Source organism: Scytonema sp. PCC 10023, assembly GCF_963920835.1.
Lineage (GTDB): Bacteria > Cyanobacteriota > Cyanobacteriia > Cyanobacteriales > Nostocaceae > Kalymmatonema.
This window is the reverse complement of the sequence record NZ_CAWUDP010000019.1, coordinates 57,672-115,342: the sequence shown is the minus strand read 5'-3', so window position 1 is coordinate 115,342 and position 57,671 is coordinate 57,672. Positions and strand designations below refer to the sequence as shown.

The window sequence follows — 57,671 nt, the reverse complement described above, 5'->3', positions numbered from 1 at the left end:
GTTTTAGCGATTCCTGAAACAATAAGCGTATTAACTTCATTAGCATCTAATTGGACTTCACCTTTAGCATTTGAGTCTTTAAGATGCTCGAAAATTTTACTCAAAACTTGCTGTTGTGATTGTTGAATCTGGGTTTGGGTTTGCTCAGTGTTCGCAGGTGAGCTTACTATTGACGATGGATTTGTCTGTTCAGCAGGTAGCTGAATTGCTTGTTGCAAAAAGAAAAATAAAACAGCACCAGTACCGCCGATCGCACAACATAACAGTAACAAAAGTCGCTTGAACATAACCAAATTCCTATTTGGGGTTTTAGGATTCATAGTTTTTTATGTACATTTCCCACGACTTTGCGTCCGGGTTCAAAAAATCTGTCTCTGTAAGCGTAACAAGTACCTAATGGAAGATTTGCTTAGCCGTTATTTCATTCATGTAGCATCAGTTTTTTGTTTAGCGATTAGTTCAGAATAAAGAGCAGAACATTGCTTTGAGCTTTTTACTCATGCTGCATCGTTTAACAAAACAGGGACTTATTTGCATCACTCAACCAAATCACGCTTGGCTTTCAGGTCAATTAGCACAAGCTTGGGGAAATGAACATTTTGGTCAGTTTGCTCCAAAAAAAGAAGTTTGTTTCGGTGCGGAACAACATGACATTGGTTGGCTTTATTGGGAACAAGCCCCCACGCTGAACCCACAAACTGGCTACCCCCATAAATTCACGGAACTTTCAACACAAGAGCATATAAACATTTGGTGTGGCGCTAAACATCTTGCACTTCCTTTAGGTAGGTACGTAGCACTACTGGTCTCACTTCATGGAACAGGATTATATGAAAGATTTACAACCTGGCAGAACTCACAAACTTCTTCTCAAATCGTGCAGGACTTCCTCAAGCGCGAGTATGCTTTCCAAGAACAGCTTATTGCTTTTCTCAAAAATGACCCATACTATACAGCTTACACAACATCAGAAGTCATCGAGCATAATAAAAAGCTAGTGGCTACATGGGACGCACTATCAATAATTTTATGTCAAGGATTTACTTCTGAAGCACAGGTTTCTGAGGTACCGACGATGAACGGTGAAATTACACTCAAGCTCACATTGAAAGAAGTTAAAGATAACTATCATCAAGTAGCAGTATCTCCGTGGTCTTTTCAAGAAACTGAAGTAGATTTGGTTTATGAGGGACGGCTTTTACACCAGACTTTTAGCGATGAAAAAGCGATGCGAGAGGCTTTGATGAGCGATCGCGCCGTAACTCTGAGGACTACCTTGAGACCAGAATAGGAAGTTTTTTATACAGGATGTGCTTCCTTGCCCATATTCTCACGATTATGTGGTTCTTTGAGGAACGTCGGATCAGGACCGGATGGAATAATACCGCCAGGATTAAGCGGGAACAAATTTCCGTAGTAGTCCTGTTTTACACTCTCCAAGTCGCACGTGTCAGCAACGCCTTTAAGTTGATACAAATCACGCAGGTAAGGTCCCAAGTTCTGATAGTCCTGAATTCTTCTGCGGTTGCACTTAAAAAGCCCATAGTACACAGCATCAAACCGGAATAACGTTGTGAACAAACGGACATCCGCCAGTGTCACACTGTTTCCACATAAGAATCGACTGGCATTCAGAACTGTGTCAATTTCATCTAACGTGGTGAACAGTTCATGACAAACTTTGTCATATGCTTCCTGTGTCTGAGCAAAGCCGCAACGATACACGCCGTTGTTTACGTTTGTGTAAATCCTCTCATTCCATGAATCAATCTTTTCTTTAAGTTCTTGTGGGTACAGGTCTAGCGTAGGATTCTTAGCAAACTCGTTGAACTCGGAGTTTAGCATCACTATAATCTCCGCGCTCTCGTTGTTGACAATACTCTTTGTCTGGTTGTCCCACAACACGGGAACTGTAAAGCGTCCACCGTAGCCAGGTTCTGCTTGCTCATACAATTCAGCAAGCGTAGTGCAACCCTCATATTCCTGGTTAAACACCCAACCTCCTTCAATTGGAGAAGGTGACACAATTGTTACTGATATTGTTTCTTCAAGCCCTTTGAGCGCCCGAACAACAAGAGTACGATGTGCCCAAGGACAACCCAGCCCAACCATGAGATTGTAGCGCCCCATTGCTGGTTGATATAGATTGCCTTCCTGCGTGCCAATAAAGTTTCGGAATTGGCTATTTGGTCGAATGTACTCTCCCGACTTATTGCTAGGAGCTAGTTTCGACATCATTATCTGCCACATCGTCGTCCAGACAAACTTTCCCAACCTAATTATGAGCTTTGGAGGAAGTGACTTGCCCTTCTTGTTTCTGGATTTTTTGTCTGCTGGTGGTGGTGAAAAGGTATGTTGTGACATATTTTATTTCATTTCAATCCCTGATAGGGATTCATACAGTTTACTTTCCACCACTTTTATATAAAATACCACATACAGCGCCCCGATGTGTATTCGAGAGCCAGCCGCGTAAGCGATCGCAGCATATATGATACAAGGATGTACTACATATATATTTCATATTTCCTGTCAACAGTACGCATCTACTCCACCACATTCTGATTGATACTTTTTAGGAAATCAGTGCTATTTAACTTTAGGGTTTGAACCGATCAACCTAATAATAAGCTATTCTTGTTTACTCCTCCACCAGTAGTGTAGGTAGAGAGTCTTCTTGATGTTCTGAGGTCAGGAAAGCATCCTCAGTTACCTTTAAATGCTTTGCAGGAAGCAACTTACCTCGAACCACGTCTCCCACTGTTATAAGCTGATTTGCATGGCACCAGTAAACTTCAGGTTCGCTTCTTTGTGTCGCGTTGTACTCCAAAATCAGGTAGCTTTGGTCTTTATCATCGCTTCCTAAAACGATAAAGTGTGATATCTGCTGTATATTATGCTGTTTCACTGATTTTTATCGGTAAATCTCGAATTTATAAGTTAATACTTGCGCTCATGTGCATATCCGGTAACTATTTACAAACTTCATTTAGTAACCATAGTGCCAGAACTTGACCTCTCCCCTGGAAGACAGCCGAGGGGATTCTAAACTGTTGCTACGAGAGAGGCTAAAGCCATCCCTCTCCGCTTTTTAGTCTTGGTTTCCCAGATGCGAAATCTGGTAGGCACGGTCAAAAATGCCCTACAGACCTTGATTAGGCACAAGCCTAATTGTGTCTCTACTTTTCTTAAAATATTAGCTGCACCATTTAAATCAGCGTTGATGAGTTTTCCCGTCCTGGTTCGATATATTCCACGCTTAACTCGTTTTCCACTTGGCTTCCACCCTTCAGGTTTTGCGCCGAAAGTAGGCAGAAAATCGCCATCCAAAAAACTAGCTTTGCTGGTGTAGGACTCTTCGGTTTCAACAAACTTGATACCGTAGTACTCGCATAGTTGCTTAACTCGTTCTTTCAGCTTTGCTGTTGGTATTTGAACAAAAGTTTGTGTTGTTTTACCGAGTGTTGCCTCTTGCCGCTGTCCTTGGTTCCACCCAAAAACAACTGTACCAATTTGACGTTTAATGCAATAGTCTACAACTAACTTAGCCGCCTTGTTCACAGCGTCCCGCATTTGTCGATTACGCTTCTCTGTTATATGGGCTAGTTGTTCATCCCAATAGCCTTGTGGCTTACCTTCCTTTAAGGTGCTAACGCGTTTGTTGTACCATTGGTTAAGGCTTTTCACCTTTCGTCCATCAACAATGAAACTGGTTCCAACATTGGAAACACAACTTAACCAATTGTTGATACCTGGATCAATTGCTAAAGCATATTGAGGATTCAGTGCAAGTTCTGGTGCTGACTTTTGCTCATAGACAAATTCAGCATAAAAACACTGGTTTCTTGGAAGTATCCGCAATTCCTTAATTTCTGCGAATTGTAAATTAGAAGCCATTGGCAGCAAGAAGCTATCAAGCTTAAACCACCGCTTTACGGTATTACCCAGAGGAACCTTGATGCGATCGCCGACAAGTTTTAATGCTTGCTTGGGATAAGTTACCAGTGCATACCCAGCACCTTTTCGATAATTGGGCAATCTTGGCTTAAAATGCAATTCGCCTTTAGTATACTTTTTGTCTAGTTCCTTAAAAGATTTGAATGATTCAGAGACAGACCTTAGAATCTGTTGTGCTGCCTGAGAATGCAGAACTTGATAGTGCTTGTTGTTTTTGTATTCCTTCTCTAAGTCGTACTTGCCAATCAGCTTGCCAGTCTTGAAATATAGTTGACGGGCGTAGTATATACCGCAATTTGTGAGTTTATGAGACTCGGAACAGATAAACTCAAGCACTGCTTTTAATTGATCCTTTGGATGGATTAGATTTTGTTGACAACCATACATTTGTTTTACCTCCTCTCGTTTATATTAATATAAACGCAATTACAATGTCTCTGCATTATGAAAAGCAATTCATTACAAATCCGGTTGTCTGATAGAAGAAAACATAAGTTGATGCTATATGCGGCTCAAAAAGATAGGACTATCACTGCTTTAATTGAAGAATGGATTGATAGCTTGGTGCTTGAAAAAGAAACAGAGACAGCAGGTTAAAACCTGCTGTGTCGCGTTTCATCCCTGGTCTAAAGCACGGAGTACGCAACTACGTTGCTGCTCCTCCAGGGCTTTCACGCTCCCGCTAAGTCTTGGTAATTTTTATTATCTGTTTGCTGCACTTGCCACGACTGAGTATATGCAGCGCAAGAACATGAAATCACCCTAACGACAACTCAATTAAGAAAAAAAAGAGTGGGAGCAAGCATACCAAACGCTATCACGCTCCCACTTGCATTTACCGCTGAAGAGACAGGAATATGTACAGACGCTGCCATGATTTAGGGGGCTAATGTGCAGGTCAAGGACAACGCCCGTACGGGCTGAACATTCCTGGTGCGGCAAATGTAAACCTAATTATTGATATTTCTTTGTTATTACAACTAGTGAGTACACCATTGAAAGATATACTTTCTATTTGTATCCTTGGTTTTTTGGTAAAAAGTGTATCACATTTAATTTGGTATGTGATACACCCCGATAACAACACCCTTGAAGTCGTTTACCTTCTTTAATTTAACCAGATTACTCATAGCTTAGTTGCCATTTTGGCAAGTTTTTTATTTATCTTTTAAACTGCATACAACAGCACAATACAGTGATTTCTAAAAATAGTTTCTCTTTTATTTACCTCCCATGATCTTCTATCTGGATTACCTGAAATTATAGTGTAAATTGCCTTGAAAGTAGCCTAATGCTTGCTTTTGTTACTCTTTTTATCACAGATTAAGCTTCGAGAGATTTCATTTGTATACTGTCAGCAGAGAAAATGCTTTCCTACTGTCAATTGTTTCGTTTTCAATAGCTGAATGTGGGGTGATACCCCTCTATAAGTTATTTTTGTAAGATTAAAAAAATTGATGAAATATATAAAAAAAAGAGTGGGAGCAAGCATACCAAACGCTATCACGCTCCCACTTGCATTTACCGCTGAAGAGACAGGAATATGTACAGACGCTGCCATGATTTAGGGGGCTAATGTGCAGGTCAAGGACAACGCCCGTACGGGCTGAACATTCCTGGTGCGGCAAATGTAAACCTAATTATTGATATTTCTTTGTTATTACAACTAGTGAGTACATCATTGAAAGATATACTTTCTATTTGTATCCTTGGTTTTTTGGTAGAAAGTGTATCACATTTAATTTGGTATGTGATACACCCCGATAACAACACCCTTGAAGTCGTTTACCTTCTTTAATTTAACCACATTCCTCATATGTCAGTTGCCATTTTGGCAAGTTTTTTATTTGTTTAAAAAAATGTCAAGAACATCACAAATTGCTAATTTATCAAACGTTGTTTTCTTTTGTTTAGCCAAATGGTCTTCTGTATTGGCTAGCTTTCATTATAGCTGAAATTGCCTGAAAAGCTTTTCCTAGCTAGCTTTTTTGTTATTTTTATTGTAAATAATGTGGGGTTATACCCCTTAATTGAAGTCAATAAATGATGGGTCACACCCCCTTAATCTTATTTGAATTGATGATGGGTCACACCCCCCTTAATTGAAGTCAATAAATGATGGGTCGCACCCCTTAATCCGTAGCAATTTACAATTCAATGTCTTCTGACTTCTGCCTGCTCTTCTAATGAAAGACGAGCTTTTCTTACGTTTACCTTAAAACTTTATTCCAATTCTTTTGCGTACTTCCTTCATTTCCAACGCCCTTCAAAGGTATTGGAGTTTGGACAAAAAGAAAATATTAGCTTGCGTGTGATGTGATAGGGTTGACTTTCTTCGAGAACGTGCTACAACAATGTTATGGAAAATAACAGTGTTATCAATAATAGCGGCGTTACAAACTACCGTGTAGCTCAAGAGCAGCATCAACAAACCTTACGGAGGAAAGTTCTGGACGATGCTAGCAATCTTCTCGTGCGCGAGGGACCGACTGCTTTAACCATGCGACGAATCGCGCAGCTGGTAGGCTGCTCAACGACTGTGCTTTACACGATGTTTGGCAGCAAGCAGGGGTTAGTTGATGAACTGTATCTGAGAGGCTTTGATATATTGCGACAAGCGTTAGAAGCAGTTCCTTATCCAGGTAACCCACGAGACTACATCTACGCTCTTTGTCATGCTTACCGAGGGTTTGCCTTAAGTAACTCGACTTACTACTCGATCATGTTTCTCAAAGTGATTCCCACATACACTCCTTCGGATACAAATCGTCTGTTGGGTCTAGAAAATTTTCAACTTTTAGTTCAAGCTGTTCAGGATTCTATTGCACCAGGCAATGTCCCTGGAGATGATGCGTGGGAGATTGCTCGTATAATTTGGGCAACGCTTCATGGGCACGTGGGACTAGAGTTAGTGGGGTATTTTGACTACCCTGGATTATCGCCACAACAGAGGTTGGAGCGAGCTTTGCAAGCAGTGGTGGATAAACTTTTACCAACAACAGATAGCTGTCAATGAGTTAAGCACAGGTTCTTTGCTTTATTCGAGCGATCGCCTCTCCCTAATTGATCCCTGGTGTTATTGCTTACAGCACAGGGTTGCTTCTGTTTGCCAAAGCACTTGATCGCCTCCCTATCTGTGCTATCCCGCTTCTGGAGGACTTGGGTTTCTTTCTTGGTGGCTTTTTGATGAACGTTTGACATTCAATCAGATTGCTGTAGGACTTACGCACAAGTAACGGAAGAATCAAACCTTACTAGGCACAGAGGACACGGAGGAATGAGAGTTTGAGAGGTATTTTGCGTAAGTCCTGTGCTGCTTAAAGCTTCATAGGGCTTGTTGTGATGACCCGTTGACGTTCTTGGCAATAGACTATTGAGAGGTTAAAGCAATGACTCATTTTGGCATTCTCTGTCTAGAGGCTACTGGTCACTTGAACACAATCTTTCCGCTTGGACGCGAACTCCAACGACGGGGACATTGTGTCACCGTCTTTAGTAGTGCAGGTGCACAAACTAAAGCACAAGCAGCAGATTTTAACTTGTGCGACATATATTCTGCCACCGACTTTAAGTCAGGTAGGGAAGCCCAAACACTACCTGCAAAAGCAGAAAAACCCAGAGCTTTAGCCAACATACGCGACACTTTACAAAGATTTGCACACATGGCTCAAACCAGACTGCAACAAGCTCCAGCAATCATAAAACAACATGGTGTAGAGGTACTGCTAGTAGACTTGTCTGTCTTTGAGGGAGGGACAATTGCCGACCATCTCAACCTTCCCTATGTCACTGTATGCTGTGTATTACCCTTTTACCAAGACCCAACCATCCCTCCTATCGCTACAACCTGGCAATATAATCCCGCATTGTGGGCACAACTGTGTAACCGCGTCGCCTACAGCCTAGTTGACCGCTTAGCACAACCCGTTTGGCAAGTCATCTGGCAATATCGCCAAAAGTGGAATTTACCTGCATACAAGCACACTAACGATATCTTCTCCAAACTTGCTATCATCACCCGCCACATAAGCGAATTTGAATTTCCTCGTCAATTACCGCCACACTTCCACTTCACAGGACCATTCCATAACTCTATAGAAAGACAACCTGTAGAATTCCCCTTCGAGAAATTAAACGGCAAACCGCTGATATACGCCTCAATGGGAACTATGCAAAATCATCTTGATTATGTTTTTCGCACCATAGCAGAAGCCTGTGCAGACCTAGACGCCCAACTCGTCATTTCCCTTGGTGGTGGACTTGATCCAGAAGCATTCCCAAACCTACCCGGAAGTCCTTTAGTAGTAAAATATGCACCGCAACTAGAACTACTACAAAAAGCTACCCTCAATATAACTCATGGCGGGCTCAATACTACCTTAGAATCACTTAGTTACGGTGTGCCGATGGTTGCTCTACCAGTCACCGACGACCAACCAGGAGTCGCAGCACGTATTGCATGGAGTGGCGCAGGGGAATTTGTGCCACTTTCTCGCTTAAGTGTTCCCTCTTTACGAGAAACTATCAAACGAGTATGTACACAAAAGTCGTACAAAGAAAATGCAACTCGGTTACAAGAAGCTATTGAGCGAACAGGAGGAGTGAGCAGGGCTGCTGATATTATTGAACAGGCTGTTTAATGTTGTCAGTAGAAAGCCTAAGCCTAAGGCTTGTCTCTCAGCAAAACCTTCTCGAAGACAATAGCATCAACCCACATATTATCTGAGTTAAAAATAAGTTCTCCTACCTGCTGATAACCTCGGTTTGCATAGAAGGACAAAAGCTTTTGGTGCGTTTTTACTGCATCCACCCGTACAGCATGAGAACCTCCAGCCGATGCAAGTTCCTCAATCGCTTGCATACACCACGTCCCTAGTCCTTGTCCTTGCCAAATTGGAAGTATCGCTAGTTTATGTACGTACACCGCAGGAACATCCCAAACTTGCCAAATAATATTTCCATACTTGATATAGGTGAATGGAACCTCTGTCGTCATCTCCAATGTGAAAGTACCAATTAAATTCTCACCCACTGTGAGTGCATAAACCTCATGCTCATCTGCATCTTTGAGCATATTCTCAAGTGGATAGATTGGTGCTAACCAGTAATTCAGCCCGAAGCGGTTTTTTAAATCGAGACCGCATGCCAAAAGAATTTCGTGAAGTGCGGGCACCTCAGCTTGAGTCACACGACGAATCGTCGGTTCCATTTTCTACGGTAATTCGTTGTTGACAGACAGTTACGAATTATATATTTTTTAATCTTTGCGTAATATTGAAGACAATGGAGTGTGTTTGCGTATATCTAAAGTATTTGCCAAAGATTCTTTCCCCTGACTGCGCGAGAGGTTTTGCTGTGGTGGTAAAACTGTGACTACAGGTTGCGTTTTAATTGGAATTGGTACAACGCGGGTTTTTGCTTGAGATGGCACAAAAACTGGCAGATTTTTCGGACGTGGTTCTACATTTTGGGGACGTTGTGCTAAGCGTGCCTGATGACGGTTAATGTGATTCTTGACCTTTTGACGCTGCGTTGGACGATTTAGCAGTAGGAATAATATTAAGCTACCACTAGCACAGCTAAGAATAATAGCAAGCACCATCCATAGAGGCATGGGATTGGTATTCTCAGAGGGCGTGTTGATTGGTTGTACAACCTCAGCTTCTGCTATTTCTGGTTCTTGCTGTTCGATACGCCCTACATGGGTCAAGCTGTATAAGGAAAAAGCACTTGCCCCTACAAAAATCCCTGACAGCCCCGTCGGCAATAGCCAGGGGTAATGTACAAGCAGATGTATCAGAGGATTCTTGCTCCCTGTTCGTCCTCGAATTCTCTTCCCCGACTCGGGTACGGATGGTTCTGCTTGAGATGACTGCTGCTGTACACTCTGGCTATTTTCCATGATGGCTTTCAGATTTATACCCTCCAGTTATTGATTGTACTGAAGGGTCAATCATCGTGTATCCGTAGAAAAATTTTGGATTTAAGTATCTTTTTTCAAGAAAGCGACTCAATCCGATATTTTTGTAGCTATATTCGGTATGTTTTAGTACTTTTTGCAGCGCACATACTGGCAATGAATTTTCTATTCCCTTGTTGGAAAAGCAGAATGTCTTTCAAGAGCAAGTTGGATTAATTTATCAACTAATTCGGGGAAAGAGACGCCGCTATGCGCCCAAAGTAGCGGATACATACTTGTTGCTGTAAAACCTGGAAAAGTGTTGATTTCGTTGATGAAAACTTCTCCCGTAGCTTCCACGTAGAAAAAATCTACTCTTGCTAATCCAGCCGCGTCAACTGCTGCAAATGCTTGCAAAGCCATTTGCTGAATTTGACGAGTCACAGCTTCTGGTACAGGTGCTGGAATCAGTAAATCTGCTTTGCCTTCTGTATATTTAGTTTCGTAATCATAAAATTCAGCATTATAAGTAATTTCACCGACAACTGAAGCTTTGGGACTGTCATTTCCTAAAACAGCACACTCTAATTCTCGTGCGACAACTCCAGCTTCTACGATGATCTTTCGGTCATAGCTGGCGGCGTTATCTAATGCTGCTTCTAATTCTTGCCGCGATCGCACTTTGGCAATCCCCACCGATGAACCTAAATTCGCAGGTTTAACAAAGCACGGATAGCCCAAAGTTGCCTCAATTTCATCACACAGTTTCGGAAAAACACAAGGATTCGACCAAATTTGCCCTCGATTTAACGCCTTGTATTTTACCTGTGGCAATCCTGTCTGGGCAAAGATTGTTTTCATAACAATTTTGTCCATTCCCACCGCCGAACCCAACACTCCAGAACCAACAAAGGGAACTTGCATCAAAGTGAGTAACCCTTGAATTGTCCCATCTTCACCATTAGGACCATGGAGAATGGGAAACCAAACATCCACTTCAGCGACTTGGGAAGGAGATTGCCAAGGGCTGAGAGTTTGAGTTTTGGCAACTGATAATTCAGAATGAGTACTTGGCGTAGTAGAATCTGGCAATTGCTGGGGTGTTCCTGATTTTAAGACTTGTTGCGGTGTGTCCCCAGCCAACCAACGTCCATCTTTCTGGATGTAAAAAGGCAGTATTTCGTATTTAGCAGTATTTTGGTCTGCACTGAGGGCGTTGGCGATCGCCCTTGCTGAACTTATAGAAACTTCATGTTCTCCCGAACGACCACCAAACAGCAATCCCACCCGCAGCTTCGTCATCTGAAATACCTCGCTCACGCATTAAATTCAGATAGCCTAGCACAACGAGCGGGAGTTCCTCCAATTTTCATGCCAGTAGCGCCCAATTGTTACAGTTTTAGGAACATAAGAATGAGCGCTACGTTGTAAACAAAAAAACTTGCCTTCCACTAACATCAAGCGCGTGATACTAGTCTACATAATCTGTTGTAATTTCAGACTTTTCAGTGTTATTTGAAGTGATTGGACGGCTACCATCTACCTCAAGAGTACTTTCAACTTGAAAAGAACTCTTAGCAATTGGACGTTGACCGTCTATATCGAGAGTATCCCTAACTTCTAAATCACTCTTGTCAATTGGACGCTTGCCGTCTACAGCGATGATATCATGATCCTGAAAATCGCTCTTGGCAATCGGACGCTGACCATCTATGTCAATTGTGTCCTGAATCTGAATATCACTTGAAACAATTGGACGCTGACCATCTATGTCGAAGGTACCTTTAACCTCAAAAGTACTTGGGTCCACCGGACGCTGACCATCTATGTCAATTGTTTTAGGAATTGGTTTTGATTCGTTAGATGATGGCTGAGAAATAATGTTCGCTTCAGTATCTGTTGTATTCTGACCCGAACTATTTGCAGTGCTATCAACTTCGTTTGTGTTATCCATGCTCTTTGCTTATTATTTTTTTGAACTCGTAATACTTCTTATACTTATCATGACTGGAGACAGTGAATGAGGTTTGCACTCTTTCTACTGTGCATGAATCCGCTTTTGCAGTTCAGCTAGGAATGAGTACAGCTTCCGGCACTTCTACGGGTTCACCCGTCAAGCTAAAAGCACGAACTTCGGTAATTCTTACCTTAACCAGCTTGCCTTTGAGTTCATTAATATCACCTGTGAAGAAGGTGAGACGGTTTCCACGGGTGCGTCCCATCACTTGCGTTTTGTCTTTGGAATTTTGGTCTTCTACCAGCACTTCTTCGATGCGTCCCATGTAACGCTGCGATCGCTCTGCTGCTTTAATAGAAACGAGATGGTTGAGTCGTTGCAGGCGATCGCTCTTCACCTCTTCACTCAATTGTTCATCCCACACTGCTGCTGGTGTTCCTGGACGTGGCGAATATGCAGCGGTATTCAATAGGTCAAAGCCAATATCATCTACCAGCTTCAGCGTATTTTCAAACTGTTCTTCCGTTTCTCCGGGGAAACCCACAATTGCATCTGCACTAATCGACGCATCCGGCATATACCGCCGAATTGTGTCGATTATCCGGCGATATTTCTCGTGAGTATAACCCCGACTCATACGTTTGAGCACTTCATTATCCCCAGATTGAAAGGGGATATGAAAGTGTTCACACACCTTGGGTAATTCTGCACAAGCTTTAATCAGCCGTTCGGTGAAATAACGCGGATGGGAAGTTGCAAACCGAATCCGCTCTATCCCTGGCACATCGTGTACATAATAAAGTAAATCTGTCAAGGTATGCAAATGGCGACCTTCTGGTGTCACTCCCGGCAAATCCCGCCCATAAGCGTCAATATTTTGACCAAGTAAGGTGACTTCTTTGAAACCTTGTCGCCCGAGTTGTGCCATTTCTGCCCAAATTGCTTCTGGTGTACGAGATTGCTCAACACCTCGGACATTAGGAACCACACAGTAAGTGCAGCGTTCGTTACAGCCGTAAATGACATTCACCCAAGCGGTCACACTACTATCACGCCGTGGCTTGGTGATATCTTCCATAATATGAACTGGCTCGGTTGCCACAACTTGGTTGCCGTCCAACACTTGTTGTAGCAAATCTTTCAAGCGATTCGCGTGTTGTGGTCCCATCACCAAATCTAATTCTGGTACGCGCCGCAATAGCGCTTCGCCTTCCTGCTGAGCAACGCAACCTGCAACAATTAAGGTGAGGTCTGGTTGCTCGTGCTTGCGTTTTGCTTGCCTACCTAGATAGGAATATACTTTTTTTTCCGCATTATCCCGGATAGAGCAAGTGTTGTATAGGATTAAATCTGCTTGATTTGGGTCTTCTGACCATTCAAAGCCCATGTCTTCTAAAATGCCAGCCATGCGTTCTGAATCGGCTTTGTTCATCTGGCAACCGAAGGTAGTAATGTGATAGCGACGGGATGAAGTGGTCATTGGTAACTTTGTTGAATCAGTAGTAATGTCTATATGCTTTATTTCAATTCTATTAAACTGTAGGCAAGGCAACCTGATTTACAAGCTGGTAAACTTATGGTTCAAGAGGCTTCACCAATTGATATCTTTCCCTCCCCAGATATCAGCCATTTAGTTATAGAAGATGATGCGCCTTTGGACAATTTTCTTTCTGAAAAGCAACAGCGTCTATTGACGGAAGTTCTTTATAGTTCTTGGCTTCCTCCCACGGGTTATGGGACATTTATTGCAGCTGCAAATGTAGGAGTATTTTACGGTATAGGTTTGCCGCCCTTGGTGCCAGATATCTTCCTGAGTTTGGATGTTACCATACCGGAAGACTGGCGGCAAAAGAAGAACCGTACTTACTTAGTTTGGGAGTTTGGCAAATCTCCCGATGTGGTTATTGAAATTGTCTCGAACCGTGAAGGCAATGAACTAGGTAGTAAATTGCAGGGTTATGCGCGTATGGGAGTGGGTTATTACATTGTATTTGACCCACTGCAAGTTTTGGAAGATAAAACTTTACGTGCTTATCGATTAGAGGGGAGACATTACGTAGAGATGGACAGCTTTTGGTTGGAGGAAATAGGGTTAGGATTGACGTTATGGGAAGGAGCGTTTGAAAGCAAGCAGGATATTTGGTTACGCTGGTGTGACAATGAGGGTAATGTTCTGCCGACAGGGGTGGAACGGGCACAGCGGGCAGAACAAGTAGCACAACAAGCACAACAACGCGCCGAGGAAGCACAACAACGCGCTGAACGACTAGCAGCACAGTTAAGGGAGCTAGGAATTGACCCTGACCAGTAGTCGTTGTATGTTAAGTTTTACTACCGTTCAAGTTAAGAAAAAATGGTTGAATGATTGGGTTTAAATTCCTCAACTCAACCTACTTCACTAAGCTGGTTTCCAAGTACCGTGGAAGCTGTGAGGAATAACGCCTGGTAATCCCAGTTTACAAACAGGTTCCTCGTCTAGCCTATCGGCATCGAATATCCAAACTTCACTACTATCGGAATTACCATCGTACACAACCGTAATTATCCATGCTTGTTGAGGATTTTCGCTATCTGTAACGTAGATTGGTTCTGAAGGATAGCGATTTTCGCCACAGTCAGCTATTGTCAGGGTTTCGGTTTTGTGGTCGAACCGGGCGATCGCCCCAAATATTTCTTTCCTATTATCTACTCCTTGCCGATGCAGCGTCACATAAGTTTCGCTCTTGCTTTGTCCCCGGTCTTGCAGTGGTACAATCGGGAATTCACAATGGCGATCCATGATTTCCCCAATTCCTTGTACCTTACCTGTTTTAGGGTCAAGATGCACTTCCCATAAAGTACTTACAGCAGGCGTATGAGTTTCACCTGTCGCCACTTGTCTTAAATACTCGTTGGTTTGGAAGTCTTGATAGCGGACGATATCAGCAATGATTAATCCAGTATCATCTATGTAACCGTTGCCAAAATGCCACTGGTACCAAGGTTCAGTTTCGCCGCGACTCACCAGAGATAGAGTTTCGCTGTCAAATACGAGAACCTGAGTACCCAATTGCGGTTTCCACTCAAAAGAATCACCGTAGCAGCTAAATCCAGTTAACACTGGTAGGACGTTTAACCGCAGCGGAGGAACGAAAAATACAAGATATTGCCCAGCGAAGACATAATCATGTATTAACGGGAAACCATCGAGTTGAAACGAGGTTTTTTGCAGAATTTTACCTGTGGAATCACTCTTGTAAATATTTAGTACCCCATTCAATCCAGGGGATATGCCAAAGTTAAAAATTTTACCTGTTTTGGGGTCAATTTTGGGATGGGCAGAATAAGGCAATCCATTATTCAACGCTCCTAAATCATCTTTCCCCAAAGTGTGGAGTGTTTGCAAGTCGAGGGCGTGGGGGTTGTCGCCTTCCCACAGTGCTAGTAATTTATCTGGTAATGCCAGCACTGAAGTATTGGCAACGTTCTTAAGTGGTTTCAACCATTGATTCCAAATTGGTCCCGGTGCAGTCATGCCATAATTGCCGTAAAGCAGCTGATCTGCTGCTCCTTCTTCTTGATAACCAGCAGTTTGCACGTAACGGTAGACTGCGGTTGCACCTGCATCCGTAAAATGTACAGCAAGAATCGCGCCATCTCCATCAAACCAGTGTCCCACGCTTATACCGCCGCGTTGTAACCTTCCAGGACCGTTACGGTAGAGTGTGCCGCGTAAGCCTTCAGGTATTTTGCCAGAGAGGATTTGCAGTTGGGTGCGAGGGAATTCTTTAGCGGGTTGGGCAAGGGCTTGTGCCCAGGCTTTTTTTGTTGACTTTTTTTCTATTGTATGCATCAAACGCTTATCACTGTGTCCAAGACCAAAGTAATACTTTGATTGTCGTTACAACTTTGTTACACTTCTTCTTCCAAAAGGCGCAGAGAAAAGTTGTGAGGAAGGTTTCCCCACAGAGCAAACTTTTCAAGACAGACAACACAGCTTGCGTTGAATCACTCTACAGAATATTTAGAAACTCTTCCACTGAAACTCCAGCTTGATTGAGAATACTCTTTAACGTGCCAATAGCCATCGTTTTACGATGGAGAGGCACAACACAACCAACTTCAATCACTTTTTGCTCTTCGCCTTTTGCCATAATTTGTTTCTTCAAAATCACATGACTTCCACGCTGTCGTACTTGAACAAAACCTAAGCGTTCTAGAACATAAAGGACTTCACAAGCTGGTACTCGTGGAAGCTTAGGCACAAATTGCCTCAAACGTCGTTAGCAACAGACGAGGTGCTGTTTCAGGAAGCGGGAACTCTTCTAAATAAAGTTCTGTTGCTTCTTTTAAATGGGCAATGGCTTCTTCTATTGTCTCTCCCTGGCTTGCAGTTCCCACCTCTGGACATTGTGCTACGTAAACATCTTCTTCCCAATACACGATCGCTGTCAAAGTTCGAGTTTTCTTGCCCTTAACTTGTTGTAATGAACTCATAGAGCGTTTATCTTTCCACTTCCTATTTTGACTTTAACTTCACCACAAGATTTCAATTGTCCGGAACTAACAACATCCGTTCTTCAATTGCTTGCCAGATTTTGGCTGATACCCGCACTGGTGCTTGTTTGCACTGAATTATGAACTAATTTGCATAGAGATACTTGTTAAGTACTGCACTTTCTTCCTGAGATAAATTGATCGTTTCTGGAGAAAGATTGAAAGCATTGAGCCAAATTTGTAAAAGGTTGTCAATCAATGTCTAAAATAGATCTCGATTCAAAACGATGGATAGCCCCACCATCCAAAAATTGCACACCAGTATATACAGATTCTCATTCCAGAGGCTGCCGCATTCCTAATACTTTCAGGATGCCATGACGTTCCTTATAGTTTTTTTCATATTTTTAAAATACAAAGAGAATTTGTTTGGTTTGCTTATTTAGATTTTTGTTAAACCGACCGAGAAGCAGACCTCAGCCTCCCCAGATACTCTGGAAAATGGGAACGGCTACACTACTGACTGCTGATGCTATGGCAACTGAGATTAAAGGTTCAGCACCTGTCATGATATTAATGAATTCATAAATCAAACCTTCATTATTATAATTTTAACTCTTAAATGAATACCACTCTTATAGTAGTTTACATTTCGGTGCAATACGGTTTTCACCCGACCCCTAATCCCTAAGCGCAAGGAGGAGGCGAAAATAGCTCCCCCTCTGGTGCTTGTGGAAAGGGGGTTAGGGGAGTGAGGTTCTTATACCACCGCTGTCGCCTTCAATTGCAAAATCTTCTCAATCACATCTTCCACCACCTTATCTGGCGTAGATGCACCAGAGGTAATTCCAACGACAATTTCCCCATCTGGTAACCAGTTTTCTGTAATTTTCAAATTGCCGCTTAATTCCCGATGTTCTATACAATTTCCTGACAGAATGCGCACTTCACTATCGATATGATAAGAAGGGATTTCTCGCTCGACTGCAATCTGTTGCAATTGTGTCGTATTCGATGAATTAAACCCACCAATAACTATCATCAAATCTAGCTTTTGTTCGACTAACCCCAACATTGCATCTTGCCGTTCTTGGGTGGCATCACAAATCGTATTAAAGCTTTGGAAATGCTGATTCAACTCACTAGGATCATACTTTTTCATCATTGTCCGCTCAAACAGTTTACCAATTTGCTCGGTCTCACTTTTAAGCATTGTGGTTTGGTTCGCAATGCCAACCCGTTCTAAATCTTTATCAGGGTCAAATCCAGCGGAACAAGCTTTACTAAATTTTGCTAAGAATTCGTCTCGGTTTCCTCCATTCAAAATGTAGTTAACAACATATTCTGCTTGCTCCATATTGAGCACAATCAGATATTTTCCTGCGAAGGAACTTGTAGCGACAGTTTCTTCGTGCTTATATTTGCCGTGAATAATTGATGTGTAATCGACTTTTTTGTGTTTTTCAACAGTATTCCAAACCTTAGAAACCCAAGGGCAAGTTGTGTCAACAATTTTGCAACCTTTCTCGTTCAGCAACTGCATTTCTTGAACACTTGCCCCAAAAGCTGGTAGAATAACGACATCCCCAGGCTCGACAACAGAAAAGTCTTTTTTACCTGCTTCAACCGGGATAAATCCTACTTCCATCTCCACCATCCGCTGATTGACAGAAGGATTGTGAATAATCTCATTCGTCATCCAAATGCGCTCAGTGGGGAAGTGCTTGCGGGTTTCATAAGCCATCGCCACAGCACGTTCTACACCCCAACAAAAGCCAAAGGCTTCTGCTAACCGGATAGTAACATCTCCTTTTTGCAGAGTGTAGTTGTTATTGCGAATTTCCTGAATTAAATTGCTTTGATATTCAGATTGCAACTGAGTCGCGACTTCTGCTTGGTGACCAAATCCTTTACGATGATAATTTTCTGAATGTTGGAGCGAACGTTTAAAAGCTTTGGTATCCATTGTTTTTTCTCTTAAATTGCCACTTATCATTTTCTCGCGCAAAGACGCTAAGACGCTAAGAATTTCTTTGCCGCTTTGCGCAAAATTATTTTTTCTGTGCTTCGAGTTCAATTTGGCTATATAATTGCAAGGCAGAACTCCAAACTAAATAACCTTGTGAATTGAGATGTAACCCATCTGTACTCAGTTCGAGGCGGAGGTTAGTTTGGTTGTCAGCAAATAATGGATGCAAATTCAAATATTTCACGCCTTCTTTTTGAGCGATAGCTTGGAGCTGCTGGTTCAAGAAGCGAATGCGACCATTGGAAATCGCCAAAAGTTTTTCTCGCTTTTCCCAAGTTGTCTGTTCTCCTCCATGCGGTAAAATGGACTGCACAACGATTTGCGTCTGCGGATGAGCTTTTTTGAGATAACGTATAATTTGCAACTGATTGTTTAAAATTATCTTATCGCTTACGCCCCGGATTAGGTCATTAATCCCAATCATCACAAAAATTGTTTCTGGTTGGGTGGAGTTGAATAGTTCTAATCTTTTTAATAATCCTGTACTCGTTTCCCCAGAGATTCCTTGATTTAACCAATTTTTGTTTTGGGGTAATAACTCAGAAGGAAACCACAAACTCAAAGAATCTCCCAATAGTATGGTTAAATGCTGAGGACGCTTTTGGGCGGCTACTTTGGCTTCTTGTTTAAGGATGTCTATCCATTGCTGATAATTCAGTTTGTGACGCCGACCTAAGTTAGGTGTGACAGCTTGGGGTTGAGTGTCTCGATTGACTTGTGTGGGGGAAGTGATTGTTCCCAAAAAAGTAGTCGCTCTCTGCTGTCGATAAATGAGCAGGGCGACCGTCAACATGAGAACAATGTTGGTGAGTACAGAGAAAAATGCCCAGGTTGGAAAGGTTTTTGCAGGAGTAGACACGAGTAGCAAGACTTACCAAATCTTTGACTCAGATTTTAGACGCATACGCGAATAAATCCTACTGCTTGCTGCTGAAATTAATGCGGTCTGTGAACTCCTCGTTGTAACCTTCTTCACCGTGTTCGTTGATATCCAAGCCTTGTAATTCCGCCTCTTCCTTAACCCGCAGACCAACTGTGGCATCTACAATTTTCAGAATGATGAAGGTACCCACGCCACCAATGATATAGGCAACAACAGTTGCTAAGATTTGTGGAATCAATTGACCGGGATTGCCATACAACAAGCCATTTTTCCCTGCTGAGTTGACTGTAGTGGTAGCAAAGATGCCTGTGAGAATTGCTCCCACTGTACCGCCTACGCCATGAACGGGATATGTATCTAGGGCATCATCAATTTGCAGTTTGTGCTTGAAGGTAATAGCATAAAAGCAAACAAAAGCGGTAATGCTACCAATCAAGATTGCTGCTACTGGTGTGACAAATCCTGCGGCTGGAGTGATGCCTACCAAGCCTGCAACTGCTCCTGTCGCTGCTCCGACTGCTGTTGGTTTACCACTTAAGAAGGCAGAAGTACGAAGGCAGAAGGCAGAAGGCGTCCCCACGAATGAATTCGGGGGATTTAATAAAGTTGCTACGCGTTTATTTTTCTCCATAAATAAATTCAGGGGCTTTAAACCTTATGGCAGAGAACAGAGGACTTATTTTTGTATCAAAGCTTACCTTCTTTCCTTCTGCCCTCTGCCCTCTGCCCTCTGCCTTTCTTCGGTAAGACTTTTTCCAAAATCAGCCAGGTTAAAGCCCCCGCCGCCGCACTTGTATTCGTGGCAACAAAAGCGGCTGTTGCCAAGGGACCAGAAGCCAAAGCACTACCAGCGTTAAAGCCGAACCAGCCAAACCACAGCAAGCCTGCTCCCAGCAAAATAAAAGGAACGTTGTGAGGAGGGCTGAGGCGCTCAGGATAGGTTTTGCGAGGTTTGAGGACGATCGCCGCAACCAAGGCAGAAGCCCCAGAACTGATGTGGACGACTGTACCGCCAGCAAAGTCGAGGGCACCCCAGCCGCCGTACAAGCCCAACAATCCACCTTTAGCCCAAACCATGTGTGCCAGAGGGCTGTAAATAAATGTTGACCAGAGCAGCACAAACAAAGAGTATGCTGTGAAGTTCATCCGCTCTGCGATCGCCCCTGAAATCAGTGCTGGGGTGATAATGGCAAACATGGCTTGGTAAATCATGAATGCCTGATGCGGAATCGTCGGAGCGTAGGAAAGCACCTCAGCGGGGTTTGACCCTTTGAGATAATCGGTTAGCTCGTATCCCACACGATTTAAACCAAACCACTCCAACCCACCGATGATGGCGTTACCTGGAGCAAAGGCAAGGCTATAGCCCCAGAGAATCCAGGTAACTCCTACAATTGCCATCAGCACAAAGCTCATCATCAGAGTGTTGAGGATGTTGCGCGATCGCACAAATCCACCATAGAAAAACGCCAGTCCGGGCGTCATCAGCAGCACCAAGGCTGCTGAAATCAACATAAATGCTGTATCGGCAGCCGTTTGAGCATTAGAAATTGCTGCGTTGACATCAACGGGTGCAGCAAAGGCATTACCTATGAGCGGTCCACCCAAAAGCAGTAGAGCGCTAACCCCGATGATCAATACTTTTTTCAACACTTTTTTGTCCTTTTGCACTAACAGTTTTGTGTTAGGTAAATAGATTTGAGCATTGTGTGATACTGTGATTCCGTATGAAATATTACGAAAACTTGACTTTTGCGAAATTTTAATAAAAAAATCCGGCTAAATATACTTGTTAATTATTTAAAATTGTGTATTCTCATACTTTGACTTTCTGTTTTATTCAAGCAGTAGAAAATTTAAACCCACCCCCTATACAAAAGACAAAGAGGGTGGGTATATCGCTAATCAGCTAAAAAATCAAACAACCTAGAACTATAAAGCCTAGAAATTATAAAGTTGTCGGTAAATCTCCCCTGCGCGAAACTCCACCAGCGTGGCTAGCTGGATCGGAAAATCCACTTGCACCAGCCTCTTTGACAAATCCGCTGTATGCTTCCATACCGTGTTCGGCAATATCCAAGCCTTCAATCTCCTCTTCTCTAGTGACTCTGATACCTAAAGTCGCCTTAAGTGCTAACCAAAAGATGGTGCTGAGGAGAACGGTTATACCACCAACAGAGAGAACACCAAGCAACTGAGTAAAGAATTGACCTAAGCCACCACCTGCAAATAAACCCTTTGCAGGACCAAGACCATCAGTATACCAGGGGAATTGTGCTACACCAGGACCGACAGCAAACAGACCAACCGCTAGAGTTCCCCAAATACCACATACGAGGTGAACCGAGGTAGCTCCGACGGGGTCATCAATACGGAGTTTGTCAAAGAAAGTCACAGCGAAAACTACCACAATTCCGGCTACTAAACCAATGATAAAAGCACCGCCGAGAGTGACGTAAGCACAACCTGCTGTAACAGCAACCAAACCAGCCAAAATACCATTGATAATCATGGAAAGGTCTGGCTTACCCAGATATAACCAAGCTGTAGCTGTGGCAGCCAGTCCACCGACAGCACCTGCTAAGTTGGTGGTTAAGGCAATGTGACTAATGGCATTTGGATCAGCAGCCATAGTTGAACCGGGGTTGAAACCAAACCAACCCAACCACAGAATTAAACAGCCTAAGGTGGCAATGCTCATGTTGTGACCAGGCAAGGCAACCATTTGCCCGTCTTGATATCTTCCAATGCGTGGTCCCAGGAATGCTGCTCCCATTAAAGCTGCCCAGCCACCAACAGAGTGAACGACTGTAGAACCCGCAAAATCAAAGAAACCTCTGTCTGCTAGCCAACCACCACCCCAAACCCAGTGACCAGTGATGGGGTAAGCAATGCCTACAAGTAGCAGGCTAAAAATTAAGAAGTCAAGGAACTTAATCCGTTCGGCAACAGCTCCAGAAACAATTGTTGCTGCTGTTCCTGCAAAAGCCAACTGGAATAAAAACTTGGCAGCTAGTGGAACACCAGCCCAATTGAGAGCGCTGAAGACACCTTTGTAAGCATCCCCTGTTACAGGACTGTTATCTGCACCTTGCAGCAGAAACCCATTCAATCCAATAAAATCATTGCCATTGCCAAACATCAAGCCAAAACCGATCACCCAAAAGGCAACGGTGGCGAGAGCAAACACAATCAAGTTTTTAGCAAGAACGTTGACGGCATTTTTTTGGCGACAGAAGCCGGTTTCTAACATACCAAAACCAGCGTTCATGAAAATCACCAAAAAGGCGGCGATCGCTACCCAAAGAGTGTCAATTGCAACTTTGAGTTCTGCTGTGGTTGGTCCTGCTGGAGCAGGCGTTTGGGCAACTGCTGTATAACCCCACGCCAGCACAATCAGACAAGCTAGGGGGATGCAGGCTTGCCAGCTAGGAGACAACTGCTTAATGACTCCATTCAATCTCTTGACACTTGATATATATTGTGCATTGCTACCTAACAATTTTGCTGGTCGCTGCCTATTTTTTCTTCTCGATTTGTTTTTGTTTGGGATTTTTATCATCATGCGCTCAAGCATCCTGAATCAGAAAATATGTTGAGTATCAACAGCTAATACCCAAAGCTAAAAAAAGCTGTTTTTGATATTTGCCATTTAGGTTAGCTGTCTGTTTAAACTCACTGATTTTCATTACCAGTAAGTGGTTGTTTGAACAGGATATCAAATAACCTGTTCAGCAGTGGGTAATGCTACTTGTGTAGCTATTAAGAATATTCTTAAAAAACTATTATGTCGTTTCCAAAGTAGTCAAGTCTACTTCATTAACTCTTTAGGCATTATCTTTGACAAGATTAAATATCCAAATGAGTGAACTCATCATAACAAGATAGTCTTTAGATGACTAGTCATTCCTACAGAAGTCTTTGAAAACAGCATAATGGGTCTTTTTAGACAAAAATCAAAAGTTAACCACCAAACAGGACCAATTTTGTCTTGTTTTCTATTACGTTCTTATTTTTACCTTCACTTATTTGTTCCTACGTGCTGAATAGAAATGCTTTGTACTGAACCTTTCTGAGTCTTCAAGCGTATGACAAACCACCTATAAACATTGCTTCAAAAGCATAAAACATAAAAACAAGTCAATACAATGATGAAAATTGTGATACTAAAATTCTGTAGTTTTTAATACAGTTTTTTTGAAACTTTCAAATTCAGTACTCGCGTTACATTCTTGCTATCTTTCAACAGGAATATAGAACCGTCAAATGTAATTATTAAATTTTTATAAAAAATATTCCTAAGCTGTTATTTATGGATATCTTGATGTGAAGAACCCAGCTTTAAACATCAGATCACCCACTACTAATGCTCATGGCTATAGCAGGAAAAAGACTAGTATATTTTTATACAAACATATAAATATTTTTACTTATATTTTTATGGTGATTGCATCTGCCTTAAATATTGCTCGTAACCAACTTGTTCTAGTTTTGCTTGCTTTGCGATGACTGATTCCGACAAGTTTTGACGGTACTGCAGCACCTTCTCGAGTAATTCGCTTTGCTGGGTTGCAAGAATTTGTACTGCCAAAAGCCCAGCATTTTTAGCATTACCTATAGCAACAGTTGCCACTGGTATACCAGCAGGCATCTGTACTATGGAATACAATGAATCAACTCCTTGTAAGTGACGACTAGGAACAGGAACACCGATAACAGGAAGTGGGGTTAAAGATGCTACCATTCCTGGAAGATGAGCAGCGCCACCGGCACCAGCGATAATCACCTTAATGCCCCGTTCGTGAGCAGATTTGGCATATTCCACCATGCGTTCTGGAGTACGATGGGCGCTGATAATTGCTACCTGTGTGGCAACACCAAATTCTTCACAAACTGCGATCGCGCCTTGCATAGTCGGCAAATCCGAATCGCTGCCCATAATAATACCGACAAGGGGAGTCATAAGCAATTCAAAATTCAAAATTCAAAATTCAAAATTTAATTTAGGAGAAAGTCTAATCGAAGCAACCACAACAGGTAAAGAACTGAGAGTGGTGGAACCGTTCACTCATGTAGATAATCATCTCATTTAGAGGTATGTAGTGGCTGACATCCGCGCGATTTTTGATTTATCACTGCCTATAACGACGGCAGGCTGAGAACCCTTGACGGTGTGACCGACTCAGTCGGGCACACCCGTCATGCCGGCAAGGGATGAAAGCCGCCTACGTAGGCTTGAGCCTACCGTGCAGTTAACTGTATGGACAATTTACAGATTCTGACATACTCTAAAGATAGAGCGTGTTACAACACGAAACCATTGTAGGAAAGTCTTCCGCTTCCATGCCCAGCAAACCGATAACGACACTGGCTTCTGGGAAAAAGGCAAATAAACAGAATATTTAAATCCATCTGAGGGGGGACGCCTCTTGGATGTAAAACTAAAATGCTTGTTGAGACGGTCTGGCGGGGAGTAAGTCACGAGGCTGCTCTAGTTAAGAGTCTAAGAAACAGGAACAAAGGTGTAGCAGCACGGCTTGAGCCTGCTGTGGAACAGCTTTTAAGAATCTCCGTGGCGTAGCAAAGGAGAGTGCGTCAATGCCTCTAAAATCAGGTCAGATTGAACTATCTTCTTGCTGACGTGATGACCGAAGCAACACAAAGCCTGATTGGTAATCCTGTAGACATTATCAACGCTCGAGTACCCGGCAGCTTAGATTTGCAGATGCTCTCAATTAACCCACAGGGCATAGTTGAGCAAATCCTACCAATGTCTAAAGTCCTCAAGCGGGTTCCGCCAATTGACTTGCAAGTCTTAGATGTTGCTGGTGACTGGATTTCCCTGGGCGGTGTAGATTTGCAGATTAACGGCGCGTTAGGGTTGGCGTTTCCTGACTTATCAGCAGAAAATTCTCACCAATTGGTAAAGATTTGTGAATTTTTGTGGGATGTGGGAGTGGACGGTTTTTTACCTACCTTGGTGACAACTTCGGTAGATAATATTCAGCGATCGCTTGCTGTCATCTCTGATTTTATGAAGCTTACCTCCAACCGCTCTTTGTATGGGGAAGGTAGTGCCAAAATTTTAGGAGTGCATTTAGAAGGACCATTTTTGAATCCTCAAAAGCGTGGCGCACATCCAGCAGAGTACCTGCTCCCTCTTACTTTGGAGGAAGTCAAGCGGGTTTTGGGTAATTACGCCCATATTGTGAAAGTCATGACTTTAGCACCAGAGTTAGATCCAACTGGTGAAGTCATCACCTATTTGCGTTCTTTGGGTATTACTGTCAGTTTAGGACATTCGCAAGCCACAGCAACAGAAGCGGAACGTGCTTTTGAACAAGGTGCAACAATGGTGACTCATGCTTTTAATGCTATGCCACCATTACACCACCGTGAACCAGGATTGTTGGGGGCGGCAATTGTCCATCCTCATGTTATGTGTGGTTTTATTGCTGATGGTCAGCACGTTTCACCAACAATGCTACAAATTTTACTACGTGCCAGCAGTGACCCTTTTTCTCAACAAGAGCAACACGAGATATACAAACAAAAACTTTTCCTTGTCAGTGATGCGCTTGCACCTCTGGGATTGCCTGATGGGGTGTATCCTTGGGATAATCGGCAAATTGAAGTGAACAATGGAACGGCACGGCTCCCAGATGGAACTTTATCGGGGACGACTTTACCTTTATTGGTAGGTGTGCAAAATTTAGTGAAGTGGGGAATATGTGATGTAGAAAGGGCGATCGCACTTTCTACCATTGCACCACGAAGTGCGATTGCCGCCTCAGCAATTCTCTCTGGTACTGCTGCTAATCAATTACTGCGTTGGCATTTAGATGAGTATACACAAGAACTCTCATGGCAGCGGTTGTTGTCTTAATATTTCCCGTCAAGACGTACAACTAAGCAAAGATATTCTTAGTGGTTCGCACACATGGTACTTTGAAGCATTGGAATGGTTAGATATTGAGTTTCATGAACGCAGCCGACGATAAAACGATAGTTAAAGAATATTTCAATTCCACAGGCTTTGACCGTTGGAGACGTATCTACGGTGATGGCGAAGTCAACAAAGTCCAGCTAGATATTCGCAATGGACATCAACAAACAGTTGATAAGGTACTAGGCTGGCTCCAAGCCGATAACAATTTAGCAAGTCTATCTATCTGCGATGCTGGATGTGGTGTGGGTAGTCTCAGCATACCCCTTGCAGAAGCTGGAGCAAAGGTCTACGCCAGCGATATTTCGGAAAAAATGGTACAGGAAGCCAAAGAAAGAACCATTAGCATCTTGGGAAGCGAAAATCCCACATTTGCTGTGCAGGATTTAGAAACGTTAAGCGGTAGCTATCATACAGTGATTTGCTTGGACGTTCTCATCCACTATCCTCAGGAAAAAGCAGATGAGATGATTTCTCATTTGTGTTCTTTAGCACAGTCACGGCTGATTCTCAGTTTTGCACCGAAAACCTTTGCCCTAAGTTTGTTAAAGAAAATAGGGAGTTTCTTTCCAGGTGCGAGTAAAGCGACTCGCGCCTATCTGCACCGTGAAGCTGATGTGGTGAAAATTTTGGCAAGTAATGGCTTTACTGTGCAACGCCAGTCTATGACTCGCACGCGCTTCTATTTCTCTCGCCTATTGGAAGCAACACGCCAGTAAGCTGAAAATCGCGGCAAGATAAGCTCTATCTTCTGCTGCGATTTTAAAGCTTTTCTTCCATTTATTTATTAACAAAAGTATTTTATCTTACAGTTAGAGGAGCAATTGACTTGAAAGTTAAAAGTTATTGCAACTTGTATTGCTGCTGTTTTTACTAGTGAGTGGAAGCTTGAGGAAAGTGAGGTTAGAATCACAGACAAGGTTTTAATCACAAAGATAACAACTATGAAGACTGCTGAGAAATTGGCTGCGGGTTGGCTACTTACACTCGGATTCATGTTTTTGTCCCTCTCAGCTTCTGCAGTCATGCAGAAAAATGATATGCAGAAGGAAATTTCACCACGTTCGAGACCAGTTGCAGATTATCTAGATATTCCTGTTCAAGATTTTCGTAATGAACATGCAATCAGTGTACTTGATAATGCTGCGTTGAATGGTCTAATTTTTGGCGTTCCTACGTCAGTACTGGGAGTATGGCTAGCATTGGGAGCATACCGTGAAAGTCAGCAGGAGAGAAAGGCGATTAAGGCACAAGCGAAGGATCAGCTACAATCTACGTTTTATCAGATGATTCAAGAAAATAATGGGCGCATCACTCTTATCAGCTTTGCAATGCAGTCACAACTCCCACCAGCAACCGCCAGGCAATATCTAGATGAGCAAGCTAAATTATTCAATGCTAACTTTAAGGTAAGTGAAGAAGGGGGAATCTCTTACGATTTTTATATTTAAAGAGGAATTTGGCAGAAATTGAACCCCATGACGCAAATTTTTTTGAGCTTAGCAGCCATTCTAGGCGGTTTATCTGTAGCTGCAGGTGCTTTTGGCTCCCATGCTTTGCGGGAAAAAATTAGTGAGCGATCGCTAGAAATTTTTGACATCGGCGCTCGTTATCAGATGTATCATGCTCTAGCACTGCTCGTCGTCGCACTACTCCTCAGCCGTATCGAGTCACCTCCCTTGATTCTTTTAGCAAGTGGCTGGCTGTTCATCATTGGTATTACTATTTTCTCAGGGAGCTTGTATGCTTTGAGCTTGAGCGGTGTCAAGTCTTTAGGAGCGATCGCTCCAATCGGGGGAGCAGCGTTGATCGCAGGTTGGGGTGCTTTAGCTTTTGCCGCTTGGAGTTTCAAATAGTTAAAAATTATGAATTATGAATTATGAATTGTAAAAAGAATAATCATTCATAATTCATAATTCTGGGAAAGTGCAACAGTTATAGCGCAACTCAATTGAATGAAGTAATTATTTATCTGTGTCCCATGAGTGTCCATCTGTGGTTCATTATTTCTTTGGTGTACCTTATACCAATTCTCCAGGAAGCTCCACTTAATATTAGAAAACGTAGACGCGCAGCGGCGTGCCGCAGGCTACCGCCAAGACGCCAAGCACGCCAAGAGTGAAAGAGTAAGTATTAAGTGCTTTTTTTACAGAGAATAGGTATTACAAGGGTTGCAAACCGCTATAACAGTTATTTCAGGACAACGCGATCGCGTCCTTTCCGTTTTGCTTGAATAAGCGCTTTTTCAGCAGCATTGATCAGAGTCTCAGGCTCTGTTTCAGATTCTGGTATGATGCTAGCAACGCCCAAACTGACAGTTAAAACATTAGCTGGAAGACCACCCATACCAGGATACTCGCAGGAAATTTCCAATGCTTTGACTTGCTCGCGGATGTTTTCAGCGATAGATATAGCAGTCATCGCATCTGTTTTAGCGAGAATGGCAAATTCTTCACCACCATAACGAGCAACTAATACTGAAGTACGTTCATCGCTGGTACATACAGGACTCTTAACAGTGCTGACTTGTGAGAAGCTGCTATAATCCAGCAGACGCTTGACGCAGTTATCAATAACCTTAGCGATTTGCCGTAAACAATCATCTCCTGCTGTATTACCGTAGTTCTTGTTATAAATTTTGAAATAGTCAATGTCGCACAAAATGAGTGATAAGGGAGTGCGATCAAGAGCAGCTTTTTGCCACTCTATTTGCAAGTGAGTGTGAAAGTTGCGGCGACTAATCAGTTGAGTAAGTTCATCCAAACTAGAAAGAACGCGTAATTCCTGGTTTTCTTTTTCCAACTGATTCACACGAGAATTGTTCCCATCCTGCCTTGTTTTAAGCTGTCTAAAGTACAAACGATACAATTCATATGTCGGAGTACAGTACTCGCCTTGCAAGTTGACTAGCCCCATACTCTGTAATTTATATGCAACAACTGGCTCTAATTTCACAGGGCTTGTCGCAAAAATGACCTCAGCAAAAGCAGCTTCCAATTCTGGCTGCTCTCGCAGTGCTAGCATATACTGTCTTAAATACTCGTTGTAAATTCCTGTTTCTGTAGGTGCTTGTTGCAACAGTTGCTCCAAATCCCGTTGTAACCCACCCTTACCCATGAGAGAATACAAAGCCAGTCGAACTAAATAAGGATGTCCTCCAACCATTGCCATCAATCTCTCAACTTCGGAACCATTTGTCCAGTCCAGTCCGTGACGTTGTGCCAAATCTTGCACTTGTTCTTTTGTAAACGGTGGTAACTTCAGTGGTAATCCGATATGAAATGGAGATGGAGTCAGTCTGAGGACAAGAAAAATTTCCGTTGAGTAAGCCAACACAAGACGGAGTTTTTGCCAAATTTCTACACCTTTGGCTTGCTCGTACCAGAAGCGTAGCAATGATAGAAACTCGTCGGTAATTTCTGGATACTCAAATACCCAATCCATCTCGTTTAATACTAAGACAAGGGGATTTTTCAGAGAAGGCAATAAATACTCTTGAAAGTACAAAGAGCAGCTGACTTTACTGCCAATTTCCTCATTCCAATAATCATTGAGTTTTGGTTCTAGCCCTAACTCCCGGGTAATATTGGCACAGAACCAGCGCAAAAATTTATCGATGTTGGCAAATACTCCTTTGTCTGCTTGCTGAAAGTCCAAACTTACGGTGCTGTATTCAAGATTAGCTGCGTGAGCAAGAATGCGTAAGATCAGGGAACTCTTCCCCATCTTCTTAGGAGCTTTGATGCAAATAACACTCCCTGGTTGTGCTATTTCTGCGTAAGCAAGCTGTTCAATTGGTGGACGAGGAATGTAGAATTTAGAATCTAGGGATACTGGACCACAAGGAAATTCTAGGGATATGGCGATCGCTGTACGGTTGAATTCGCGAATTAACTGCTGTTGCGCTCTATTCAAACCCCGACGTTCCAATGTCTGACGGAAGTTGGATTTATTTATCGGTTCTTTCCAAACTTCACTTAGCAATTGCCATAAATGAGAAGCTACTTTTCTAACTCGTTCTTCTCCGTAGTGTGCTTCCGACGCTATGCTAGTATAAGTTTTGCCATCCCACGTAGAGCGCAGCACTATTTCCTGGAGTGGAGTTAAAGCGTTGGGAAGCGTTGCTTTTAGTAACAGTAGGACTTCTTCTATAGTCATTAGTCATTGCGTCCGACTTCTGTGTAAGAGTTCCTGAAATAATTTTTCTTTGCAAAATTTTAAGTGATTACAATAACCCCGATGTAGCTCCTCAGTAGAGAGGATAGTCTGTCTTGTTCAAAAAAGCTACAAAAAAGTATTGACATTTATTTGAAAATATGAAAATGATGCCTACTTCAGGTTACAGTTTTTTTAGAAATCTTATAACGTATGAGAATTTAGACTTTTTGTAGATTTATATACTGACTTGAAGACATTTTTACACAGTCAATCAACGAAATGTAGCCTATTTTTTCTTAATAAATGTGTTAATGACCAAAAGACTGGTTACATTCGTCCATATACGTTTCTCTAGATTCAATTCAAATTAGTGGTAAAGGTGATTGATTTCCGAGTTAATCACACAAAAGTTAAAAGAATGTTAACAAACCTGACACTTTCCATGTTTATACTGTCCTCAGGGTGCTAAGACAGCTTAAGAGCTACAGGATATCTTCCTCATCGTACAGCAGCTATGTATATCGAAGGACCAGCTACCAACGAATGGGAGTTACAACTCTCATCACAAAGCACCCAAAACATCCCAAAGCAAGAGCAACTGCAAACAGCTCAAGTCTTATTAGAAAAGTGTCAATGCTTGCAAGCAGATTGGCAAGAGGCGTTAGCAACCAGTGGTTTGGGGTTGTGGAATTGGAATTTGGTGAGTGACAACATTTATTACACCCCTCACTGGAAGCACATCCTGGGGTATGAAGCAGAAGAAATCGAAAACAATCACACATCTTTTAAGCGACTCGTACATCCACAAGACTTATCCAAACTTTGTGAGGTTGTGAACGACTATCTGCAAGGGCGTACACCAGTTTACGAAGTCGAATTTAGAATGTTGAGTAAATCCGGTGAGTGGAAGTGGATTTTAGACAGGGGAAAGGTTTTGCAGTGGGACGAATCTGGAAAGCCAGTGCAGATGGTGGGAACGCACCAGGATATTACTAAGGAAAAACGCTTAGAAGAAGCTTTACAGCAGCAACAAAAGCGGGAGCAACTGCTTAATGCTGTCCGCAAGCGCATCCATTCTTCTTCTGGGGTGGAACTCATACTCCAAACTGCTGTAGAAGAAGTGCAGCGGTTTTTGCAAACTGATCAAACAGTTATTTACCGCTTTGGGCCAGACGGAAGTGGTATGGTAGTTTTTGAGTCAGTCAAAGAGCCATACCCGGTTGATTCATTCGTTGAAGGTCAAAATAAAGCCAGTTTGGTTGTTCCCATTCTCTTAAAAGTACAAGAGGATGAGAACAAGCCATCCGTCTCAATCCAAAATCCACAATTAGCGCTTCTCAATTCCTGCTTAGGAGAGAGTCAAAATCATTTATGGGGACTACTCATAACTTATGACTGTTGCGGTTTGCGTCAATGGCAAGAATGGGAGATAGAGAGTGTTAAACAATTGAGTGTAGAAATTGCGATCGCGCTCAAACAATGCCAACTTTTTGAACAAATCCAAACAGAAATTGCTTCAAGGCTATTTGTTGAAGCGCAAGAAAAGAAAAAATCTCAACAGTTAGAAAATACGCAACAAGAACTCAAAAATACCCGAGAGCAGTTATTGCAGAATGACAAAATGGCTAATCTCGGTCAAGTTGTGGCAGAAGTCACTAACGAAATTTATCACCCCACTCACTTCATTCACGCCACCTTGTATTCTGCTAGCGATTACGCTGAAGAATTAATCCGGCTTTTAGAACTTTACCAATACTACTATCCCAATCCTGTACCAGTTATTACCTCACAGCTTCAACGCCTCGACCTCGATTTTATTAAAACAGACTTTTTGAAATTGTTGTGGTCAATGCGAGCAGGATCTGAGCGCATGAAAGAAATTGTTTTTGCCTTACAAAGTTTTTCAAATTTTGACGATGGTCAAATGAGAAAAGCTAATCTGCATCAAGGACTTAGCCATGTTTTGAGGATTTTGCAGCATCGCCTCAAAGAACAGCCAGATAGACCACAAATTGAGGTCATTAAAGAATTTGGGGAGTTGCCGTTAGTGGAGTGCTATCCTGATGAGCTAAATCAGGTGTTTATGAATATTTTAACTAATGCCATTGATGCCATAGAAGAAAGGTTGAAATACGATGACTCTTTCACTCCCAAAATTTGGGTTCATACAGAAGTTGTTCAAAGCCATCTATCATTAGTAAGAAAATATGATCAACAACCATTGAAACAACACAAAGTTGTGATTCGCATTTCTGATAACGGTAAAGGTATTCTCCCCCACATTCAAAGACATATCTTTGAACCTTTATTTACAACCAAACCAAAAAGCAAAGGTAAGGGACTGGGACTATCAATCAGCCAACAAATAATTGTCGAAAGACATCAGGGTAAGCTGCAGTGTTATTCTCAGTTAGGTAAAGGTACAGAGTTTGTGATCGAGATGAATATCAAAGCACTACACCGATATCATCAAACACGGTAGCTTTTAGGCGATCGCGTTAGCGCAAAGCACAGGCTACCGCCAAGAACCCAAGAACGACAAGGAACAGAGGAATATTTATTACGTGCAAATTTATAGAGAATTGGTATAAGGTGTAAAATGTAGGGTTGCAATACCTTGCAACCCTCTCAACCGAGATGTATAAGAGATACTTTATAAAGTAAACCTTAAATTGTAGGGTGCGTTAAAGCCGAAAGTACGGCACCGCCAAACAGTGGTGCGTTACGGCTCATTCCTACTCTCACAAGACGCTCAAATCCTTACATAGCCGCAGGACACCCTACTTAATATTTACTTTATAAATGACCTCTAAGCTAGATATGGACAAGCTTATCTATGACTTCGATTCCCCATAAAAGTCGCAAATTTCCAACTCAAGCAATAGGAGCCAAGATTTTCCACTGGATGAACATCATTAGTTTGTTTATTATGCTCACCAGTGGATTGCAAATTTACAACGCCAATCCTGTTTTTGGTGGACGAGCAGGTTTGCACATTCCCCCTATATTTACTTTAGGAGGTTGGCTCGCTGGGGGTAGACACTGGCATTTTGCTGCTATGTGGCTATTTTCGCTTAATCTTTTGTGGTATGGCATTTATATTTTACTCAGTCGGCGCTGGCAACATCGATTTGTAGGTGTCAATGACCTTAAAGCATTGCAAAAAAGTAAAAATTCAAAACGCCTCATTTATGCTTGGCACCGTATCGTCTATACAGCTATTATTCCAATTTTACTGCTGGCTATATTCACAGGTATAGGAATGTACAAACCTGCACAGTTTTCTTGGATTGTGGATATGTTTGGCAGTTGGCAAGCACTGCGAATCGTTCACTTTTCTTCGGTACCGATGGTTATTTTATTTGTCGTAGCTCACTTTTTGTTAGGACGTAACGCTGGAGGTGAGGAGTTAACTGAATCAATGTTTTGGTAAACGAACGGTAGAACAGGAGCGGGGGATTGGAAGGAGAATAACTAATGACTAATAAGTAGGTTTGTGGAATTAAAATTAACCATCGTAGTAGGATGGGAAGCGCGATAGCGTAACCCATGCTGCTCAAGGAATTGATGCCCTGCGGCTGCGCCTAACACATCCTACGTTTAATTATGTCCGCTTACTTAACTAGAATATGAATTTCATTCGTGTAAATCGTCCTCAATTATCACGCCGTCATTTTATAAAACTTTCTGGACTCTCTAGCATGAGTATTCTTCTTGGTGGATGTGGTACACCAATATTTGAAGATGTTGTGGGCAAACTTTCTGAACCACTCAATCAGAAGCTTGAAGCTTTCATACTTAACCCACAAAAACCCGTGCCAGAATTCTCTGCCAGTGAGATTGAACCAGAAGCTTTGCTAATTAATAGCTTCAGGAATACTCCAATTATTGACCCAGCAAAGTATCGTTTAATTATTGACGGTGAGGTCAATAATCCTGTGAGCTTAAGTTTAGCAGAAATTCAATCTTTGCCTTTAACATCCATGATTATTCGCCATGTTTGTGTGGAAGGTTGGGCGGCAATTGTACAATGGGGAGGCGTTCGTCTACGAGAAATTGTTGCTCTTGCCCAGCCTAAAGCAAATATCCGATATGCTTACTTTAAATCCGCTGATGGTTACTATTCAAGCTGGGATATTGCTTCAAGTTTGCATCCCCAAACTTTATTAGTTTATCAGAAAAACGGTGAACCTTTGCCAGTAGAAAATGGTGCGCCCTTGCGTTTAGCTTCTCCCGTTAAACTTGGATATAAGCAAAGTAAGTGGGTAACTCAAATTACCCTTGTAAGTCAATTGTCCCTTTTTAGAGGCTATTGGGAAGACCAAGGTTATGAATGGTTTGCAGGACTTTAAAAATTCGCTCATTCAAAATTCGCTCATTCAAAATTCAAAACAGCGTTTTCTGACCCAGGAGGCGAAGCCTCCAAACCCTCGTTACCAGGTTCAACCTGGTAACGAGATATTAGAGCCTCTGGCTCGTGTTGGGTGCAAGCTCTGAGCAAATAAGTAATTAACTACTTATGAAACACAGATAAATTCATACCTTAGTAGACTGGAAACCGCTATAAATATTTACAAATTATAATTTTTTTTATTTATTTGTTTATTGTTTTAGCAAATATTATGAACTTTTTTGATAAGTTAAATCAGGCAATTTCACAAAATCAAAGTTTACTATTTGTAGGGTTAGACCCTAATCCAGAAATGATACCCGCCCGCTACAAATCTCAAGATATCATTTCGGGCTTGTGGGATTGGTTACAATTTATGATTTCTGAAACAGCCGATAAAGTCTGTGCCTATAAACCTACACTTGGATTTTATGAAGCTTTAGGTGCTCCAGGTATAGAATTACTGCAACGAACTCTAGCAGCTATCCCCCCTCATATTCCGATTATTTTAGATGCCAAACATAGTGATTTAAACACAAGTACTATTTTTGCTCAGACTGTGTTTGCTCAATGGAATGTAGATGCTATAACTTTGAGTCCCTATATAGGACAAGACCATGTAGCCCCTTTTTTGGTTTACCCAGATAAGGCTGTTTTTATTTTGTGCTGTACTTCTAATCCTACTGCTGTCACTTTACAGCAATATCCTTCCATTGAATCACCCCTTTATTTGCAAGTTGTCAAGGAATCAAAAAATTGGGGAACTCCAGAACAACTGGGTTTAGAAGTGGGAACTACGAATCCTGATATTTTGGCTCGTATTCGTGCAGTTTCTCCCGAACGAATTATTATGGCTCGTAGCATCTGGGCAGAGGGTAACAACCTTTCCAAAATTTTAGCAGCTGGTCTGAATGCTAACGGTGATGGTCTGCTGATTCCTGTTCCTCAAGATATGTTGACACAGGAAGATTTGTCTGAGCAAGTTCAGTCTTTGCAAGCAGAAGTGAATCAAGCAAAAACTGAAATTATTTATGATGCTTCGAGTTGTTCTTTATGGTTACCTGATGTTTGTTTTTTAGACCAACACCCGCTACAAGATTTGATTCTGCAACTTTATGATATTAGTTGCATTATGTTTGGGAACTATGTGCAAGCATCAGGTGCCACATTTCCTTATTATGTCGATTTACGGAAAATCATTTCTAATCCGCAAGTTTTCAATCAAGTTCTTAATGCTTATGAGGATATTTTGAAAAGCTTAGAATTTGATAGAGTCGCAGGTATCCCCTACGGCTCTTTACCTACAGCAACTGGTTTAGCCTTACGTCTCAATTGTCCCATGATTTTCCCTCGTAAAGAAGTGAAAGCACATGGAACTCGAAGGTTAATTGAGGGTGAGTTTTCTCCTGGAGAGACGGTTGTGGTAGTTGATGATATTCTCATCAGTGGTAAAAGTGTAATGGAAGGAGCAGGAAAGTTAAAATCTGTGGGATTAAATGTTAATGACATCGTGGTTTTTATCGACCATGAACAAGGGGTAAAAAATCGGTTACAAGAAAATGGTTATCGGGGTCATTCTGTTTTAACGATGTCGGAAATCACAGAAACCCTGTATCAAGCCGGACGAATTAATGAAGAGCAATTTTCTGCTTTGAGTGAACAATCAAATGTGTAGTACGATGTTTTGCCTGTAGTAATCCGACAGTTCTGTCTTACTCCCCCTGTGTTGTTCTCCCTTGCGGTGGATGTTGGTGATACGCTCTTTCTATAGGGTCTAATGTAGTGTTGCCTACTATAGGAGGTTATACTCATGTATTTTTTCATGCAAGCAGCAGCGCAAGCAGCTAAAGAACCATACCAATTTCCTTGGGCTTTCACAGCTGTGTATGTGATTGGCTTTATTGCTGCTGTCACCATCGGCTCAATTGCTTGGTACAACTCTAAGCGCCCCGCAGGTTGGGAAGACAAAGAGCGTCCTGACTTTGTGCCTAAAGTTGATAAAGATCCAACTCCAGGGTTGGGTGAGCCGAAGTCCTAGATAGTACTGAGTTGTGAGTATTCAAGAGCCAGTATTATAACTTCTGATTTTTTTATTTTGATAACAAAAAATAAGTGACAGAAAGACAAGTACTTACTCAGGATTCATTGCTCACAACTCAGAACTGTGTTGGATTCATTGCTCAGAACTGAAAGAACCCTCAGTTCTGAACCTCAACCCAACGGCGGTAAAGCTTTTGAATTTGTTTGAGAATGGCGTTAGACCCAGGTTGGGTTGAATCATTTTTGTCTGATAATTGTTGTAATTTCGTCAAGAGTCTTGCTTCTTCTGTTGCCACTTCGCCATCACTGTAAATTAAACCACTGATGGCTTCTATCAGGTTCTGGTAATCTGCTGCGCTGGGGCGATCGCCTAAATATTCCTTCACCCACTCGTCAAACTGTTCTGGCTGCACAGCAACCAATTCATGCAGCAAAGGCTGAATTTCTGGATTTGTCGCCACACCCTTTTCCTGAGCTATTTTGCGAAGATATTCTCTCTCTTCTGGCTGAATTCTGCCATCAATCCAAGCTGCACCAATCAGGATTTTAACCAAGTTTGTCACACTGGAATTATTAACCATGTATTTTTCCTCAAGGAATTAGGAATTGGTCTTCTTCCCTATTTTCCCTATTCCTCATTCCTCCTTCACGGAAAAATTTTACATTTTAAATAGTATTTCCCCTTAATTTTTGGTTTTTCTTAAGCGCACCATAAAAAAGCCATCCATGTCTTGTTGGTGGGGCAAAACTTTCATCCAGCCTTGTGCTGTGGAGTACGCACTAGCAGAGGAATCCACACTCGGAGGCTCTATTTCCCAATTTGGATTTTCAGCCAGAAATGACGAAACCACATCTTCATTCTCTTTTGGATGCAACGTGCAGGTGGAATAAACAAGGACACCATCTTGCTTGACAAAAGTAGAAGAATGTGCTAATAATTCTTTTTGAAGCACCGAGAGTTCTTCCACACTTTCTGGTGTCTGTCGCCAACGAGCATCAGCATGGCGGTGTAAAGTACCCAAACCAGAACATGGTGCATCCAGTAATACGCGGTGAGCAGTGTTTTCCAACTGGGGCATATTACGGCTGTCACCAGTGGAAATTTCGATAGATTTTAATTTCAACCGTTGAGCATTTTTTTGAAGTTTTACGAGGCGCGAGGGAGTGCGATCGCAAGCAAAAATTTTCCCTGTATCCCTCATCAACTCTGCAATGTGAGTTGTTTTACCTCCTGGTGCAGCACAAGCATCAATCACCACCTCACCTGGTTGCGGGTCGAGTAAATGAGTCACCAACTGGGCGCTACTATCTTGTACAGTCCACCAGCCCTCGTCATAACCAGGCAGATTTTGAATAGGACCAGCGTTACTGATCAATCGTAAAGCTTGCGGTAGGTGAGGAACACGTTGAAACGAAACACCAGCAGATGACAACGCCTCCTCAACTTCTTCTAGAGAGGTGCGAAGGGGATTTATCCGCAGGTCAATTGTAGGAGTTTTGTTCATCCATAAGCAAAGTTGTTCTGTTTCTGCCAAACCGAATTGTTCCAGCCAAACTTGAATAATCCAGTCAGGAAAGCTGTATAAAATACCCAAGCGTTCCACGGGGTCAGAAAATTTCTTACACAAGAAAGAAGATAGAAAACTTTCTTCATTCTTGATTCTTCCATCTTCTTTCTTTTCTAAACGAACATATTGCCGCAATAAACCATTAACAAAACCCGTCAGTCCAGAAAAGCCATTCTCTCTAGCAAGTTGCACGGTAGTATTTACAGCAGCACTTTCAGGAATTCGTTCCTGATACTGTAGTTGGTACAAGCCCAAATGCAGAATGGTGCGGAGGTCTTTTGGCTGTTGGTGAGATTTCTTTTTACCTAATTGGTCGATAAGGGCATCAAGGGTACGCTGTCTTCTGGTGCAGCCATAAACTAATTCTGTGACAAGGCGGCGATCGCTATCAGGTAGATTTGCTTTTTGCAGAACTCTATCTAGCGCAATGTCAGCATAAGCCCCCTTGTGAACGTCTCGCAAGGCAATAAAAGCAAGTTGACGGGGGGATGTGAGCAATTCAAAATTCAAAATTTAAAATTCAAAATTGGACAAGCCGATGGTAGCAAGTATCCTAGCGGTCTTGCTTGTACAAATGAAATGCATTCATGCGATGAGGTGCGTTTACGTGACCGTAACGCACCCTGGTTTCATGAAAATGAGCTTTAAGTTACTTTACAAGCTTTAACTCAAGTACACAGTGTCAACCTGGACGAGTTCAAACTCACAAGCCCTAGAAGCAGGTTCTACGGTAAATGGCGCAAAAGTTACTAAAGGTAAAAATGTGGGGTTTTGCAATAGTTCTTTTGCTAACAAGAATCCAGCGATTGTCCAAGTTTGATATTTTCTGGCTTGTTTGCCCATCAGTCGCCCTTTCTTACCGTCGTAATACTCTGGCCATTCGTCTAGATGCAAACGTGCTTCTGCAATTTCAACAGCTTTATGTCCAAGCTCTATTCTATTAGTTTTTACAGCCGCCGCTGACAACAACCACAATAAGACTGGCCAACTTCCACCGTTGTGATACGACCAAGGTCTATTTTTGGGGTCACATCCAGTGACAATCCTGTACTCTTCGTTTTCCAAAGCTGGGAAACAAATTTTCATGGGCATATCTCCCACCAAATCATCCCATCTCTCCTCGATGAGATTCATAATTGCTTGTGATTGCTCTTCACTCGTCAGATCTGAGACAACAGCCACCAAGTTTCCTAAAGAAAAGAAGCGAGTATCTAACTGCGAAGGTCCAACATTACCAACGAGAAAACCACCTTTTCTTGGCAGCCATTTGTCCAATTCATAATAGGGTAGCGAATCTGCATATATATTGAAGGGATTAGCTGCTGCTTTGCCATACTCTTCACTCTTGAAGCGATAGATCTTGTTTAAGCGATGAAGATCCATCCAATAATACTGGCGAATATGAGTCCGTAGAAGCGGCAAGCGATTATCGATCGCTGTCACAATATCTTCGTTACCTTGACAAATCAACAGCTCTCTAGCAGCACGCAATGCAGCAAAAAATAGAGCTTGAATTTCCAAGGGATGCCCATAGATACCCATACGACGGTCAATCATACAAGCCCCGTCTGGAACCAAGATCGTTGGGTACATATCAAACCGAGTTGCCAAACACAGTTCCATAATCAATCTCAAACCGTGTTGGAATTGAGGTTGATAAGCCAGAGAAAAATCTTTTGTAGCAACTACATAAGCACGCAATAAAATCACCCACCACAAGCAGGAATCAACAGGTGTGACTCGCGCAATTGCGTGTTCGCCAAAATCTGCTTCTAAATATTCTTCCTCACCATCAGATACAACTTTAAAGCTTGCCGGCATTAAACCTCGACCCGGCTTATAAGCATCTAATTGCCTTTCTTTAGGCTGTAACTTTAAGGTTTCTTCTAAAAAGTTGCGGACAATATCCGTTCTACCTTTCATTAGAAAAATGAGAGCAGAAGACACAAAATCCCGAACAAAACACTGATCGTAATTCAACGCTTCTACTGTTGCATCATAAGCAGCTACTGTCCCTACAGGACGACCTTTATAATACAGAATCGACTTTTCTAGCGCTGTCCACGCCTCTTGTTCTATACTTTCACTCGATACCAAGCCATCTAATTGCATTGTAGGGAAAACTCCTTTTATTTAGTCAATTGTGGTTTGTTGTAGATGCACCAATGATGAAGTTATTGCTGCTATTCTCATCATAACAATCCTGATTAATTGAATAGCAAATACGAACCGCTACACGAACGATAAGCACAGCAACAACGGCTCTAGCTACTCATTTTTCGCGGCTTAATTGAGAGTTATTTTCTTTGGGTTAATTATCTCTTTCTAAATGAAAGCCGTTGTTTTTTTTTACTTCAAACAGTCGCATAAACCTATTTTTTCATGATATGTTGCTCTGTTTGAAATCCAAGAACCTTGGTTTTACCAAACAAATACATATCTCAGCTACTATGTAATGTTTGCATAAGTTTGATGTTTTTCTTAAGTAGTTATACTTAAATTAAAAAGAGATAATTTGGACTATGAATGAAATAATTTGACCACGCCCATATGATAAGAATTTATAACAAATTTTCACAAGATGCAATATGGTTTTTAACTTTCTTTTTCACAGTTTAAGAAAGGCTACTTATTTTACCTCAATTCCTCTTAAATGACGAGCTTGTAATAGCTAAAAGAGATAAAACAGATAACATAAAGCGTACAAAAGTACAGGCAGAATACAGGTTTTACGCGCTGGCTTGCAGAAAAATTCATAAGCAATACAGATGAAGATAAAGTAACTTTTGAAACAGCAAAAAATTTTGTAACTTGTCTTGAAAACAGTAACAAAGCTATCTGATTTGGCAGTTTAGAAGACAGCAAAATCTACTTTTTGTTTAACAGCATTCGACACCCATTCGCCAAGTACTCCATCGTTTAGTGAATCCTTACCAAAAACAGGAATTTTCACCGTTTAGCTGAGTGCTTCATCTAAAGACAACAAAGCAAGAGCAGCTAGCTGTGTGCCAAAGTGCAGCAGCTAACGGTGTAAGGTATTGAACAAGTGTAAGCACCCGTAAAAGTAGACCCTAGGAACAGATGCATACCGCTTTTCTAGGAAGACGGCATAACCTTTGGGTACTTCCTCTACAGGAAAATCCTATTCTATTACACTGATTCAATGGAAAATGTGATTTAAAAGTCTACCTTGAAATCTAGCACTGTGCAGCCTAACCCGCTCTTCGAGAGTGCTGGAAACTCATTTTATCTCGAATCACATTCTGTACAAATCATTACAGTGGATGAGAAAGTTTGTAACTTACTGTACAAAATTCATTATTAGACACACCCTTATAAGTACTGATTAAGAATTCTTTATGATTTTTTGCATGAGTCTTAACTAAAATCACCATAACAAACAGTATCCATATATACAGAATAGCCTAAGATAAATCTTTTTGTTCAGTAAGAATCCGTAAATTATTTGAAACTTATTGTAAAGGTTGTGTAAAGTTAGACGTTTAATTTTTGCTGATCATTTAGGTAAATTCGCTCTCGTATATTTATCTTCTTTTTTACTAATCAAGTATAAATAAGCATCAGAAATCATGTTTTGCCAGTGATAATTAATTTCTTTACAATACTTAACACTTATAAAGTGCGTATTTATCAGTTTTTAAGCAAAAACTAGAAAGCAACCAGTTTTTGTGGGAAAAGTAAGAAAGTTAATTTATATACAGTTGATTTTTGTCGAAGAAGTAAAAAAATAACTTTTTTTTCTATACTAACTATAAGAAGTTTTAAGTATAAACACTACTTCGTCAAGTTAATTTTTATGTATAACTTGAATTAAGAAACCATCTACCGTATTTTCAACAGTTCAGGGCAGGTCGATTTGTCAAATTTGCAAAGAAATTGCATAGGAAAAATTCATGTTAAAAACCTCTCCAACTGTGAAAACTGCCTCAGTTGAACGACTGCTTGACCTTTGGTCAGAGCGCTTCATACTTAACTTGTCTTCCCTATCCTCAGGAAATTTGTCGCCTTACAGTTCTTTGCAGGAAGCAGCTTCAGCAGAAGGTAGAGCCTTTACCGCTGCTAAGTTGAAAGATAATGTGCTAGATGTCAACTGCCAAATGGCATGGATTCAAACAAAAGCCCTTTATGGATATATACCTAATGTTTTAGATTTGAACGAGGCGAGGCTAATAACTCAATTTGCCTTCCGAATTTATAGGAAGCTCTTAGAAATTTACCAACAGCAGTCCCTGGAGAACCATTTACTGACAGCAGGACTTGAGGACAATGTTTCTGTATTGGGGATACAAGCAGTTGAAGAGTTAGCATCCGCCTTGGAACCAATATTAATGGTATTTCAAGAGCAGCACTTAGCATCCAAGGACTGGCGTGCCCTTGGTTTTATGACTACGCAGTTAAACTTCAGCAATAAGTTAATTCTCAAGAAGCTCACACCTCCTGAGAAAATACTGCTGACTCCCTATTTAAAATTTGTTGAAGAGCAAATCGCTATGCCTTGGTATCGAGTTTGCGCTGCTGCTGCCAAGTATGAGTTAGGTTCGCCGATGTTAACGCTTGTACAGCAAATGTTACCTGTCTGTGAGGACGTTGCTCAAAGCGTTTACCGCCAACTTGTGGAATTATTGCCCAATCATCGTAGCCGTAGAGGAGGCTTGAGCGATCCAGAGGTTACATATTCATGTCTTCGTGACTTGAATATGTTCCAAGCTTATATATGGCTGTGTTTGTTAGAGGAGAGTATGACTCCATTAAAGAAGGAACTACTTCCTTTATGTGAGATGGTTGTACAGGGTGTGGAAATTCCGTGGGAAATGATAGAAAAATGGTGTCAAGTGCTGGCGGATGAGATGATCAGCCGTGTCAACCCAGAACAGCAGGAGCTGTTGCTGCCTTACATTGAAGGAATGCAGCAGCTATTCTTTGAGGAACGCGCCCGGTTGGGTTTCAGGGAGGAATCTGTTGGGGGTGTTATTTAAGGGGTAGGGGTTGGTTGGTGTGTGTTAGCTACTCGTAACGCAGCAATACAATATTGATATTCTGAATTGATATCCTGATGAAAATCAACCGATGCTTGTTGATGTCACAACCTGGTATCTAGAAATGTTAGACCCTAGGCAGTTACGCCCTGCCTTTTCTGAGAATTCCAAGCTACTCATAACACGGGCTGAAGTTCCCTCTCCTGAATTCAGTCGATTTCTCTATAGCAGTGTAGGTGGTGACTGGTACTGGATAGACCGCTTAGACTGGACTTACAGCCGATGGCTAAAATACCTAGAGAATCCGGAGCTACAAACTTGGGTTGCTTATGTCTCAGGTACACCCGCAGGATACATTGAACTAGAAGCACAGTCGGACAATAACGTCAAGATAGCTTACTTCGGTATCTTACGGCAGTTTTGGGGGCAACGGATTGGGGGACACCTGCTAAGTTTTGGAGTCAAGCAAGCGTGGGCAATGGCGGCACAGCGAGTGTGGGTACATACCTGTAGCTTGGATGGACCGTATGCACTGGCTAATTATCAGGCACGGGGTTTTCAAATTTACAACAAGGAAACGCAAACCAAAGAGTTGCCAGACGAGCCAATTGGTCCTTGGGTGGGAGCGTATCGCACACAGCTACCGTAAATTTTGATAAGCAATTGAGTCTCCTGAATCGCGCTTATTGTCGCCTAAAACTTGATAAGCTCGCATTTAGTGTGAAAATCCTCTCTCTAGATAGAAGCTAGCCACTCGTATAAGGAAATATTTTGCTTTCAGTATTGATAGTGAAAAGCCGTTGGTTGTGAGTGTTAGAACTAGAGCAACCAAGAGTCTTCATGCTGTCATGGTAGACCAAAGTATAAAAATTAATGCTAAATAAGCGCACCAAAAAAGCCAAAAAGAATTTTTTACCCTTCAATCTAAGACGGCGGCAATTTCTAAAAAACATGAGTTTGATAGCAGCAGGAGTTGTAGCAGCAATTGCAGACGGACTACTGCACCGACATGAGCAGCAAGCTACTGCTATGCGATCGCCAACACTTACAGATAAATCGAGGCTCAAGCAAACAAGAGATAGTATTGCCGATATTTGGGCAAGCGAACCCCGTATGTTAAACAATGGTCAGCTCGTGTCGATGAAAGAACTGTAGAAGAACCAGAGCGCTGGGTGCAGTCTGCCTGCGTCCTATGTTCCTACGGTTGTGCGTTAGATATTGGTGTGCGGGATGGCAAAATTGTTGGTGTGCGTGGTTGGGAAGTTGACCGCGTCAACCTTGGACGGCTTGGTCCAAAAGGTTTACACGGTTGGGTGGCAAATAATAGTCGCGATCGCCGCCTCACCCAACCTCTGATTCGCAAAAACGGAAAACTTCAGCCCGCAACTTGGGACGAAGCAATGGATTTGATTGTCCGTCGCTCCAAAGAAATTCAAGCGAAGTACGGCAGTGCAGCAATCGGTTTCTACACCACAGGTCAGCTCTTTCTAGAAGAGTCTTTATAAGCCCGATTAATTGCTTGCATTGCAGCTTTTGCACTGGCAGAACTGTTGATATCAGGGTGATACTGCCTTGCTAATCTCAGGTAAGCACCTTTTACATCCTTTAAAGAAGCAGCCTTATCTACACCCAAGACTTCCCACCATTCCTCAGATGGCATAGACTCAGCTATAGGTTCATCACTACCAAGCATTTGACGCCAAATCTTGATTGTGCCGCCTTTACCCCCGCTCACTAGTGTTTTTCCATCAGAACTGAAGGCAATGGGACTGCACCCAGAAAGGGTTTGTAGCAGTTTTCCAGTCCGTAAATTCCAAATATTGATGATGCCGTCTGTACTGCTACTGGCGAAGGTTTGTTTATCGGGGTTGATGGCAACAGACACAATTCCTGCTGAGTGTCCAGTGAGAGTATCGAGCAATTTGCCAGTGTGGAGATTCCACAGTTTGATTGTGGTGTCTGTACTACCACTGATTACAGTTTGACCGTCTGGACTGATGACAACTGTATTAACTGCTTTCAAATGTCCATTAAGAATACAGGGCTGTCCCCAATTTTTTAAATCCCAAAGTCTGACAGTTTTATCAGCACTACCACTGACAAGGATTTTGCCATTGGGAGTGAAAGCAACAGACAAAACCGCGTCTGAATGTCCATTTAAGGTACGTTTTACTTCTCCTGTGTAACGTCCCCAAAGTCTAATAGTTTTATCGCCACTACCACTTGCAAGAATTGTCCCATCGGGGCTAAAGGCAACTGAGTAAACAAAACCAGTATGGCTGTAGGGAGAGTTTAAATAAAAGAATGTACGGTTAAATTTTTTTGTATCCAGATGCCAACTGCTGATTTTGCGAGCGACACCGGTACTGGCAAGTATTCTACTATCAGGGCTAATAGCAACAGATAAAATCGCCTCTTCTTGCCCAGCAAAGGTGTACAGCCATTTTCCAGTTTTCAAGTTCCATAGACGAGTTGTTCTGTCATTGCTTCCACTTGCCAAGGTTTGATTATCGGGGCTGATGGCGATCGCATTCACCGCTGCTGTGTGTCCGCAAAGAGTCTGTACACATCTCCAAGCTTCGGGTGATGTTGGTTGGGCAGATACCAATTCTGCTTCAATGTTAGGAGCAGAGGTTTCAGTTTTTGTCTTGAATTCAGTCTTGAGCGCCTGTAACTCATCCTCAACTTCCAAAGCTGCAAATTTTTGGTTGAGGTCTTCACCAGATAAGAATGCCTCTAACTCCATCGCTGCTTCGGAATAGGCATCCATCTGCGAGACTTTTTCTTCCATCCGGTCAAAAACTTGTGCAGGAGTTTCCACACTTCCAGACTCGTCTAGCAGCTTGGCAATACCATAAGCTGCGAGTCCAATCATACCACCAATTGCTGCCATAGGTACTGTGCCAATACCAACAGCTAAACCTATTTTGGGTGCCACTAACCCCATACCACCAACGACGCTAGAAACACCAGCACCGCCTATTGCGCCAATTCCTATTGCACCCAAAGCAACAGCATCTCCCTGTGCGATCGCCTTAAAAGCGCCATAAGCAGCAGCACCAGCAACAGCACCAGCACCAACTACAGGAGCCGTTCCAATTCCAACTCCTCCAAATCCTCCCGCTAATCCCATCCCGCCTACTGTTGTGGAAATACCAGCGCCTGCTACGCTTCCTCCTGCAATAAACGCTGCGCCTGTTGTGGAGTTTTGTCCCACTTGTTGTCGTCCTTATGTAGTTTAAGTTACCTAACCTACTCACACCCCATCACTTACAAAGGGGGTAGTAGACCCGGATTCGGTATTACTGCCTGGATAGCTGCTTGCTTAGCTGCATAAAAAGCTACTTCAGCACATTTATCAATAAAATCAAATTCAGGCTTAGAAGCATGAAAAGGCTTGATACCAAGTACTTCTACTTTGTATTTTTGTTCAAGCTTTAGACCATCTGGTATGCATATGAAGCCTAATTCTAAAGCATCAACATTCTTAATCCAAAATTCGTTGCAAAAAAATGGAGGTTGGTCATACAGAGCTACTTTTAATTTGCCAGATTCGCTGCTGATATAGAATTTAATCTCGTGTACGTAAGCCATGTTTTTACTTATTCAAGTCGTTGTATTACTTGGTTTACAGTCTTAACAATTCTTTTGTATTTTTTACTTTTTTTAACTTTGCTCACACTTCTTCCATATTGGTAATAGAGAATAAACCAGAATCTGTATTTTTTTCTATAAGCATAGATATCCGACTGTTAGTGCCAAATAATTGGGATGCTAAATTAATACCTAAAATGTGAATGTTCAGGGTAGGTCGAAGTACGAGATAAACTTCATCTTCACCTCTTATTTCTGGTGCTTTACATATTTCAATTTCTAGAGAAGGGTATACAACCGATGGCATTTTTTGAAAAACTTCCTGAAACCAGGACAGTAGCTGTTTTTTATTCTGGTTTACAAAAGACTTACTATAATAATTATCAGATATTAAGTTCTGAATTCTTTGTACATCTTTTGAGTCAATGGATTTTTTGAAATCCCTAAAAAATAGCAAAATGTCTCCTTGTAAACCATAAGGATTCCATCTGTTTTCATGTGGTTCACGAAATAAAGAAATTCCTGCTTGAAAAATATCAAATAACATAATCTTAATTCCACTCAGCCTTATTTTTTTAAGGAACGTGCTCCCTTACCACGATTGCAATCTATACACAGCGTTTGCAAGTTGCTAATGTCGTTACTGCCACCTTTGGAGAATGGCACTATGTGGTCAACTTCTAGCTCGATTTGCCGCGCGCTGATGCCACAAAAAACGCATTTGTAACCGTCTCTGTGTAAAACTGAAACACGAACTGATTTGCGAATGTGGCGGGAGCGTTTACTACTATCTTGCTTTGTTTTAAATTGGGATTTGGTCGCAGCAGGTTTTTTAGTCTTTGGTTTTTTTGGTGTATCAGCTTTTAGACTATTAGCCTGATGAATCAAATCCCGAATGACACCACGCAGCAGTTTTTGCAGTGGGTTGGGAGGCTGTTTTGTCATTACTTGTTAAAGAGCCTGTTCAACCCATAAGCAGCTAGTCCAACAACTGCACCAGCTGCTACAACTGGAGCTGCTCCAATAGCCACAGCAGTTCCTCCTAGTGCTAAACCCATACCACCAACTACAGCCGCAACCCCAGCACCTGCTGCTGCTCCGCCTGCCACTGCACCTATAGCTGTCGCGTCTCCTTCTTCTATTGCCTTCTTAGCTCCGTAAGCGGCTGTACCCACAACCGCACCAGCAGCAGCAACCGGAGCCATCCCAATTGCCACGCCCCCGAAACCTCCAACTAATCCCATGCCGCCAACAACTGCGGATACACCCGCACCCGCTACGGTTCCTCCAGTGACTAATGCTGCACCTTCTACTTTATCTTTCAGTTCTTCGTCTTGTAGTGTCACTATTTTGACTTTTAATTTCATAAATATTACATATACATTAAACGAGAGAACTGTTGTTGCTCAGTAAGAATAAATGAAATTTTCCTTAGTTCTCTTGAAGCTTGTTTAAAGGTGTAATATAAAGTAGTCTTACATTTGATCGAGTTGCTGTCGCAGTGTTTCTAGTTCTGCATCCACTACCGCACTTGAGCCAGATGCTGTTGTTTGTTGACCAACTGGTAGTTCGGAATTTTGTGGTATGGCAGATTCAGATAGCATTTTTTGTACATTTTCTAGAGCAATCAAGTTTTGTCTGAGTAGAGTTAGTACTGTTTCCTGCTGCTGAATTTGAGTTTTGAGAACAACCGCAATTTTACTTTGAACTGTTTTATCAACTATGGCTTGTAAGGCTAGATTATCATCGTTGTTTTGCAGAGCTATCTGAGCTTTTTTGTTCCAGTCTTGAGCTGCTTCTTTAGCCTGGTCATAATTTTTTTGGATTTGTTCTTTACTGGTAAAAGTACTATCCACAGCCTTTTTCGTCTCTAAGATAGCCGTCTCTAAAATTGCGGTGCAGTCTTTTATTGCTGGGGAGCCATCTTCGAGTGTAAGTGGTGGAAACATCTGCTCTTTGAGTCGCTTCAATTCTTCGTCAATATCTTCAAAGTTGACCGTAATCAATTCAAAACCTTGATTATAACCATTTGGTTGTGAAATAGCTTCTGCTGGAGCTTCAGTGTCCACAAGTTTCTTTTCCACGTGTTCAAAAGCACTCGTAGTGCTACTGAGATTAAACTTTCTAGGCAAAACCTTATTTTTTGCTTCAGAAACCTTATTCTCCCAAGAAGTTAGGTTGTGCTTCAGGGTATCTACTTGGGTTGCTTGCTGCTTTACAAGGCTTCTCAGCCTATTGGCTATTGCTTCGTGGCGTTCCTTGTTGAATTGTGCTTGACGAGCTAAATCCTGATGACCTTCTTTTAGAGCAAGTTGATACTGTCTTTCCCAGTTATCCGCTTCAGCTTGAGCCTGATCGTAATCTCTTTGAGCAATTAGTTGGGCTGCGATCGCATGTGCAGTAGCTGTATGTAATTTCCCTAAAGCATAGTCTGACGAGTTAGTGGCGTCGTATTGTCCCATAAGTTTGTTTGAGTTAGCTGATTAAGCAAAGCATAAACCAGTAATCTTTTACCGTCTCGTAACAATTAATGAAATCTTGCTTAATACTTCTAAAGTTTGTGTAAAGTAAAGCTTTGGAATATCTTATGTTCTTAGTTAATAAATCGCCCTTAATATGACCTCGCGTATACAACAGATGGCATTTTTTGAAAAACTTCCTGAAACCAAAATAGTAGCTGTTTTTTATTTTGCTTCACATAAGACTTACTGTAATACTTCTCAGATATTAACTTCTGAATTCTTTGTACATTTTTCGAGTCAATTGATTTTTTGAAATACCTAAAAAATAGCAAAAGGTCTCCTTGTAAACCATAAGGTTTCCATCTAGTTTCGTGTGGTTCACTAAATAAGGAAATTCCTGCTTGAACAATATCAAATAACATAATAATTCCACTCAGTATTATTTTTTCAAAAAACGCGCTCCCTTACCACGATTGCAATCTCTACACAGTGTTTGCAAGTTGCTAATGTCGTTACTGCCACCTTTGGAGAATGGCACTATGTGGTCAACTTCTAGCTCGATCTCTTTCAGTTATTCGTCTTGTAGTGTAACTATTTTCTCTTTTAATTTCAGAGATGTTACATATACATTAAACGAGAGAACTCTTGTTGCTCAGTAAGAATAAATGAAATTTTTCTTAGTTCTCTTAAAGCTTGTTTAAAGGTATACGCTACGCTCTTCGGTAGCTTTTTAAAACGTTTTGGATGAGAAGTGTATAAGTTACATTTCATCCAATTGTTTTCGCAGCGCTGCGAACTCTTAATCAACGACTTGCTCAGATGTGGAGCTAGATGGTTGCTCACAAGGTTGTGCTTGTTTTGGGGATGTGGGAAGTCCCAGTGCCATTTGCTCTTTCAAAGCTGCCAATTCATCATCAATGTCGCCACCAGATTCCAAAGCAGCGAATTGGCTTTCTAAATTGGCACCAGCCAATTCTGCTACCGATTGAGTGTGGGCTTCTTGCAGCAAGACTTTTTCTTCCATTCTCTCGAAGGCAGCCATCGCACTGCTACTACCTAGCCGCCCAACAGTGCTTTGCAGGTGCGCTTCGGCTTTGGCAGCAGCTATCCGCGCCTTGAGCATTACTTTTTTCGCCTTTGCTTCAGAAACCTTAGTTTCAAAACCGAATAGCTTACCCTGGAGGCTATCCACTAGAGCGGTTTGCTCATCCAAGTTAACTTTGAGGGTATTAACATTCTCAGCAAAAATTTTCTTTTGCTCCAGCGCTTGCCGTGCTAGATTATCATCGCCCTTTTGCACAGCTAGCAAAGCGCGGCGTTGCCACTTTTTCTCTTCAGCTTGGGCTTGTTCGTAGTGTTGCAGAGTGCGTTTTTTAGCCGCTATCACTGGGACTACAGCCTGACGAAACTTGAGCAAGTCTTCCTGCATATCCTCAACAGCCAAGTCTAGCAGCTTTTCTGGGTCAGTTCCTTGTTGGAGTAGTTAATTCAAAGCAGCTATACTAAGCCCAGCGACAGAGCCAGCAGCTGCCATAGAAGCCATGCCAACACCAAAAGCTGTTCCCCCTACGGCTACTCCTACACCGCCAATCGCAGCAGAAACACCAGCACCTGCGGCTGCTCCAATTGCTGCTGCGCCAGCAGACGAAGCATCCCCCTCTACTACTGCTCTGTTGACGCACTCCTCGGCATAAATGTACGAGGATTCTTAAAGGTTGCTACTCCGAAAGCTAAAGCTTTACTCCGTAGCAATTCTTCTTCCTGTTTCTTTGACTCTTAACTAGGCTTCGTCTCGTGACGAACGCCCCCGTCAGACCGTCTCCGCAAGCATTTTACTTTTACATCCAGGAAGCGTCCCTCCCCAGATGGATCTGAATTTTATGGGTTTGTTTCTCTGCAATTTCTAATTGCTTCGTATTACAGGTCGCGTCACCATTACATGTTCTAGGGTGATATTTGTCTCGACAAGCCCAAACAAGGTTGAGATACCTTTAATCTGTGGTTCATTGACCACTTGTAATAATATTGTACATCTTAAACATGGGTATGCTTAGGGAAAAAGAGAAACAACAAGTGAAAACGGCGTTGCGTCGGATTTCATCCCCGGATTGAAAGGCAGGGGTTCTCATCCTCCCCAGGGTGCTTTGATAGAAGCACCAGCTATGCCTCCTATCGCCGCAAACGCTGTAGCAGTAGCATCTTTATATTTATCTGTGTCAATTTCACGATTAATATGGTTTAGTTCAGCCTTAACCATTTGGCTAATGCGGTGAAACAGTTGTTCCATAGCTCTATATTTCCTTTAGCCTGTCAAGCTTTTAAACAGCAATTTGTACCACCGCTAGTTTAGGCTAGTGAACTGTTACAGCTTCGTAAGAATCAATGAACACTTGCTTAATACTTCTAAAGTTTGTGTAAAGTAAAGCTTTGGAATATCTTATGTTCTTAGTTAATAAATCGCCCTTAATATGACCTCCCTGTCTCCTCACCAAAAAGCCAAAGCCCTGAAACCCAATAGCCGTCGCCCTGCAAAAGAACTCTGTAGCGAGTGCGGACTGTGTGATACATACTATATTCACTATGTCAAGGAAGCCTGCGCTTTTATTAATCAGCAGATAGGCGAATTGGAAGAACAAACGCACAGGCGATCGCGCAATTTAGACAACCCTGATGAGCTCTACTTTGGTGTTCATCAAGACATGATGGCGGCGCAGAAAAAGCAGCCGATTCCCGGTGCCCAATGGACTGGGATTGTGAGTGCGATCGCGATTGAAATGCTCAATCGCGGCATTGTTGAGGGTGTTGTCTGCGTGCAAAATACCAAAGAAGACCGCTTTGGTCCCATGCCCGTCATCGCTCGTACTCCAGAAGAAATACTGGCAGCTAAAGTAAACAAACCAACACTTTCGCCTAACCTTTCGGTGTTGGAACAGGTAGAAAAATCGGGGCTAAAGCGACTGCTGGTGATTGGTGTTGGTTGTCAAATTCAGGCATTACGAGCTGTTGAAAAACAACTTGGCTTAGAAAAGCTGTATGTTTTGGGAACACCTTGTGTAGATAATGTTAACCGCGCTGGACTCCAAAAATTCCTAGAGACAACCAGCAAATCGCCTGATACAGTCGTGCATTACGAATTCATGCAAGACTTTCGGGTTCACTTCAAACACGAAGATGGATCAAGCGAAACGGTGCCTTTCTTTGGACTAAAGACTAACCAACTTAAAGATGTCTTTGCCCCCTCGTGTATGAGTTGCTTTGATTATGTCAATTCTCTGGCAGATTTGGTTGTTGGTTATATGGGCGCACCTTTTGGCTGGCAATGGATTGTAGTTAGAAATGAACAAGGCAAACAAATGCTTGATTTGGTGAAAGACCAAATAGAAACTCAGCCAGTCATGTCCAAGGGCGATCGCAAAGCAGCAGTCCAACAAAGTATACCCGCCTACGACAAAGGTGTCACCCTTCCGATGTGGGCGGCAAAATTGATGGGCGTCGTTATCGAAAAAATTGGTCCCAAAGGTTTGGAATACGCCCGTTTTTCAATTGATTCTCACTTCACCCGCAATTATCTTTATGTAAAGCGCAATCATCCAGAGAAATTACAAGCGCACGTTCCAGAGTTTGCCAAGCGCATTGTTGGACAGTATAAATTGCCAGAATAATAGTTATAATTATTCTCATTTAAAACCAATACGTATTTGGTTTAAGTAGGGTGGGCAATGCCTACCCTAATTTTTTAAAATGCTTGAAAAAAATATAATTGTATACGTTATATAGGCAATTTTGAACATTTTACTTTCGTCTTCTATCCAGTGGATGCACACTGTTCGAGTTATTTCAATTAAATAAATATAAATTCATATTTACATTTTAAAAATACCTATTAAAACATAATTAACACTGTCATTAACTAAGCTTAACTTTCTAAGTATATTCTCTTCATGGATTAGTTAAGTGCGTTAGGTGTGGGAAGAAAAAGTTTTTGTGCAAAAAATTGAGAAATATATATGTGGTGTTAACTATATTAAACACTTAGCTTAGGCATGAAACGCTACAAATATTTTTCAATTTGGTCTAGGTATTGCACAAGATCTACTTATCTTTGAATGCAAATATTAAAGAGGAGACTATGGGTTTTTCACGAAGACGCTTTTTTGCTCTTGCAGGCACGACTGCTGCAACTCTTGTTGTTGGCGATGCGTTGAAGGGTCTTTATGCTAGAGCACAAGGAACATCGCTAACAACTGATGCCTATGGTCCTCTCATCCCTGACCCCAATGGCTTGTTAGACTTACCACGCGGATTTGAATATCGAGCATTTTCCCGCACAGGCGATTTAATGAGTGATGGCAGTTCCGTGCCTGGTGGTCATGATGGCATGGCTAGTTTCGCTGGACCAAATCGCACCACCATCTTAGTTCGCAACCACGAACTGAGTCCAAACTCCTCAACACAAGTTGTAGGCAATAAGTATGATGAGCTTTGTAGGGGTGGCACAACAACATTAATTGTTGGTTCAGATCGCAAACTCATTAGAGATTATGCTTCCTTAGCAGGAACGTACCGTAACTGTGCTGGTGGTCTAACTCCTTGGGGGTCATGGATTAGTTGTGAAGAAAACACCTCTACTCCAGAGACGACTCCTGAGACGATAGAACAGCCAGCAAATTCTGGTATCTTCGTACCGAATCCGAACAAAGTTTCAAAGCGCCACGGTTATAACTTTGAAGTTCCAGCACTCCGCAGACCCAAAAACGGTACTGTTGACCCTGTACCTTTAGTAGAAATGGGTCGGTTTAACCACGAAGCTGTCGCCATAGACCCCAGAACAGGAATTGTCTATGAAACAGAAGACCAAGGAGATAGCCTCTTCTATCGCTTCATCCCCAATCAACCAGGTAACTTACAGGCAGGTGGTATCCTTGAGGCTCTAAAAATTAAGGATATGCCTAAAGTAAATACCAAAACCAATTTCCCTGTACGTAAATCATTCGAGGCTGAGTGGGTTCGTATTGAAGATTACGATCCTTATGAAGACACCGTGCGCAAAGAAGGTTTTGCAAAGGGAGCCGCACAATTTGCTCGCGGCGAGGGAATATGGTATGGCAATGGAGAATTTTACTTCTGTGCTACAAGTGGCGGCGCTAATAGTGGTGGTCAGGTTTGGCGTTACATTCCTGGCAGAACTGCCAAAGAAGGTGGCACCATCGAACTGTTTGTCGAGCCAAACGATAAAAGCATATTAGATATGCCTGATAACATCGTCGTGGCTCCTTTTGGCGACCTGATCCTTTGTGAAGATGGTGATGACGATCAGTTTGTTGTCGGGGTGACTCCTAAAGGGGAACTCTACAAATTTGCTCGTAACGCCATTAACGACAGAGAGTTCGCTGGTGCGTGCTTCTCTCCAGATGGTCAAACTTTGTTCGTGAACATCCAAACCCCCGGCATCACTTTTGCTATCTGGGGACCTTGGAATAAGGCTTAATGTTTCGCGCAAAGACGAGCCAGCGCTGCAGGAGGAGCGCTAGCCATGCAGGCGGGTCTCCCGCCGTAGGTGACTGGCGTTGGTTTCCCGACAGCCAGGCGACTGGCGTCGCAAAGACGCTAAGAATTGCTTTGCGCCTCTGCGTCTTTGCGCGAAATTATTCTTACAGTCCATTTACGAGTCGTGTGATACCATCCTTAATCAGTGCTTCTCCAAAGTTAATTAGCAAGCCAAGTCGCTTATTAGCAAGGCGAAGATAGGTTAGCAGTTGCTTTTTGTGTACCGGATGAACTGCTTCCAAGGACTTAATTTCAATAATCACTTTGTTCTCAACGATCAGGTCTGCTCGAAAGCCTTCCTCCAAGGATACACCTTCATAAACTACCGGAATAGACTGCTGCCTTACTACCAAAAGCCCCCGCCTCGCCAACTCATAAGCCAGAACCGCCTCGTACACAGATTCAAACAACCCCGGTCCAAGCTTTGTGTGAATCTTGTACGCAGCATCAACAATCTCTTTTGAAATTTCATTCTCAGTCATCTAAACCGATCTCTTTGCGCCTTCGCGTCTTTGCGCGAAATCATCTTATGCTGGCTCTACCGCTTCTACCATAGGGAACATACGGTGTTTTGCCAAAAGTTTGACAAAAATTCTGGAATGCCGTTATTACGATTTGTATCCATAACTGTCAAAACGACTTGGGAAGCGATTGAGCGTGAAGGACAACTTGATCAGCAACAAATAGAACACAAGCAAAGAGAACTTTCTGCAAGATACATTAAGGTGATCGTTGAACTACTGCGTGATACAAAACAAAACAAGGATTTACTTCAACAAAAGATAGATAAAATTCTCAAAGAAGTCGCCGAAAAACTAATTTTAGAAGAAATCTCTCAAGAATCTTTCCGAACTTTTATGGAGGCTTACAAAACCACAAAAGATGCTATGGAACGCCAACCCCCGTTTGGGGGTATTCAAAATTAAAAATTCAAAAAACATAATTTTGAATTTTGAATCTTGAATGCGTAAATTGAAGCAAAGCGGCTAGGCTGGTCCCACAGCTTCTATTGCTGCTTCCAAGGCGATCGCTACATGAGTCCAATGGGTTCCACCTTGGCAATAAACGATGTAAGGTTCGCGCAAGGGACCATCGGCGGAAAATTCGGAGGTACTCCCCTCAATAAAAGTCCCGCCAGCCATCACGACTTTACTTTCATAACCTGGCATTTCATCTGGAATGGGGTCGAGGTACGAACCGATGGGTGAATGCTGTTGAATTGCCCGACAAAAGGCAATGAGTTTTTGAGCAGAACCGAGTTTAATTGCTTGAATGACATCCCGACGTGGAAGCAACGGTGCTGGATTGACTGGATAACCAAGTTTGTCAAATACATAACCAGTAAGGTGAGTCCCCTTCATCGCTTCTCCTACCATTTGCGGCGCGAGAAACAGCCCTTGGAACAGCAGGCGGTTTTGGTCAAAAGTCGCACCGCCATAACTGCCAATCCCAGGCGCGGTGAGGCGACAAGCAGCGGCTTCTACCAAGTCAGCGCGACCGGCGACATAACCACCAGCAGTGACAATGGTACCACCAGGGTTTTTAATCAAAGATCCAGCGATTAAATCAGCGCCAACGTGGGTGGGTTCTTGGGTTTCAATGAATTCGCCGTAGCAGTTATCGACAAAGCAGATAGTGTTGGGATTTTGCTGTTTGACTAAGTGGATAATTTTTTCAATTTCCGCTATAGATAGGCTAGGACGCCAAAAATAGCCACAGGAACGCTGAATGAGTACTAAACGAGTTTTTTCCTCCACCGCATGGCTTAAAGCTTGCCAATTTATGGTTCCTTCTGGAGTAAGATCTAATTGTCGGTAATGAATGTCAAACTCATTTAGTGAGCCTTGATTTTGACCTCGTAATCCAATAACTTCTTCAAGGGTATCGTACGGTGCGCCTACCACCGCTAGCATTTCATCACCAGGACGGAGAACACCAAATAGAGCACAAGCGATCGCGTGGGTTCCGGAAACAAACTGTACTCGTACAGTCGCCGCCTCAGCGCCCACCACCTCCGCAAAAAGTTTATCTAAAGTTTCTCGCCCTAAGTCGTCGTGTCCGTATCCTGTAACACCTGTAAAATGGTGTGCGCCGACTCTTTGATGGCGAAAGGCATTTAACACTCGTTGAACATTTTGCTTGACCTGAGCGTCAATTCCAGAAAAAATCTGTAACAGTGCCTGTTCTGCTTCATGCATCTGCTCCAAGCTGTCCATTAGTTCCTCTTTCACAAAAACTTAAGATTTGCGGATTTTTAAATCGCGCAGATTAGTCTGAACAATTCCTATTCAGGTTACTGCATGACAATTGCTACATCAACAAAACCCCAATTTAATTGGTTTCACATCGCATTTTTCGTTCCTTTGCACATCGGAGCTTTGTTGGCTTTGTTTCCAGCGTTCTTTAGCTGGAAAGCAGTCGGCGTGTGTTTGTTGCTTTACTGGGTAACTGGTGGCTTGGGTATTACCCTAGGTTTTCACCGCCTTGTCACCCACCGCAGTTTTCAAACTCCCAAGTGGCTAGAGTATTTTCTCGTTTTTTGCGGGACACTCGCCTGCCAAGGAGGACCAATCGATTGGATAGGAATGCACCGGATACACCATTTGCATTCTGATCAAGAGTTAGACCCCCATGATTCCAACCAGGGCTTTTGGTGGAGTCACATGGGTTGGATGCTTCATCATTCACCTGCTTTCGCGGAAGTTCCTCGCTTTACTAAAGACATTGCCGACGACCCAGTTTATCAGTTTTTACAGAAGAATATGGTT

General features: G+C 42.3%; 55 protein-coding genes and 2 pseudogenes (2 of these 57 cut by a window edge). 23 read left to right on the top strand and 34 right to left on the bottom strand.

The features are described 5' to 3' along the window. Positions 1–287, bottom strand: the 5' portion of a protein-coding gene (locus tag ACM0OZ_RS14060; RefSeq protein ID WP_414583433.1) for a hypothetical protein. The gene continues 436 nt to the left of window position 1, outside the view; 287 of the gene's 723 nt are visible here — the first part of the coding sequence; it begins with the start codon at positions 285–287; the stop codon falls past the left edge of the window. Between the two features lie 212 nt (positions 288–499). On the opposite strand from ACM0OZ_RS14060, the gene ACM0OZ_RS14055 reads away from it, so the two are divergent. Continuing rightward, the gene (locus ACM0OZ_RS14055; protein WP_414583432.1) at positions 500–1,291 is read left to right on the top strand and encodes a DUF3891 family protein; all 792 of its coding nucleotides are present in this window, start codon (positions 500–502) and stop codon (positions 1,289–1,291) included. Positions 1,292–1,299: 8 nt separating this feature from the next. On the opposite strand, the gene ACM0OZ_RS14050 is transcribed toward ACM0OZ_RS14055, so the two are convergent. From ACM0OZ_RS14050 to ACM0OZ_RS14040, 3 genes are all read right to left on the bottom strand, one after another. Further along, positions 1,300–2,364: a glutathione S-transferase family protein gene (locus tag ACM0OZ_RS14050; RefSeq protein WP_414583431.1), complete on the bottom strand. Its 1,065-nt coding sequence runs from the start codon at positions 2,362–2,364 to the stop codon at positions 1,300–1,302. Positions 2,365–2,641: 277 nt separating this feature from the next. Next, positions 2,642–2,908, bottom strand: coding sequence for a hypothetical protein (locus ACM0OZ_RS14045; protein ID WP_414583430.1), 267 nt, complete (start codon positions 2,906–2,908; stop codon positions 2,642–2,644). Between the two features lie 137 nt (positions 2,909–3,045). Then, positions 3,046–4,344 carry an RNA-guided endonuclease InsQ/TnpB family protein gene (locus ACM0OZ_RS14040; protein WP_414583429.1) on the bottom strand — a complete coding sequence of 433 codons (1,299 nt, stop codon included), beginning with the start codon at positions 4,342–4,344 and terminating at the stop codon, positions 3,046–3,048. A gap of 57 nt (positions 4,345–4,401) precedes the next feature. Here ACM0OZ_RS14040 and ACM0OZ_RS14035 point away from each other — a divergent pair, with 57 nt between their 5' ends. Together ACM0OZ_RS14035 and ACM0OZ_RS14030 are read left to right on the top strand one after the other, a co-directional pair. After that, positions 4,402–4,554 (top strand): hypothetical protein, encoded by a 153-nt coding sequence (locus ACM0OZ_RS14035; protein WP_414583428.1) that lies wholly within the window; start codon positions 4,402–4,404, stop codon positions 4,552–4,554. A 1,762-nt stretch (positions 4,555–6,316) separates the two neighbouring features. Continuing rightward, on the top strand, positions 6,317–6,973 hold the full coding sequence (locus ACM0OZ_RS14030; protein WP_414583427.1) for a TetR/AcrR family transcriptional regulator: 657 nt from the start codon (positions 6,317–6,319) through the stop codon (positions 6,971–6,973). On the opposite strand, the gene ACM0OZ_RS14025 is transcribed toward ACM0OZ_RS14030, so the two are convergent. After that, positions 6,967–7,158: a hypothetical protein gene (locus ACM0OZ_RS14025; protein ID WP_414583426.1), complete on the bottom strand. Its 192-nt coding sequence runs from the start codon at positions 7,156–7,158 to the stop codon at positions 6,967–6,969. The two genes, ACM0OZ_RS14030 and ACM0OZ_RS14025, sit on opposite strands and share 7 nt — an antisense overlap. A 188-nt stretch (positions 7,159–7,346) precedes the next feature. Between ACM0OZ_RS14025 and ACM0OZ_RS14020 the strand changes: the two genes are divergently transcribed. Further along, on the top strand, positions 7,347–8,597 hold the full coding sequence (locus ACM0OZ_RS14020) for a glycosyltransferase (protein WP_414583425.1): 1,251 nt from the start codon (positions 7,347–7,349) through the stop codon (positions 8,595–8,597). Positions 8,598–8,620: 23 nt separating this feature from the next. On the opposite strand, the gene ACM0OZ_RS14015 is transcribed toward ACM0OZ_RS14020, so the two are convergent. From ACM0OZ_RS14015 to miaB, 5 genes are all read right to left on the bottom strand, one after another. Beyond that, complete coding sequence (locus tag ACM0OZ_RS14015) at positions 8,621–9,166, bottom strand: GNAT family N-acetyltransferase (protein ID WP_414583424.1); 546 nt, start codon at positions 9,164–9,166, stop codon at positions 8,621–8,623. Between the two features lie 48 nt (positions 9,167–9,214). Beyond that, positions 9,215–9,859 carry a hypothetical protein gene (locus ACM0OZ_RS14010; RefSeq protein WP_414583423.1) on the bottom strand — a complete coding sequence of 215 codons (645 nt, stop codon included), beginning with the start codon at positions 9,857–9,859 and terminating at the stop codon, positions 9,215–9,217. Between the two features lie 183 nt (positions 9,860–10,042). Further along, positions 10,043–11,158, bottom strand: a complete 1,116-nt coding sequence (locus ACM0OZ_RS14005) for a D-alanine--D-alanine ligase family protein (protein ID WP_414583422.1) — start codon at positions 11,156–11,158, stop codon at positions 10,043–10,045. 169 nt (positions 11,159–11,327) lie between these two features. Then, entirely contained in the window at positions 11,328–11,810 is a 483-nt protein-coding gene (locus tag ACM0OZ_RS14000; protein ID WP_414583421.1) for a hypothetical protein, read from the bottom strand. A 112-nt stretch (positions 11,811–11,922) separates the two neighbouring features. Next, entirely contained in the window at positions 11,923–13,293 is a 1,371-nt protein-coding gene (miaB, locus tag ACM0OZ_RS13995; protein WP_414583420.1) for a tRNA (N6-isopentenyl adenosine(37)-C2)-methylthiotransferase MiaB, read from the bottom strand. Between the two features lie 96 nt (positions 13,294–13,389). On the opposite strand from miaB, the gene ACM0OZ_RS13990 reads away from it, so the two are divergent. Then, complete coding sequence (locus ACM0OZ_RS13990; RefSeq protein WP_414583419.1) at positions 13,390–14,124, top strand: Uma2 family endonuclease; 735 nt, start codon at positions 13,390–13,392, stop codon at positions 14,122–14,124. An 87-nt stretch (positions 14,125–14,211) separates the two neighbouring features. Here the strand turns inward: ACM0OZ_RS13990 and ACM0OZ_RS13985 are convergent, their stop codons facing one another. The 9 genes and pseudogenes from ACM0OZ_RS13985 to purE form a co-directional block, all read right to left on the bottom strand. Then, positions 14,212–15,645 carry a carotenoid oxygenase family protein gene (locus ACM0OZ_RS13985; protein WP_414583418.1) on the bottom strand — a complete coding sequence of 478 codons (1,434 nt, stop codon included), beginning with the start codon at positions 15,643–15,645 and terminating at the stop codon, positions 14,212–14,214. Positions 15,646–15,805: 160 nt separating this feature from the next. Then, positions 15,806–16,057 carry a type II toxin-antitoxin system HicA family toxin gene (locus ACM0OZ_RS13980; protein ID WP_073636020.1) on the bottom strand — a complete coding sequence of 84 codons (252 nt, stop codon included), beginning with the start codon at positions 16,055–16,057 and terminating at the stop codon, positions 15,806–15,808. After that, positions 16,050–16,289, bottom strand: a complete 240-nt coding sequence (locus tag ACM0OZ_RS13975) for a type II toxin-antitoxin system HicB family antitoxin (RefSeq protein WP_073636019.1) — start codon at positions 16,287–16,289, stop codon at positions 16,050–16,052. Before ACM0OZ_RS13975 ends, ACM0OZ_RS13980 begins: the two co-directional genes overlap by 8 nt. A gap of 760 nt (positions 16,290–17,049) precedes the next feature. Then, positions 17,050–18,255 (bottom strand): 4-hydroxy-3-methylbut-2-enyl diphosphate reductase, encoded by a 1,206-nt coding sequence (locus tag ACM0OZ_RS13970; protein WP_414583417.1) that lies wholly within the window; start codon positions 18,253–18,255, stop codon positions 17,050–17,052. 85 nt (positions 18,256–18,340) lie between these two features. Then, positions 18,341–19,177 (bottom strand): SGNH/GDSL hydrolase family protein, encoded by an 837-nt coding sequence (locus ACM0OZ_RS13965; protein WP_414583416.1) that lies wholly within the window; start codon positions 19,175–19,177, stop codon positions 18,341–18,343. A gap of 58 nt (positions 19,178–19,235) precedes the next feature. Further along, positions 19,236–19,832, bottom strand: a complete 597-nt coding sequence (locus ACM0OZ_RS13960) for an ammonium transporter (RefSeq protein WP_414583415.1) — start codon at positions 19,830–19,832, stop codon at positions 19,236–19,238. 109 nt (positions 19,833–19,941) lie between these two features. Beyond that, positions 19,942–20,854 (bottom strand): annotated as a pseudogene (locus ACM0OZ_RS13955) (ammonium transporter); the annotation flags it as partial. Positions 20,855–21,149: 295 nt separating this feature from the next. Then, on the bottom strand, positions 21,150–22,763 hold the full coding sequence (locus ACM0OZ_RS13950) for an ammonium transporter (RefSeq protein ID WP_414583446.1): 1,614 nt from the start codon (positions 22,761–22,763) through the stop codon (positions 21,150–21,152). A gap of 876 nt (positions 22,764–23,639) precedes the next feature. Continuing rightward, positions 23,640–24,164, bottom strand: coding sequence for a 5-(carboxyamino)imidazole ribonucleotide mutase (gene purE / locus ACM0OZ_RS13945; RefSeq protein WP_414583414.1), 525 nt, complete (start codon positions 24,162–24,164; stop codon positions 23,640–23,642). Positions 24,165–24,845: 681 nt separating this feature from the next. Between purE and nagA the strand changes: the two genes are divergently transcribed. The 4 genes from nagA (at position 24,846) to ACM0OZ_RS13925 (ending at position 28,003) form a co-directional block, all read left to right on the top strand. Next, positions 24,846–26,087: an N-acetylglucosamine-6-phosphate deacetylase gene (nagA, locus tag ACM0OZ_RS13940; RefSeq protein WP_414583413.1), complete on the top strand. Its 1,242-nt coding sequence runs from the start codon at positions 24,846–24,848 to the stop codon at positions 26,085–26,087. 95 nt (positions 26,088–26,182) lie between these two features. Beyond that, the gene (bchM, locus tag ACM0OZ_RS13935; protein WP_414583412.1) at positions 26,183–26,866 is read left to right on the top strand and encodes a magnesium protoporphyrin IX methyltransferase; all 684 of its coding nucleotides are present in this window, start codon (positions 26,183–26,185) and stop codon (positions 26,864–26,866) included. A gap of 225 nt (positions 26,867–27,091) precedes the next feature. Next, complete coding sequence (locus ACM0OZ_RS13930) at positions 27,092–27,598, top strand: hypothetical protein (RefSeq protein WP_414583411.1); 507 nt, start codon at positions 27,092–27,094, stop codon at positions 27,596–27,598. A gap of 27 nt (positions 27,599–27,625) precedes the next feature. Beyond that, on the top strand, positions 27,626–28,003 hold the full coding sequence (locus ACM0OZ_RS13925) for a DUF423 domain-containing protein (protein ID WP_414583410.1): 378 nt from the start codon (positions 27,626–27,628) through the stop codon (positions 28,001–28,003). Positions 28,004–28,337: 334 nt separating this feature from the next. On the opposite strand, the gene ACM0OZ_RS13920 is transcribed toward ACM0OZ_RS13925, so the two are convergent. Next, on the bottom strand, positions 28,338–30,305 hold the full coding sequence (locus ACM0OZ_RS13920; RefSeq protein WP_414583409.1) for an AAA-like domain-containing protein: 1,968 nt from the start codon (positions 30,303–30,305) through the stop codon (positions 28,338–28,340). A 514-nt stretch (positions 30,306–30,819) separates the two neighbouring features. Between ACM0OZ_RS13920 and ACM0OZ_RS13915 the strand changes: the two genes are divergently transcribed. The 5 genes from ACM0OZ_RS13915 (at position 30,820) to psb35 (ending at position 36,733) form a co-directional block, all read left to right on the top strand. Further along, on the top strand, positions 30,820–32,787 hold the full coding sequence (locus ACM0OZ_RS13915) for a PAS domain-containing protein (protein ID WP_414583408.1): 1,968 nt from the start codon (positions 30,820–30,822) through the stop codon (positions 32,785–32,787). Positions 32,788–33,141: 354 nt separating this feature from the next. Beyond that, positions 33,142–33,738, top strand: a complete 597-nt coding sequence (locus ACM0OZ_RS13910; RefSeq protein WP_414583407.1) for a cytochrome b/b6 domain-containing protein — start codon at positions 33,142–33,144, stop codon at positions 33,736–33,738. Positions 33,739–33,934: 196 nt separating this feature from the next. Further along, positions 33,935–34,657: a molybdopterin-dependent oxidoreductase gene (locus tag ACM0OZ_RS13905; RefSeq protein ID WP_414583406.1), complete on the top strand. Its 723-nt coding sequence runs from the start codon at positions 33,935–33,937 to the stop codon at positions 34,655–34,657. 270 nt (positions 34,658–34,927) lie between these two features. Continuing rightward, positions 34,928–36,370 carry a bifunctional orotidine-5'-phosphate decarboxylase/orotate phosphoribosyltransferase gene (locus ACM0OZ_RS13900; RefSeq protein ID WP_414583405.1) on the top strand — a complete coding sequence of 481 codons (1,443 nt, stop codon included), beginning with the start codon at positions 34,928–34,930 and terminating at the stop codon, positions 36,368–36,370. A 135-nt stretch (positions 36,371–36,505) separates the two neighbouring features. Continuing rightward, positions 36,506–36,733: a photosystem II assembly protein Psb35 gene (gene psb35 / locus ACM0OZ_RS13895; protein WP_414583404.1), complete on the top strand. Its 228-nt coding sequence runs from the start codon at positions 36,506–36,508 to the stop codon at positions 36,731–36,733. A gap of 160 nt (positions 36,734–36,893) precedes the next feature. Here the strand turns inward: psb35 and ACM0OZ_RS13890 are convergent, their stop codons facing one another. The 3 genes from ACM0OZ_RS13890 to ACM0OZ_RS13880 form a co-directional block, all read right to left on the bottom strand. Further along, entirely contained in the window at positions 36,894–37,316 is a 423-nt protein-coding gene (locus ACM0OZ_RS13890) for a TerB family tellurite resistance protein (protein WP_414583403.1), read from the bottom strand. A 102-nt stretch (positions 37,317–37,418) separates the two neighbouring features. Further along, complete coding sequence (locus tag ACM0OZ_RS13885) at positions 37,419–38,813, bottom strand: 16S rRNA (cytosine(967)-C(5))-methyltransferase (RefSeq protein WP_414583402.1); 1,395 nt, start codon at positions 38,811–38,813, stop codon at positions 37,419–37,421. A gap of 153 nt (positions 38,814–38,966) precedes the next feature. Then, positions 38,967–40,415, bottom strand: a complete 1,449-nt coding sequence (locus ACM0OZ_RS13880; protein WP_414583401.1) for a glycoside hydrolase 100 family protein — start codon at positions 40,413–40,415, stop codon at positions 38,967–38,969. 1,802 nt (positions 40,416–42,217) lie between these two features. On the opposite strand from ACM0OZ_RS13880, the gene ACM0OZ_RS13875 reads away from it, so the two are divergent. The 4 genes from ACM0OZ_RS13875 to ACM0OZ_RS13860 all read left to right on the top strand — a co-directional run bounded on the left by ACM0OZ_RS13875 (position 42,218) and on the right by ACM0OZ_RS13860 (position 44,805). Next, on the top strand, positions 42,218–43,300 hold the full coding sequence (locus tag ACM0OZ_RS13875) for a hypothetical protein (protein ID WP_414583400.1): 1,083 nt from the start codon (positions 42,218–42,220) through the stop codon (positions 43,298–43,300). Positions 43,301–43,391: 91 nt separating this feature from the next. Further along, positions 43,392–43,949: a GNAT family N-acetyltransferase gene (locus tag ACM0OZ_RS13870; RefSeq protein ID WP_414583399.1), complete on the top strand. Its 558-nt coding sequence runs from the start codon at positions 43,392–43,394 to the stop codon at positions 43,947–43,949. Between the two features lie 224 nt (positions 43,950–44,173). Beyond that, complete coding sequence (locus ACM0OZ_RS13865; protein ID WP_414583398.1) at positions 44,174–44,455, top strand: hypothetical protein; 282 nt, start codon at positions 44,174–44,176, stop codon at positions 44,453–44,455. After that, complete coding sequence (locus ACM0OZ_RS13860; protein WP_414583397.1) at positions 44,395–44,805, top strand: molybdopterin oxidoreductase family protein; 411 nt, start codon at positions 44,395–44,397, stop codon at positions 44,803–44,805. The genes ACM0OZ_RS13865 and ACM0OZ_RS13860 overlap by 61 nt, the downstream gene beginning before the upstream one ends. Here the strand turns inward: ACM0OZ_RS13860 and ACM0OZ_RS13855 are convergent. The 8 genes and pseudogenes from ACM0OZ_RS13855 to ACM0OZ_RS13820 all read right to left on the bottom strand — a co-directional run. Beyond that, complete coding sequence (locus ACM0OZ_RS13855; RefSeq protein WP_414583396.1) at positions 44,778–46,517, bottom strand: DnaJ domain-containing protein; 1,740 nt, start codon at positions 46,515–46,517, stop codon at positions 44,778–44,780. The two genes, ACM0OZ_RS13860 and ACM0OZ_RS13855, sit on opposite strands and share 28 nt — an antisense overlap. Before the next feature lie 53 nt (positions 46,518–46,570). Next, entirely contained in the window at positions 46,571–46,894 is a 324-nt protein-coding gene (locus ACM0OZ_RS13850; protein WP_414583395.1) for a hypothetical protein, read from the bottom strand. An 82-nt stretch (positions 46,895–46,976) separates the two neighbouring features. Then, entirely contained in the window at positions 46,977–47,441 is a 465-nt protein-coding gene (locus ACM0OZ_RS13845) for a hypothetical protein (RefSeq protein ID WP_414583394.1), read from the bottom strand. 20 nt (positions 47,442–47,461) lie between these two features. Next, positions 47,462–47,839: an HNH endonuclease gene (locus ACM0OZ_RS13840; RefSeq protein ID WP_414583393.1), complete on the bottom strand. Its 378-nt coding sequence runs from the start codon at positions 47,837–47,839 to the stop codon at positions 47,462–47,464. Further along, complete coding sequence (locus tag ACM0OZ_RS13835; protein ID WP_414583392.1) at positions 47,839–48,261, bottom strand: hypothetical protein; 423 nt, start codon at positions 48,259–48,261, stop codon at positions 47,839–47,841. Before ACM0OZ_RS13835 ends, ACM0OZ_RS13840 begins: the two co-directional genes overlap by 1 nt. Positions 48,262–48,369: 108 nt before the next feature. Continuing rightward, positions 48,370–49,356, bottom strand: coding sequence for a PspA/IM30 family protein (locus ACM0OZ_RS13830; protein ID WP_414583391.1), 987 nt, complete (start codon positions 49,354–49,356; stop codon positions 48,370–48,372). Positions 49,357–49,795: 439 nt separating this feature from the next. After that, complete coding sequence (locus tag ACM0OZ_RS13825) at positions 49,796–49,918, bottom strand: HNH endonuclease (protein ID WP_414583445.1); 123 nt, start codon at positions 49,916–49,918, stop codon at positions 49,796–49,798. A 237-nt stretch (positions 49,919–50,155) separates the two neighbouring features. After that, positions 50,156–50,839: pseudogene (locus tag ACM0OZ_RS13820) on the bottom strand (PspA/IM30 family protein); the annotation flags it as partial. A 58-nt stretch (positions 50,840–50,897) separates the two neighbouring features. Here ACM0OZ_RS13820 and ACM0OZ_RS13815 point away from each other — a divergent pair. Further along, positions 50,898–51,050, top strand: a complete 153-nt coding sequence (locus ACM0OZ_RS13815) for a hypothetical protein (RefSeq protein ID WP_414583390.1) — start codon at positions 50,898–50,900, stop codon at positions 51,048–51,050. A gap of 431 nt (positions 51,051–51,481) precedes the next feature. Here ACM0OZ_RS13815 and ACM0OZ_RS13810 read toward each other — a convergent pair whose 3' ends face one another. Next, entirely contained in the window at positions 51,482–51,643 is a 162-nt protein-coding gene (locus ACM0OZ_RS13810) for a hypothetical protein (RefSeq protein ID WP_414583389.1), read from the bottom strand. A 181-nt stretch (positions 51,644–51,824) separates the two neighbouring features. Between ACM0OZ_RS13810 and ACM0OZ_RS13805 the strand changes: the two genes are divergently transcribed. Both ACM0OZ_RS13805 and ACM0OZ_RS13800 read left to right on the top strand, forming a co-directional pair. Continuing rightward, positions 51,825–53,018 carry a Coenzyme F420 hydrogenase/dehydrogenase, beta subunit C-terminal domain gene (locus ACM0OZ_RS13805; protein WP_414583388.1) on the top strand — a complete coding sequence of 398 codons (1,194 nt, stop codon included), beginning with the start codon at positions 51,825–51,827 and terminating at the stop codon, positions 53,016–53,018. Between the two features lie 467 nt (positions 53,019–53,485). Continuing rightward, complete coding sequence (locus tag ACM0OZ_RS13800; RefSeq protein ID WP_414583387.1) at positions 53,486–54,844, top strand: alkaline phosphatase PhoX; 1,359 nt, start codon at positions 53,486–53,488, stop codon at positions 54,842–54,844. Between the two features lie 163 nt (positions 54,845–55,007). Here ACM0OZ_RS13800 and ACM0OZ_RS13795 read toward each other — a convergent pair whose 3' ends face one another. Then, on the bottom strand, positions 55,008–55,385 hold the full coding sequence (locus tag ACM0OZ_RS13795; protein WP_414583386.1) for a GxxExxY protein: 378 nt from the start codon (positions 55,383–55,385) through the stop codon (positions 55,008–55,010). A gap of 117 nt (positions 55,386–55,502) precedes the next feature. Between ACM0OZ_RS13795 and ACM0OZ_RS13790 the strand changes: the two genes are divergently transcribed. Beyond that, positions 55,503–55,829, top strand: coding sequence for a hypothetical protein (locus ACM0OZ_RS13790; RefSeq protein ID WP_414583385.1), 327 nt, complete (start codon positions 55,503–55,505; stop codon positions 55,827–55,829). 60 nt (positions 55,830–55,889) lie between these two features. Here the strand turns inward: ACM0OZ_RS13790 and ACM0OZ_RS13785 are convergent, their stop codons facing one another. Further along, entirely contained in the window at positions 55,890–57,119 is a 1,230-nt protein-coding gene (locus tag ACM0OZ_RS13785; protein WP_414583384.1) for an aminotransferase class I/II-fold pyridoxal phosphate-dependent enzyme, read from the bottom strand. A gap of 84 nt (positions 57,120–57,203) precedes the next feature. Between ACM0OZ_RS13785 and ACM0OZ_RS13780 the strand changes: the two genes are divergently transcribed. Next, a protein-coding gene (locus tag ACM0OZ_RS13780; RefSeq protein WP_414583383.1) for an acyl-CoA desaturase crosses the window boundary here: on the top strand, positions 57,204–57,671 show its 5' portion. The gene runs 348 nt beyond the window's last position; 468 of the gene's 816 nt are visible here — the first part of the coding sequence; its start codon is at positions 57,204–57,206; its stop codon lies off the right edge, out of view.

Coding starts and splice junctions, on each gene's coding strand:
- ACM0OZ_RS14055 (WP_414583432.1), top strand. CDS start 500: ATGCTGCATCGTTTAACAAAACAGGGACTTATTTGCATCACTCAACCA.
- ACM0OZ_RS14050 (WP_414583431.1), bottom strand. CDS start 2,364: ATGTCACAACATACCTTTTCACCACCACCAGCAGACAAAAAATCCAGA.
- ACM0OZ_RS14040 (WP_414583429.1), bottom strand. CDS start 4,344: ATGTATGGTTGTCAACAAAATCTAATCCATCCAAAGGATCAATTAAAA.
- ACM0OZ_RS14035 (WP_414583428.1), top strand. CDS start 4,402: ATGAAAAGCAATTCATTACAAATCCGGTTGTCTGATAGAAGAAAACAT.
- ACM0OZ_RS14030 (WP_414583427.1), top strand. CDS start 6,317: ATGGAAAATAACAGTGTTATCAATAATAGCGGCGTTACAAACTACCGT.
- ACM0OZ_RS14025 (WP_414583426.1), bottom strand. CDS start 7,158: ATGTCAAACGTTCATCAAAAAGCCACCAAGAAAGAAACCCAAGTCCTC.
- ACM0OZ_RS14020 (WP_414583425.1), top strand. CDS start 7,347: ATGACTCATTTTGGCATTCTCTGTCTAGAGGCTACTGGTCACTTGAAC.
- ACM0OZ_RS14015 (WP_414583424.1), bottom strand. CDS start 9,166: ATGGAACCGACGATTCGTCGTGTGACTCAAGCTGAGGTGCCCGCACTT.
- ACM0OZ_RS14010 (WP_414583423.1), bottom strand. CDS start 9,859: ATGGAAAATAGCCAGAGTGTACAGCAGCAGTCATCTCAAGCAGAACCA.
- ACM0OZ_RS14005 (WP_414583422.1), bottom strand. CDS start 11,158: ATGACGAAGCTGCGGGTGGGATTGCTGTTTGGTGGTCGTTCGGGAGAA.
- ACM0OZ_RS14000 (WP_414583421.1), bottom strand. CDS start 11,810: ATGGATAACACAAACGAAGTTGATAGCACTGCAAATAGTTCGGGTCAG.
- miaB (WP_414583420.1), bottom strand. CDS start 13,293: ATGACCACTTCATCCCGTCGCTATCACATTACTACCTTCGGTTGCCAG.
- ACM0OZ_RS13990 (WP_414583419.1), top strand. CDS start 13,390: ATGGTTCAAGAGGCTTCACCAATTGATATCTTTCCCTCCCCAGATATC.
- ACM0OZ_RS13985 (WP_414583418.1), bottom strand. CDS start 15,645: ATGCATACAATAGAAAAAAAGTCAACAAAAAAAGCCTGGGCACAAGCC.
- ACM0OZ_RS13975 (WP_073636019.1), bottom strand. CDS start 16,289: ATGAGTTCATTACAACAAGTTAAGGGCAAGAAAACTCGAACTTTGACA.
- ACM0OZ_RS13970 (WP_414583417.1), bottom strand. CDS start 18,255: ATGGATACCAAAGCTTTTAAACGTTCGCTCCAACATTCAGAAAATTAT.
- ACM0OZ_RS13960 (WP_414583415.1), bottom strand. CDS start 19,832: ATGGAGAAAAATAAACGCGTAGCAACTTTATTAAATCCCCCGAATTCA.
- ACM0OZ_RS13950 (WP_414583446.1), bottom strand. CDS start 22,763: ATGATAAAAATCCCAAACAAAAACAAATCGAGAAGAAAAAATAGGCAG.
- purE (WP_414583414.1), bottom strand. CDS start 24,164: ATGACTCCCCTTGTCGGTATTATTATGGGCAGCGATTCGGATTTGCCG.
- nagA (WP_414583413.1), top strand. CDS start 24,846: ATGACCGAAGCAACACAAAGCCTGATTGGTAATCCTGTAGACATTATC.
- bchM (WP_414583412.1), top strand. CDS start 26,183: ATGAACGCAGCCGACGATAAAACGATAGTTAAAGAATATTTCAATTCC.
- ACM0OZ_RS13930 (WP_414583411.1), top strand. CDS start 27,092: ATGAAGACTGCTGAGAAATTGGCTGCGGGTTGGCTACTTACACTCGGA.
- ACM0OZ_RS13925 (WP_414583410.1), top strand. CDS start 27,626: ATGACGCAAATTTTTTTGAGCTTAGCAGCCATTCTAGGCGGTTTATCT.
- ACM0OZ_RS13920 (WP_414583409.1), bottom strand. CDS start 30,305: ATGACTATAGAAGAAGTCCTACTGTTACTAAAAGCAACGCTTCCCAAC.
- ACM0OZ_RS13915 (WP_414583408.1), top strand. CDS start 30,820: ATGTATATCGAAGGACCAGCTACCAACGAATGGGAGTTACAACTCTCA.
- ACM0OZ_RS13910 (WP_414583407.1), top strand. CDS start 33,142: ATGACTTCGATTCCCCATAAAAGTCGCAAATTTCCAACTCAAGCAATA.
- ACM0OZ_RS13905 (WP_414583406.1), top strand. CDS start 33,935: ATGAATTTCATTCGTGTAAATCGTCCTCAATTATCACGCCGTCATTTT.
- ACM0OZ_RS13900 (WP_414583405.1), top strand. CDS start 34,928: ATGAACTTTTTTGATAAGTTAAATCAGGCAATTTCACAAAATCAAAGT.
- psb35 (WP_414583404.1), top strand. CDS start 36,506: ATGTATTTTTTCATGCAAGCAGCAGCGCAAGCAGCTAAAGAACCATAC.
- ACM0OZ_RS13890 (WP_414583403.1), bottom strand. CDS start 37,316: ATGGTTAATAATTCCAGTGTGACAAACTTGGTTAAAATCCTGATTGGT.
- ACM0OZ_RS13880 (WP_414583401.1), bottom strand. CDS start 40,415: ATGCAATTAGATGGCTTGGTATCGAGTGAAAGTATAGAACAAGAGGCG.
- ACM0OZ_RS13875 (WP_414583400.1), top strand. CDS start 42,218: ATGTTAAAAACCTCTCCAACTGTGAAAACTGCCTCAGTTGAACGACTG.
- ACM0OZ_RS13870 (WP_414583399.1), top strand. CDS start 43,392: ATGCTTGTTGATGTCACAACCTGGTATCTAGAAATGTTAGACCCTAGG.
- ACM0OZ_RS13865 (WP_414583398.1), top strand. CDS start 44,174: ATGCTAAATAAGCGCACCAAAAAAGCCAAAAAGAATTTTTTACCCTTC.
- ACM0OZ_RS13850 (WP_414583395.1), bottom strand. CDS start 46,894: ATGGCTTACGTACACGAGATTAAATTCTATATCAGCAGCGAATCTGGC.
- ACM0OZ_RS13845 (WP_414583394.1), bottom strand. CDS start 47,441: ATGTTATTTGATATTTTTCAAGCAGGAATTTCTTTATTTCGTGAACCA.
- ACM0OZ_RS13840 (WP_414583393.1), bottom strand. CDS start 47,839: ATGACAAAACAGCCTCCCAACCCACTGCAAAAACTGCTGCGTGGTGTC.
- ACM0OZ_RS13835 (WP_414583392.1), bottom strand. CDS start 48,261: ATGAAATTAAAAGTCAAAATAGTGACACTACAAGACGAAGAACTGAAA.
- ACM0OZ_RS13830 (WP_414583391.1), bottom strand. CDS start 49,356: ATGGGACAATACGACGCCACTAACTCGTCAGACTATGCTTTAGGGAAA.
- ACM0OZ_RS13815 (WP_414583390.1), top strand. CDS start 50,898: ATGCCAACACCAAAAGCTGTTCCCCCTACGGCTACTCCTACACCGCCA.
- ACM0OZ_RS13810 (WP_414583389.1), bottom strand. CDS start 51,643: ATGGAACAACTGTTTCACCGCATTAGCCAAATGGTTAAGGCTGAACTA.
- ACM0OZ_RS13805 (WP_414583388.1), top strand. CDS start 51,825: ATGACCTCCCTGTCTCCTCACCAAAAAGCCAAAGCCCTGAAACCCAAT.
- ACM0OZ_RS13800 (WP_414583387.1), top strand. CDS start 53,486: ATGGGTTTTTCACGAAGACGCTTTTTTGCTCTTGCAGGCACGACTGCT.
- ACM0OZ_RS13795 (WP_414583386.1), bottom strand. CDS start 55,385: ATGACTGAGAATGAAATTTCAAAAGAGATTGTTGATGCTGCGTACAAG.
- ACM0OZ_RS13790 (WP_414583385.1), top strand. CDS start 55,503: ATGCCGTTATTACGATTTGTATCCATAACTGTCAAAACGACTTGGGAA.
- ACM0OZ_RS13785 (WP_414583384.1), bottom strand. CDS start 57,119: ATGGACAGCTTGGAGCAGATGCATGAAGCAGAACAGGCACTGTTACAG.